Source organism: Phyllobacterium myrsinacearum (genome assembly GCF_014138285.1).
GTDB classification, from domain to species: Bacteria; Pseudomonadota; Alphaproteobacteria; order Rhizobiales; family Rhizobiaceae; genus Phyllobacterium; species Phyllobacterium myrsinacearum_A.
In genome coordinates this window covers 278,644-334,942 of sequence record NZ_JACGXN010000001.1, presented here as the reverse complement: position 1 = coordinate 334,942, position 56,299 = coordinate 278,644, and the positions used below count along the sequence as shown (strand labels likewise).

The window sequence follows — 56,299 nt, the reverse complement described above, 5'->3', positions numbered from 1 at the left end:
GGCTTTGAAACGCCTTTGCTGCATACGGTGCGCGGTGCCGGCTACATGCTCAAGGCTGGCGGAATCGATGCATGAGCCGCTTTGCTGCCATGATGAAAATGACGGCCGTCCGGCTGTCAGCGCTTTACCTCTTGCTTTTTACCGTCTGTGCCATTGTGCTGGTCGTTTACATGACCAGCCTTTCCGTCAATCTTCTCACGGCGCAAACGGAAGCGGCCGTTAACGAGGAAGTCGAGAGCGTCGGACAATCCTATCAGCGTGCCGGTATTGCCGGTCTCGTCCGCTCCATTGACCGGCGCAGCCGCCAGCCCGGTGCCTATCTCTATCTCGTCACCGATCCCGCCGGGCGTATTGTTGCCGGTAACGTGCAGAGTATTGAACCCGGCGTGTTGCAGACGGATGGTTGGATAAAGCGCCCCATCGCCTATGAACGCTACGGCGAAAACAATGATCCGCAGGTCCATACGGCTATTGCACGGGTCATCGTCATGCCCAACGGTATCCGCGTCATGGTTGGCCGCGATCTGGGCGAACCGGAAAAGATCCGGCTCGTGGTCCGGCGCGCGTTGGGTGCGGCCCTCGGCATTATGGGTATCGGCGCATTTCTGATCTGGTTCTTTGTCGGGCGGCGTGCCCTCCACCGCATCGACGAGGTTTCCGTGGCGTCGCAGCGCATCATGGGCGGTGATCTTGCCGGGCGCTTGCCCGTCAGCGGGTCAGGCGATGAATTTGATCGTCTTGCCGCCAACCTGAACGGCATGCTGGCGCGCATTCAGGAACTGAACGAGGGCGTGCGCCACGTCTCGGACAATATTGCCCACGATCTCAAGACGCCGTTGACCCGCATGCACAACCGCGCGGAGTCGGCCCTTGCCAATGCCAAGACCACAAAGGCCTATCGGGCGGCGCTCGATGGCATGATTGCGGATTCCGATCAGCTGATCCGCACCTTCAATGCCATTCTCATGATCTCCCGGCTGGAATCGGGCTATTCCTCCGAAACCATGGAGCTTCTGCCGCTGTCGACGGTGGTACAGGATGTCTACGAGCTCTATGAGCCCACTGCGGAAGACGCAGGCATTGCCTTCACACTCGGCGCTGTTGATGCGACGCCAGTGCGCATCAATCGCGAGCTGGTGGGCCAGACGATTTCCAATCTTGTCGACAATGCCATCAAATACGCCGGCGATGACGAAAAGCCGGTGGAAATTTCCCTCGCTGTGGAAAAGCAGGATCACACGGTCCGCGTCATTGTCACGGACAATGGCCCGGGCATCCCGCCCGATCAGGTGGATCGGGCCACGGAGCGTTTTGTGCGCCTGGAGGAAAGCCGTTCGCAACCGGGGTCAGGACTGGGTCTCAGTCTTGCCAAGGCGGTGATGAAATTGCACGGTGGCACTCTGGAATTGCAGGACAATGCTCCGGGGTTGCGCGCTGTGCTCGCTTTCCCGGTGGGGGAGGAGACCAAATGAATGGCAGGACCCGGGCATCCGGCTCTGATGATGTAGCGTTTTTCGCCTGCGATCTGCGCCCGCTGACGCCGCTGGACAAAAAAATGGCGACCGCCTTTCTGGGCGAACTCATAGAGAGTGCCGCCGAGAAAGAATGTCCTGCCACCGCAGCGCTGAAGGAGCATGCCGGGGTCGCGGGTTTTCTGTCTGCGGTGCTCGATCTTTCGCCCTATCTGCGCAATGTCCTTATTCGCCGCCCGTCCATTCTGGAACCCCTGTTCGCGTTATCACTGGCAAAGCGCCTCGAAGCGCTCATGCTGACTGTCGCAGAAAGCTCGGAAGCGGAGAATGTCACCGAAACCGGCATCATGGCGGTCTTGCGCCAGCTGAAGCTGGAAGGGCATGTTCTGATTGCCTTGGGCGATCTTTCGGGTGTGTTCGATACATCAGAGACGACCCGGTGGCTGTCGCAGCTGGCAGAGGAAAGTGTGCGCGCTGCCGTACGGTTTCTGCTGCGCGATGCGCATGAATCCGGCAAGCTGAAACTCCCCGATCCCCGGCATCCGGAAAAACAGTCCGGCTGGATCATCCTTGCCATGGGCAAGTTCGGTGCGTTCGAGCTGAACTATTCCTCGGATATCGACCTGATCGTTTTCATCGACGAGCACAGCCCGGCCATTCCCGACCCGTACGAGTGTGTCGAGACCTTCTCGCGGCTGACGCGGCGTCTGGTGCGCATTTTGCAGGATCGCACGGCAGACGGTTATGTGTTCCGCACCGATTTACGCCTGCGGCCGGACCCTGGATCAACACCTCTGGCGATTCCCGTCGGAGCCGCGCTCAATTATTACGAGGGGCGCGGGCAGAACTGGGAGCGCGCCGCGATGATCAAGGCGCGGCCCGTTGCCGGTGATATCGCCGCCGGAAAACAGGTGCTGGCCGAACTGGCGCCCTATGTCTGGCGCAAATATCTCGATTATGCGGCCATTGCCGACGTGCACTCGATCAAGCGGCAAATCCACGCCCATAAAGGTCATGGCGAAATCGCCGTGCGTGGACACAACGTCAAGCTGGGCCGGGGCGGCATTCGCGAAATCGAGTTCTTCGTCCAGACCCAGCAACTGATTGCCGGTGGCCGCTTTCCGCAACTGCGCGGTTCGCGCACGGTGGACATGCTGGCGGCGCTCAACGGCCTTGGCTGGATCAGCGAAGAAGCACGCGACACACTGGTGGAAAAATATGGCTTTCTGCGCGATGTGGAACACCGCATCCAGATGATTGCTGACGAGCAGACCCATATGCTGCCGGAAGACGACGAGAATTTCCTGCGCGTCGCCCACATGATGGGCTATCGCGACGGCGACACTTTTGCCAAGGATTTCCGCCAGTCGCTGAAAACCGTCGAAACCCACTATGCGGCGCTGTTCGAACAGGCGCAGGAACTGGCGGGCGAGGCGGGCAATCTGGTGTTCACCGGCGACGTGGACGATCCCGATACGCTGGAAACCCTCGCGAAATTCGGCTTTGAGCGACCGAGCGACATCTGCCGTGTGATCCGTACCTGGCATTTCGGCCGCTATCGGGCCACCCAATCGGCGGAATCCCGGGAACGCCTGACTGAACTCACGCCCGTGCTGCTCAAGGCCTTTGGCGCAACGAGCCGGGCTGACGAAGCGCTGATGCGCTTCGACGAAATGATCAAGGGCCTGCCCGCAGGTATCCAGCTCTTCAGCCTGTTGCAGTCGAATCCGCGACTGCTTGACCTGCTAGTCCTGATCATGGGCGCCGCGCCTCGCCTCGCCGATATCATCACACGCAAGCCGCATGTGTTCGATGGCATGCTCGACCCGGCGATCTTTGCCGATATACCCACCCGCGCCTATCTGGCGGAGCGGCTGGAAAACTTTCTCGGACCAGCCAAAGTCTATGAGGACATCCTTGACCGCCTGCGGATTTTTGCGGCGGAGCACCGCTTCCTCATCGGTATCCGTCTTCTGACCGGCGCCATCGATGGCATCAGGGCAGGCAAGGCCTTTTCCGATCTCGCCGATTTGGTCATCGACCGGGCTCTGCAAGCGGTGATTGACGAATTTGCCAGCAAGCACGGTGTGGTGTCGGGCGGCCGCATCGCCATTCTCGGCATGGGCAAGCTCGGCAGCCGTGAACTGACCGCAGGGTCCGATATCGATCTCATTCTGCTCTATGATCATGACGCGGATGCCGAGGAATCCGATGGAGAAAAGCAACTGGCGCCGTCGCAATATTACATGCGGCTTACCCAACGCCTGATCGCGGCACTCTCCGCACCGACCGCTGAGGGCGTACTTTACGAGGTGGATTTCCGTCTGCGCCCATCGGGCAACAAGGGGCCGGTGGCAACCCATATCGACTCGTTCCGTAAGTATCAGCGCACGGAAGCCTGGACGTGGGAGCACATGGCGTTGACGCGGGCGCGGCCCGTGGCGGGCGACACCGCGCTGTTCGGCGAGATCGAGACTGACATCAGCGAGATTCTCGCGCTGCCGCGTGATCCGGCCAAGATCGCCAAGGATGTAGCCGAAATGCGGACATTGCTGGAAACGGAGAAGCCGCCGCGTGATGCCTGGGATATGAAGCTGGTTCCCGGCGGCATCATCGATCTGGAATTCATCGCCCAGTTCGCGGTTCTGACCGGCAATGTCGAGGGGCCGATCATTGCCCATTCGACAGCCGAAGTGCTGACAAAGCTCAAGGCCGGTTTTGCCGAGCCTGTCGTGACAGATCAGCTCGTGGGCGCGGCCAATCTCTATACGGAGCTCACGCAAATCATCCGGCTTTGCCTCAACAGCGATACCCGGCGCGAGGATTTTCCACCTGGGCTTGGCGATCTCTTGTGCCGTGCCTGTGATCTTCCCGATCTTGGCCGGGTGGAAACCCATCTGGAAGATACGGCGAAAACCGTCCGTAAGACGTTCAATGCGGTGCTGCGTGAAGCGCGTGCGAACAAATCCAACGGAAAGTAGAACGCTCTAAACCCGCCATTCCTCCCGCACCGGACCGATGGTCCGGGTGGGAATACGCACGGAGACGATGGTGCCGACACCTTCGGTGGATCGGATTTTCAGCGCGCCGCCATGCAATTCCGTCAATGAGCGGGAGATGGCGAGGCCAAGGCCCGAACCCGTATGGGTCTTGGTGAACTGGTTTTCCACCTGTTCGAACGGCTGACCGATTTTCTTCAGCGCCGATTTCGGGATGCCGCAACCTGTGTCTTCGATGGTGAATACCAGCGCGCCCGATACCTTGCGTGCGCGCACCGAGATGCGCCCGCCCGTGTCAGTAAACTTTACCGCGTTTGACAGAAGATTGATCAATATCTGCTTGATTGCACGCCGGTCGGCATTGAGCGTGACACTGTCGGCGATCTTCGTCTCGACCTTCACATCCTTGTTCATCGCCTGCAGCGAGACCACGCGCACCGTCTCGTGGATCAGCGGGCAAAGATCGATCTCTTCGCGGTCGAGCGAGAAATGGCCGGCTTCGATTTTCGACATGTCGAGAATGTCATTGATCACGTTCAGCAGATAATTGCCGCTGGTGTGGATGTCCTGCACATATTCCTCGTAACGGTCGGAACCGAGCGGCCCGAATGTGCCGGAATGCATGATTTCCGAGAAACCGATAATGGCATTGAGCGGCGTACGCAACTCGTGCGACATGTTGGCGAGGAACTCGGATTTGGCCCGGTTGGCCGCTTCGGCGCGTTCCTTCTCAACCGCATATTTGCTGTTGAGTTCGGTGAGTTCGAGCGTGCGCTCCACTTCGGATTTGCGCGCAAGGCTGAGGTCGTGAATGGTCGCCATCAGGCGGCGCTCGCTGTCCACAAGCCGTTCTTCATGCACCTTCAGCTGCGTAATGTCCGTACCCACCGACACCAGCCCGCCATCCTGGGTGCGCCGCTCATTGACCTGCAGCCATCGGCCGTCGGCCAACTGCCGTTCAAAGGTCAGGGCACCGGCACGGCCATGTTCATTGGCCATGCGCTTTTCGAACGCGACCGCGCGGATGCGCGGCTCCAGTTCGTCCCTGCCGATGCCGGGAAGCAGGCATTCATTGGCAAGGCCGGAATATTCGTTGAACTTGCTGTTGGACATGACGAGGCGATTGTCCGCATCCCAGAGAACGAAGGTCTCGGAAATGCTTTCAATGGCTTCGCGAATGCGCTGGTCGGCCTGCGCGGTCTGCTGGGCAAAACGGTGCTGTTCGCTGACATCGACCGCGACACCGACGAGATGCGTGTCGCCGACGGTTGCATCGGCAACCTGCGCACGTACCCGCATCCACACCCAGTGGCCCTCGGCGTGGCGCATACGGAACACGCGGTCGATCTGGCTGATCTCGCCCGCCGCCACCTGGGCGGCCAGACCGTAAAGCTTGTCGTCGTCCTCGTGAATGATGGATGAGATATCGCCAAGCGACAGGATCGCGTCATAGGCTTCATAGCCGAGCATTTCATACATGGATCGCGACCAGTAGACCCGGCCGCGCGCCATGTCCCAATCCCACAGGCCGCAGCGTCCGCGGGCCAGCGCCGTGTCCACCCGTGCCTGGGTGTGCTGATAGAGGGCATCCGCATCCTGCGCCCGCGCCGACTGGCTGAAATAAGCGTAGAGGACCACCAGCATGATCGCGGCAGTTCCGGCAAACAGGGTGACATTGACGGATATCATCCGCCGCCATTCGGCAAAGATTGCATCGACCGGATGCATGACAAACACGGAATAGCCGCCGCTGCCGGTCCGGCTGAAAGCGGCAAGGCCGGTCGTGCCGTTCATGCGCACTTCCATCACCCCGGCGCGCTCGCCAAAGAGGAAAAGCGGTTGGCCGTTGGTGACAAAGCTTTCGAGATTCTTGTCGCGCCAGCGATCGCCGCCATCCGATGAGGCGACGATTTTCGATTCGCCCGATGCAATGGCAATCCACATGCCCTGCGGAATGAGGTCGTTGGCGCGCATCTCGGCAATGATGTTCTGCAGCTCGCCGCTGTCGAGTTTCTGACCGGCTTTCATGCGGTTGTCGATGATGCTGGCCATGTGGCTTGCAGCGAGCGACAGGGTGGCGCGGGCCGTCCGTTCCGTGTCGTCACGCCAGGACAGGAGCGACATGGCACGGGCGGTTGCCAGAATGATGAGGAAAATAATGATCAGCGGCGGAATGGCCCGACGCAGATAGGGTTCGGCAGCGAGTAGCTTGCCGTAGGCAGGGTCAGCGAGAAGTTTGATATGACCGGAAAGACGGGTGCTCCCCCGCGCAGTCTCCCGCTTTCCGGCATAAGTCTTCCCTGTCGGCGCGCGATACGCGTCCGCATTTGCCATCGAATGGCCCCCTCAATTGCCTGTATAATCAGTGATTTGCTTCGCCACGCCGCACATCCGAAGCACCTGTAGTGAATCAAAACTGATTCGGTGTGTCCAGTCCTTTTGTTAAATATTTAGTAATCATTGTGGCAGGCATGAATCAGTTCGGGAGGCGATTCGCGTAAGCCTTTGAAAAGACTCCAAGTCTGAAAAAATACTCCGAGGGGTAAAAATATGCCTCGGCCGGTGGATAACCGGTCGAGGCACATCATTATGGAAAACGACGCCGAATCTTCACACCAAAACCGGCGCGAAACAGGTTCAGGCGAGCGTTCTTTCGACGATGTCACGCACGTCTGCGGACAGGTCTTTGACCACCGCGATGGAGGCCAGTGCTTCCCGCGCGTGCTCCCGGCGGACCGCTTCGAACGAACGCCACGAGCGCATGGCGGTCAGAAGCCGCGCTGCAAGCTGCGGATTCTTCTTGTCGATCGTCAGGATGGTTTCAGCGAAAAAGCGGTAACCTGCGCCATCGGCACGGTTGAAGCCCGTCTGGTTGCCGCTGGAGAAAGCACCGATCAGGGCGCGTGTCCGGTTCGGATTGTCGAGCGAGAACAGCGCATGGGTCATCAGGTCACGCACTTTTGCCAAGGCGCCCGCGCCTGGCTGCATGGCCTGCACGATGAACCACTTGTCCATAACAAGCGGGTCAGAACCGAAGTGTTCCTCGAAGGTCTTCAATGCAGCCTTTGTTTCGGCGCTGTCGCCAAAACGCTGGACCAGAACGCCAAGCGCCGCCACGCGGTCCGTCATGTTATCAGCATGTTTGAACTGGGCAGCAGCCCGTTTCGAGTTGCCGTCCGCCACGCTGAGATAGTCAAGCAGCACGTTGCGCAACGCACGCCGCCCGGCACTCGCCGCATCCGGTTTGAACGGACCGCTGTGGTCGAGATCATCATAAAGCTGATCGAATTTGCCGGCATGCGTTTCGGCCACTGCAAGAACGAATGCCTCACGGCTGCCCAGAATGGCGTCGGGGTCGATATTGTTGCCGAGTTCGCGTGCAATGTCGCTTTCTGAAGGCAGGCTCAGGCAGAGAGCCCTGAAAGCCTCGTCCAGACCGCTGTTGAAGGCGATCTCGCCCAGCAGCTTTATGGATGAGCTTTCGATGGTGGCGGGCTTGCCGCCACGCACGCGCTTGGAATTGCTGGTGAGTTTCGCTGTAAGAAGCTGTGTCAGCGCCTGCCAGCGATTCACTGCATCGCCGTCGTGCCGTGCAAGAAAGGTAAGATCAGAACGGGTCAGCTCACTGGTCATGGTAACAGGGGCGGAGAACCCGCGCAGAAGGGAAGGCACCGGCCGTTCGGTGATGCCGGAAAAGCTCAGGCGCTCTTTGCGTTTGAACAGATGGATGACATCACCCTTGACTGTTCCGCCCTTGACCGATTTCGCCTTCAGCTCACGGCCCTTCGCACCCAGCAGGGCAAACTGCACGGGAATGTGCATGGGCTTCTTCGATGATTGTCCGGGCGTCGCCTTCAGCGACTGTTCGATTTCGATTTCGAAGGTCTGCGTGGCCTGATCGTAATCATAGGTAATGGCAAGATTGGGGGTGCCAGCCTGATCATACCAGAGCGCAAACTGGCTCAGATCTTCGCCGGACGCATCCTCGAACACTTTGATGAAGTCTTCGATTGTCGCCGCATCGCCGTCGTGGCGCTCGAAGTAGAGGTCCATGCCCTTGCGGAAGAGTTCGGCACCCAGAATGGTGCGGATCATGCGCACGACTTCCGAGCCCTTTTCATAGACCGTTGCCGTGTAGAAATTGTTGATCTCGCGGAACTGGCGCGGCCGCACGGGATGGGCGAGCGGTCCTGCGTCTTCCGGAAACTGATGTGCCTTGAGACCCTTGACCTCGGCGATACGCTTGACGGCGCGCGAGCGCATGTCGGCGGAAAACTCGTGATCGCGGAAAACCGTCAGGCCTTCCTTCAGGCAGAGCTGGAACCAGTCACGGCATGTGATGCGGTTGCCTGTCCAGTTGTGGAAATATTCGTGGGCGATCACCGCTTCGATGCCGGCATAGTCGATGTCGGTCGCGGTCTCGTGGTCGGCGAGCACATATTTGTCGTTGAAGACGTTAAGTCCCTTGTTCTCCATCGCGCCCATATTGAAATCGGAAACGGCGACGACATTGAACACATCGAGATCATATTCGCGGCCGAAGACATCCTCGTCCCACTTCATCGAACGCTTGAGTGCATCCATGGCATAAAGCGCGCGCGGTTCCTTGCCGTGCTCCACGTAGATGCCGAGGTCGACAGAACGGCCTGAAGCGGTGGTGAAACTGTCAGTGATGACACCGAGATCGCCTGCAACCAGCGCGAACAGATAGGCAGGCTTGGGATGCGGATCATGCCAGACGGCAAAATGCCTGCCATCGGCCAGCTTGCCCTTTTCGCCGGGATTGCCGTTGGCCAGAAGCAGCGGCGCTTCCTTGGCACCGGCTTCGACGCGCACCGTGTAGACCGACAGGAGGTCTGGCCGGTCGTAAAAATAGGTAATGCGGCGGAAACCTTCCGCTTCGCACTGGGTGCAATACACCCCGCTTGAGCGGTAAAGGCCGGTCAACTGGCGATTTGTTGTCGGATTGATTTCCGTGGTGATCTGCAACGTGAACGTGCCGCTCTCGGGGAGGGCGCTGATTTCAAGGCGATCGGGTGTTGCCACATAGGCATTGTCACCCAGTGCAACGCCGTCGATGCTGATATCGACAAGTTTGAGTTCGTCGCCATCAAGGACAAGGGGTGCGCCAGCTGCAACGCCCGGCCGGCGTTCGATGTGCAATGTCGACTTGACGATAGTGCGCTCGGGATCGAGCGAGAATTCGAGATGGGTTTCAGGAATAAGAAAGTCTGTTGGCTTGTAATCTTCAAGATGAAAGATCTGGCCGGTATCGGTACGCATCGGGGAACTGTCCTTTTTGTGGTGCCGGACCGTAACCGTCTTTGCCCCGGCACACAACAAAAGCGGCCGGTTTTTTCCGCGTATGCCGTTGCTTTTGTTCACTTCCGTATGTGCACGAAACATGCAACGTGATTGCCCTGACATCTGGTGCGAATCCGCAAAGCAGCCTATACAGATATATCAATTCTGTTTCTCTCTGTTCGCTCCCTCAAGGAATACCAGTCGTGGCTACTATCGTTCACCATAAAGACGGTGAACCACCCCTCACGGATAAGGTGCGCAGCACCAATGTCATGCTCGGAATTGGCCTCAAGGTCGCTTCGGTCTGTGTGTTCGTCTGCATGTCCAGCCTGCTCAAGGCATCGGATGGAATACCGGCGGGGCAGCTGGTGTTCTTCCGTTCCTTCTTTGCCATCTTTCCGGTTATCGTCTTCATCGCTTGGCAGGGCCAGTTGAACGTCGCCTTCAAGACGAGTGAGCCTTTCAGCCATTTCTGGCGCGGTTTTGTCGGCGTCAGCGCCATGAGCGCGAGCTTTTATGGTCTCACCAAGCTGCCGCTGCCGGAAGCAATCGCCATCAGCTATGCCACACCCTTGCTGACGGTGCTTTGCAGCGCGGTGTTCCTGCGCGAAACGGTGAGGCTTTACAGGTGGACCGCCGTGTTCATCGGTCTTGCCGGTGTGCTGATCATCCTTTGGCCGCGCATGTCGTTTTTTACCGGTGACAGCGAATTCGGTGGTGACCAGGCTATCGGCGCGCTGGCCACGCTGTGCGGGGCGGGACTGGCTGCCATCGCCATGCTCCTGGTGCGACGGCTGGTGCAGACAGAACGGACCCCGACCATCGTTGTCTATTTCTCCATCGCGTCAAGTGTGATCGCGCTGGTCAGCCTGCCGTTCGGCTGGGTTTGGCCGACGCCAGCGCAGGCTGCCTTTCTTGTCATGGCCGGTATTGCCGGCGGGGTAGCGCAAATCCTGCTCACGGAGAGCTACCGGCATGCCGATATGTCGACCATCGCGCCCTTTGAATACACATCCATGCTGCTTGGTCTTGCCATCGGTTACATGATGTTCGGCGATATCCCGTCCAACGAGATGATGACCGGCGCAGTCATCGTGATCAGCGCCGGTATTTTCATCATCTATCGCGAACATCAGCTTGGTCTTGCCCGGGCAAGGGCGCGCAAGGTTTCAACACCCCAAGGTTAGGGTCTTGACCCTAAAACAAAATCTGCTCTGGATCAGTCGTCCTTGGCCGTTCCGATGGCCGGATTGAGCTGAAGGGTTTCCGGCGTTTGCGGACGGTCGTGCTGGTAGACAAAATCCGGACGTTCCGAAGGCACCTGCCGGGCCCGGCGCAGGCTGCGCCAGAAGGCATGGGCGCCATAGGCGGCATAGCAGCCCGCCATGGTCATGAAGAATCCGGCGGGACCGCTCACATCCATCAGGCGTCCGGCAATCTGCGGGCCGATCATGCTGCCGATGCCATAGACGATGAGCAGCCCGCTCGACACTTTGACGAATTCGCTGGGCTCGGCAAAATCATTGGCATGGGCAACGTTAAGCGAATAGATCGGAAACAGCACGGTGCCGAAGGCGAACATCAGTGAATAGATGACCCATGGCGTAACCGGCTGCACGATAATCATGGTCACAGAGAGTATGACGCCGAAGATACCGGCGACCACCATCACATAGCGCCGGTCGACAAAGTCTGAAATGCGGCCGATGGGATATTGGAAGATGGCCCCGCCAATCATGGCACTCGCGATCATCGTGGCAATGTCGAAGGTGGAAAGGCCGATCTCCCGGCCATATATTGCCGACAGGAAATTCCAGGCGCCTGCTATGATACCCGCAATCAGCGAGCCGATCATCGCGGCCGGCGATTTGCGGTAGAGACCGCGCAGGTCGAGCGATACCTGCGTCAGCGGCCGCGGCGACTGGGCATTGGACAGCCCTGTTGGAATAAGGGCCGCTGCATAGATCAGCGCACCGATCATGAACAGGGCCTGTGTCGCCGGATTGCCGAATGGCAGGATGTATTGCCCGACCAGCAGGCCGATCATCGACACGATCATGTAGATCGAAAATACCATGCCGCGCGTGGCGTTGGTGACGCGCTCGTTCAGCCAACTTTCAATCACCATATAGCTACCGGCGAGCGAGAAACCGGCGAGCGCGCGGAACAATGTCCAGGCCCACGGATCGATGATGAGGCCATGCATCAGCATGGACATGCTGAGCAGGGTCAAAAGAACAGCAAAGACCCGGACGTGGCCGACGCGGCGCACAAGCCGGGGAACAACAATACAGCCGCCGGTGAAGGCAAGGGCATAACCCGTTCCAAGCCAGCCCACGGTGGTCGGCGACCAGCCCTCCATACCGGCGCGCAAGGGCAGGAGAATTCCTGCCAAGCCTCCGGCTGTCAGCATCAGGAATGTGCTGGTCAAAAGTGCCGTGATCGGCAAGAGCTGGCGAAACATATGAGTACCCTGCGTTTCCGTAGGTGAAGTTACTGTTTTTGCAGAGTTGTTGAGCCGGAAATTACGACATCGCTGTTCCAGTTTTGCGGCACGCGGGGCGTGGTCCGTGGCCCATTATCCGTGGTTCGACAAGCTCACCATGAGGGAGAGGGACGATTGCAGGGAGTCATATCCTGCAACATGCATGATTGCCGTGTACTTCAATGTTTCCGATTGGCCTTGCAGCACCACTCTCCCTCATGGTGAGCTTGTCGAACCACGAACCACGAACCACGAACCACGGACCGAGAGCCACGGAACCATTATTGCGTGAACGCGCGCAACTGCATTTTGATCGCAATGAAATCACGCCAGGCAAAGCGCTTCTGGGCTGAATTGCGCAGGAGATAGGCCGGATGCAGTGTGGGCATGACGGGGATGTCGACACCGGCCGCAGTTCGATGGGTTTTCCAGTTGCCGCGCAGCCGTAGGATACCTTCAGGTGCATGGGTCAGGGCCTTGGCGGCAGGACCGCCAAGCGCAACCAGCAATTTGGGGCTGGCAAGTTCAATTTGCCGCTCGAAGAACGGACGGCAGATTTCGGTTTCCAGCGGCGTCGGTGTCCTGTTGCCGGGCGGGCGCCACGGGATGGTATTGGCGATATAGACGCCGGTGCGATCAAGGCCGATGGCGGTGAGCATGCGGTCGAGCAATTGCCCGGAACGGCCGATGAACGGCACGCCCTCCAGATCCTCTTCCCGTCCCGGAGCCTCGCCGACAAACATCACGGGCGCACCGGGATTGCCATCGGCAAAAACAAGGTTCTTGGCGGTGAATTTGAGATTGCAGCCATCGAACGAAGCGAGCTGTTCGCGTAATTGCTCAAGCGTCGTTGCGCTGGAGGCAAGTTGCCGTGCCAGCGCAATCTTGGTGTCATCGGGCACTGACGTTTTGTTGAGAATCGGCGCCGCGGCGACCTGAGGCTCCGGCCGTGATCGCTCGGGCTGCGGCACTGACGCGCGCGGTGCGGCGGGAGACTGGGCAGGGGCACGGGTTGGCTCTACCGCGGTGAAACGATCAACCGGCACATCCTCGAGCGGTGTATCGACACCGGCTTCGGCATAAAAGTGCAAGAGTTCACGCAGGTCGGGCAATGGCTGATCCTTGAACCCGGATTGGAATGGGCTTCCCTTTCAAGTCGCAAATTGTCGGCGCGATTGCAAGGTCAGGTGGAGGGAATGCGCGGCTCCTGCACCAGATAAAACGTCCGCTTGGGTGTAAAGTCGCCAATGGGGAAATCGAAACTCACATTGGCTGCCGGATCAGCCTTCCCGTCGCGAAACACCATGCGATCATAGGGCTCGAAGTCATCATCATAGCTGGCAAAGAGATTGGAATGGATCATCCCCGTCTTGTCGCCCGGCTGATAGAAGGAGAGCCCGTCATTATAGTCACTCGGTTTCCCGAGGGTTTCCTGTAATTCAAAGCCGAATTCAACCCACGGATGACCGCTGCCGTTAACGGTCCTGATCTGCAGATGAAACAGGATACCGGCGTCTTCCGTCGTCGGATTGAGCTGCTCCAGTTTCTCGGACCGAATGACAAGGGTGACCGGTGCCACCGCATCCAGTTCTTCGGTAATGACAATGGGGTCGCTGACGGTGCCTGTTCCGCTGACAGAGCGGATGCTGAACCCGCCAAGCTCATCGGAAAAACTATATTTCCCGGCCGTCCATATCTTGTGCTCTTGAGCAGCCGAATGACTGAAAATCGTGCTGACGGTCAGAAACCCGGCCAATGTCCAGATCATCCGAAGCGATCTCATCCCGTCTCCGCTTGTTGGTTATCCCCGGTCCGCCAGCAGTTTATTATTCGAGATACGTCATTGGCGTGGAGTATGAACGAAATGTGAAAAGGCGCAACTGGGGGACAACCTGCCTGTGGATGGCATGACTGCAGTGGCGTGGTTCGTGGTTCGCCAAGCTCACCATGAGGGAGAGTGGGAGGATTGCAGGGAGCTACATTCTGCAAATTAGCGGGCTGGCTTTCCAGGCAAACCAATTCCCTCATGGTGAGCTTGTCGAACCACGCGCAATGGTCATGCAATCGCACCTGTAGAACACGGCAAGCACCTTCTTACTCGTTCTTTATATGTTTCCCCGCGCGTTGGTAATTCTGTCGCAGACGAGGGCAAAATATTGACGTTTACGTTAAGGTTAATTACAAATCTGGTGAATGGTCGTAGGATGAGGGCAATTGGCCGCATCTTGAATGGATGCTAGCCTCTGTCATACGGCTATTGTTGCGCTACAAATGGGAAAAACACAGGCGAAGTGTTTGCGGGGCAGAGCATTCAGGAGGACTTAATGAGCGAGACACACGAACTTCCAGAGCGGGAGAGCATGGAGTTTGATGTCGTGATTGTCGGCGGCGGCCCATCGGGTCTGTCTGCAGCGATCAGGCTCAAGCAGATCAATCCTGAGCTTTCAGTGGTTATCCTTGAAAAAGGCGGCGAGGTCGGCGCGCATATTCTGTCTGGCGCCGTGGTTGATCCGATTGGTGTTGACAAGCTGCTTCCCGGCTGGCGCGAGGAGGAGGGACATCCCTTCAAGACGCCGGTGACGGCAGACCATTTCCTTGTTCTTGGACCGGCAGGTTCTGTTCGCTTGCCGAATTTCGCCATGCCGCCGCTGATGAACAATCACGGCAACTTCATTGTTTCGCTGGGCAATGTCTGCCGCTGGCTCGGCACCAAGGCGGAAGAGCTGGGCGTCGAAATTTATCCCGGATTTGCCGGTTCCGAAGTTCTCTATGATGACAGTGGGGCTGTCATCGGTGTGGCTACCGGCGACATGGGTATCGAAAAGGACGGTTCACACGGTCCGGCCTATACGCGCGGTATGGCGCTCCTCGGCAAATACACGCTCATTGCCGAAGGCGCACGCGGCTCGCTTGCCAAGGAGCTCATCAGCAAGTTCAAGCTCGATGAAGGCAAGGAACCGGCCAAGTTCGGTATCGGCCTGAAGGAACTCTGGCAGATCGATCCGGCCAAGCACAAGCTCGGGCTGGTGCAGCATTCGTTCGGTTGGCCGCTCGACCTGAAGACGGGCGGCGGTTCGTTCCTCTATCACCTAGAGGACAACACGGTTGCCGTCGGTTTCGTCATGCACCTCAATTACAAGAATCCGTATCTGTCGCCTTTCGAAGAATTCCAGCGCTTCAAGACCCATCCAGCCATTCGCGCGACGTTCGAAGGCGGCAAGCGCCTCGGCTATGGCGCCCGCGCCATTACCGAAGGCGGCTGGCAGTCTGTGCCGAAACTGTCTTTCCCCGGCGGCGTGCTGATCGGCTGTTCGGCGGGCTTCGTCAACGTGCCGCGCATCAAGGGATCGCACAATGCCATGCTCTCGGGCATGCTGGCCGCGGAACACGCAGCGGAGGCACTGGCAGCGGGACGGGCCAATGACGAGCTCATCACGTACGAGAATGCCTGGCGTACCAGCGAGATCGGCAAGGATCTGAAGCGGGTTCGTAACGTCAAGCCGATGTGGTCGAAGCTTGGTACCATTGGCGGTGTGATGCTGGGTGGCCTCGATATGTGGCTGAACACGATTTTCGGCGGTTGGTCACCCTTCGGCACATGGAAGCACGGTAAATCCGATGCGGCCGCGCTGGAACCTGCGGCCAAGCACAAGCCGATCGCCTATCCCAAGCCCGATGGCGTGCTGACGTTCGACCGTTTGTCCTCCGTGTTTCTGTCCAACACGAACCATGAGGAAAACGAGCCGGTTCACCTGATCGTCAAGGACCCGGCGCTGCAGAAATCATCGGAACACGATATCTATGCGGGGCCATCGACACGGTATTGCCCGGCAGGCGTTTACGAATGGGTCGAGGAAAGCAGTGGTCCCAAGTTCGTGATCAATGCGCAGAACTGCGTTCACTGCAAGACCTGCGATATCAAGGACCCGAACCAGAACATCAACTGGATACCGCCTCAGGGCGGCGAGGGGCCGGTCTATACCAATATGTGATGTGAGTGGTTCAAGCTCCCTTGTGAAATGGGGAGCAACGTTCCGGCATGACATCAAGCCGTCCGCTGCAAGCCGCTGCGGGCGGTTTTTGATTTGGAAGTGGTCCTACGCAAGCGGCAGAGCGTACGTCTGCTTGACAGTCTGGCTCGGTACATCAGTTTTTACATTCTGGATGCCGTTTTTGCGCGTGAGATGCGTCGACTGAAAGCGCCGGTATTCATCCAGATCGGCCACGACGACACGCAACAGAGCATCACTCTCGCCGAGCATGATATAGCACTCCACCACCTGCGGGAGCTGCTTCATCGCCTCCATGAAGTGGTCGATCGTCTCCGCGTCCTGCGCGGTCAGCCACACGCGGGCGAACATCGACAGACCGAGATTGACTTTTACAGCATTCAGGACGGCAACGTAGCGATCAATCACTCCGGCCTCTTCCAGCAGCTTCACCCGGCGCAGGCAAGGCGAAGGCGACAGGCCCACCTCCCGGGCCAGCTCGGTGTTTTGTATCCGGCCGTCCCGCTGCAAGGCGCGAAGAATGCGTTTGTCTATGTCGTCAAGTTGCATTGGCATTTCATATCAATATGATGACCATTATTATTATCCAATGCTAATAGTATTAGAATAGATGGCATCTTCGCAACCAAATTGCTGATGGCCTGGCCTATGCTGCCCCTCATGGAAACCGCAACGCTCATTCTCTTCGCCGCCACAGTCCTCCCGCTGATCTGCACACCCGGCCCGGATATGCTTTTCGTAGCCTCGCAAGCCATATCAGGGGGAGCGAGTGCGGGCCTTCGGGCAACGGCAGGGATCTGCCTGGGTTATATCGTGCATTCAATTCTTGTCGCGCTGGGTGTCGCTGCTGTTATCGCTGCATCGCCGGTGCTGTTTGAAGCGCTGCGATGGTTTGGCGTGGCATACCTCGTCTATCTCGCCTCGCAGCTTGTCCGGTCTGCCAGCAGGAGAGGGAAAGCCACCTTGTTTACCGCACCGGATGTTGCCGTCTTGCAGCGAGGCTTTTTCACGGCGGTTCTCAATCCCAAGGGGGTGATGATCTATTTCGCGATCTTGCCCCAGTTCATGAACCATACGCTGAATATTTCCGTTCAGGCAGCCATCCTGTCTGCCATCTTCGTTGCCCTATGCGCTATGGTCTACGTTATCCTCAGTCTGATCATTGGCGCATCAAGTCATCGGGGCAATTTCGACGACCGTCGCCGCAGGATGGTTGAAGGAGGAGCGGGCTGTCTGCTGATTGTTGCGGCGGGGTTTATGGCTTTGAGATAACGGGGCCACATCGACGCGGACCGTTGAATTTGTCGCTTCTCAAGACCGACGGGAAGGAATAGGTGGACGGATCGGATCCTCACAGGAGTTGTTCCATGATCACCTGCTATCTGAAATATGTCATCGACCCGTACAAGCTCGCCGAGTTCGAGGATTATGGCCGCCGCTGGATTGGTCTGGTCAACCGTCTTGGCGGAAACCATCACGGTTATTTTCTCCCGAGTGAAGGAGCGAGCAATATTGCTTACGCGATGTTCAGCTTTCCCAGCCTTGCCGACTATGAAACCTATCGCAAGCGCATGGCTGATGATCCGGAATGCCAGGCGGTGTTTGAAATGGAAAAACGCAATCGCAGCATTGTGAGCTATGAGCGCAGTTTTCTCCGGCCGGTACTCGAATAATCAGTCCGTTAACATCACGGTTTGCAGGTCCGGGCCATCCTCGTCAGCTCCATTGATTGCAAATCGCAACAGCAGCGGCAGATGGTCGGAGCCGACGGGCGTGAGCGTTTCGACGCGTGCTCCCGTTACGCGATCCGAGATGAGAAGATGGTCAAGCGGCAGGCCAATCCAGCGGGCTGCCTTTGCCAGTGTACCGTTTACAAGCCAGCTTGGCCGCAATCCATCCACCGGGCGGGTTTTGCTGGCCTCGCCAATCTGGCGAACGGTCCGGCTCCATGGTGCTGCGTTGAAATCTCCGGCGAGGATCATCGGCCCTTGCAGCCGCTCGAAAAATGGCCGCAATTCGTCGACGTTTTCCGCCTGCCTGAACGGCCATGGCCATTCCAGATGCAGCGCGGCAATCAGTGCACTGCGACCACCAAAATCAATCCGCGCCAAGCCTGCAAGTGCATTGCCGATGCATTGCGGCGTGGTGCCAAGCGCAAACGGACGGCGGGAGAGGATCGCAACACCGCCGATGCGTTTGGTGCTGGGGCAGTACAGATTATAGGGATAGCGCGCTTCGATTGCCGCGAGCTTCGACCGCCAGCTCTCCGAGACTTCCTGCAGGGTGATGACATCGGGGCTCTGTTGCGCAATCAAGCGGATGACATCGGTCTGTTCGGCATTGTCAAAGCGGAGGTTCAACTGCAGCAGCTTGTATTCCGGTTGGCCCGATGGTGTTGACGATTGCGCTGTTCCAGCTGACGCGGGCGTGGATGAGGGCGCCAGCACTGTCGAAAGGGCCATGACCGCAAGAACGATTGTCATCAGGCCTTCACGCCACAGACCCATGAACAGCGCTGGCAGCGCCGTGATGATCATCAGGGCGGCAAGGTGCATGCGGAAGTGCGCAAACGCGTCGAATACCGGATGCACGGAACCGAAAAACCCGAGCACCAAAGGCACCGATAACAGCACCGGCACAAGCACGGCCGCAAGTTTCGCCCAGGATGATTTTGTCGTTGTGGTCATGGTCACGCATTAAACGGTCAATTGCGACGCAATCAAGATGCGGGATGTGAGAGTTCACCGTCAATTCATTCCGTATTGAGCGAGTTTCCTCCGTCAGCGCCCAGCCGCAACTCTCAAATGTAGAACGCCATCAAAATTCAACCCTGCATTCGTTGCCGTTTGTGCGGGATTTGCGAAGCTGTGGATTGGACAGTTCAAATTTGAGAGTGAAGCAGCACGCACTGAGCCAGCCGGTGCATCGGGATGATGGGCCTCCCGACCATAGCAATGGCCTTGCTCTCAAAACTGGAGGTGAAGCGATGTGGTATCTGCCGCTGAGCATCACTCTGGAAATGAAAAGAACCCGGACTAGCTGGTCGCTGGTCATCCGGGTTCGATTCATTATCTAGAAAAAGGGGGTGGGCGAAAGCCCGCCTCCACTCCAGAAGAATACGGTATTTCACCCTTGTTTCCAAGCACGATTTTCTGGTCTTGGGTGCCAATTTGCCGATATAAAGCCCCAGATTCTACTGGAAGGCCATTTCGAAAAAGCTGCGCAACTTGCGCGAGTGTAGTTTTTCCGGCGGCATTTCTGCCAGTTTCTCCAGTGCACGGATACCGATCTGCAAATGCTGGGCAACCTGACGTTTGTAGAATTCCGTTGCCATGCCGGGCAGCTTCAGTTCACCATGCAGCGGCTTGTCGGAAACGCACAGCAGCGTTCCATAGGGCACGCGGAAGCGGAAGCCGTTGGCGGCGATGGTTGCCGACTCCATGTCGAGCGCAATGGCGCGCGATTGCGACAGGCGCTTCACCGGCCCACGTTGGTCACGCAGTTCCCAGTTGCGGTTGTCGATGGTGGCGACGGTTCCTGTGCGCATGATGCGCTTCAGGTCATAACCTTCGAGGCCAGTGATTTCGGCAACGGCCTGTTCCAGCGCCACCTGAACTTCAGCCAGCGCCGGGATAGGCACCCATACTGGCAGGTCATCATCGAGAACGTGATCTTCACGCACATAGGCGTGGGCGAGCACATAGTCCCCGAGCGCCTGTGTATTGCGAAGACCAGCGCAGTGACCGAGCATCAGCCAGGCATGCGGACGCAAAACCGCGATATGATCGGTGATCGTCTTGGCATTGGAGGGGCCAACCCCGATATTGACCATGGTGATACCGGCATTGTCTTTCTTTGCCAGGTGATAGGCGGGCATTTGTGGCAACCGCCCGATCGGCACACCTGAGGTCGGTGCATCATTGCCCGCTTCCGTGATCAGATTGCCGGGCTCGATGAACCGTTCATAACCGCCGCCGCCATCGGCCATCAACTTCCGAGCGAGGGCGCAGAACTCGTCGATATAGAATTGATAGTTGGTGAAGAGGACATAGTTCTGGAAGTGCACTGGGCGCGTTGCAGTGTAGTGCGACAGGCGATGCAGGGAGTAATCCACGCGCTGCGCCGTGAACGGCGACAAGGGCATGATACCGTCAATATCGTCGTTCTCATACTCGCCATTGACAATCCTGTCATCGGTCGCGTTGAGATCAGGGACATCGAAGAGATCACGTAGCGGGCGTTGAAACGCGTCGGCAACGGAGGATTCCACATACGTGCCTTCGAGGAAGGCAAAGTGAATGGGGATCGGTGTCGTCGACTCCTGTACGGTGACCGGGCCGCCATGGTTGCGGATCAACAGCCTGATCTGCTCTTCAAGATAGTTTTCGAAAAGATCCGGCCGGGTGATGTTGGCCGAATACTGGCCGGGCGCCGAGACATGACCAAAGGCGAGGCGGGAGTCGATCTGTGCATAGCTGGAGGTCGACAGGCGTACCTCCGGATAGAAGGCACGGAAATGGGTGTTGTTTTCCACTTCGCCCTTGGCGACCTTGTCGAAGCCATCGCGCAGAAACTGCGTGTTTCGCTCGTAAAGGGCGATCAGCGCATGCACGGCAGCTTTCGCGTCGGTAAATTCTTCGGGTTCAACATGGGGCGGCATGCTGATGGCGACTGGTTTCTTTGTTCCGATTCGATTGTTCATAGTCTTAATATAGTGAAATCGGATGTCAGTTGGGAGATGGCAAAAAGCCTGAAATTTTAATTCGGTTTCAGCTCCTCGCCGCAGCCAGCCAGAAATCGGGTTGCGACTATTGCGATCGGGCATCGGTGACTTATGTTTGACAGGACAGAATCCGTTTTCAGGGAGACTCCAATGACGATCCAAACCAAGCCGATCGAACTTTACTATTGGCCGACGCCTAACGGCTGGAAAATTTCCATCATGCTGGAAGAGCTTGGTGTTCCCTATGACCTGAAGCTGGTCAATATCGGCAAAGGTGAGCAGTTCGAACCGTCATTCCTCAAGATCGCTCCCAACAATCGCATGCCTGCGATCGTCGATCCGGAAGGTCCGGGCGGCGCGCCGCTCTCCGTGTTCGAATCCGGCGCCATCCTGCAATATCTCGGCCGCAAGTTCGGCAAATTCTATCCGCAGGATGAACGCAAACGCGTTGCTGTCGAGGAATGGCTGTTCTGGCAGGTGGGTGGGCTGGGCCCGATGGCCGGGCAGGCACACCATTTCCGCCAGTATGCGCCCGAAAAGATCGAATATGGCATCAATCGCTATACCAATGAGGTCAACCGTCTTTATGGCGTAATGAACCGTCGCCTGGAGGGCCGGGATTTTCTTGCCGATGAATATTCCATCGCCGATATGGCGTCGTTCGGCTGGGTTGTTCCCCATGCCAACCAGGGGCAGGACCTTGATGATTTCCCCAATCTCAAGCGCTGGTTTGAAACCATAAGCGCGAGACCTGCGGTTCAACGGGGCAGAGATCTGGGCAAGGAAGCCCGTCGCAATCTTGCCGATGACAAGGAAGCGCAGAAAGTCCTGTTCGGCCAGCGGGCACTGTAAGCAGGCGTACCATCATCAGGGGCAGGATTCTCACTCCGTTGGAAATGCTCCTGACTCTTCTCCATGTGAATCGGATGGCAGAGCTTGTCGAAACACGACCCACAAACCACAAGCTCTGCAAATGTCGCCCTTCTCGATCTCTACAAATGCCGTGTCTCCGTGGGGACCTCTCCCCAGTTGTTGTGCAACCCGTCCTGATATTGCAGTGGGGCCGCGAGCAGTTCCTCCTGTGAAAGATCGTCGAGAACGGACAGGTTGACGGCATAGAAGACGCCGCCCATCACTTCCAGTTCTCCCCGTCCAAAAGGCTTGACGCCGCAGGTCTTGCAGAAGAAATGGCGGATGGTTTTGCTGCCGAACTGGTACTCCGTCAGATTATCACCGCCCGCAAGAAGTTGCAGGGCGTCACCGCCGATAAACGCTTTCCAGAACCGGAGCTTGGCACAGAACGAGCAGTTGCATTTGCTCGTACCGGCATCAAGATCAATGGTGCATTCGAAGCGCACCGTATGGCAATGGCAACTGCCATGATAGGTCTTTTTCATCGGATATCTCCCAATGGGGTGATGGCTATCAATGGCAGCATGTACCGTCAGCAGATTCGCCAGCGGCGGGATATTCGTCGTGACGCTTGACCCAGTTCTTGCCGAGGCCATCAAGATCGCGCGTGCCGTCCCAGCCCTCCTGCCGGCCGAGCGGTGTCAGGTCTAGATAGTTATAGGTGCCAAGCTGCAGATCACCGCCGCGGCCATAGCTCGAATAGGTGTGAAGGATGTCCTCGCCTTCGCGCAGGAAGACACTTGTTCCCGGCTGTTCGCCCTGCATGAACCAAGGCATGCCTTTGCGCTCATACTCTTGGGCTGTGGTATAGTTATAGACCGGCGGTGTGACTTTCTCGTCCAGCGTTACGTGGAAATCGTAGTTGAAATCGCTGCCATACGAAGACACCCAGGGAAATGTCCAGCCCATACGCTTCCTGTAGGCCTCGATTTCAGCAAGGGGTGCGCGGGATACCACCACCAGAGTGGTGTCACGGGCGTGCAGGTGCGCCAGATTGCCGATGCTGTCAGCGAGGAACGAACATCCGGGGCAACCTTCACCTTCGTCCGGTCCCAGCATGAAGTGATAGACTATCAACTGGCGGCGACCCTCGAATAGATCGGACAGGCCAAGTTTGCCCGCAGGTCCTTCGAAAAGGTAGTTCTTGTCGATCTTCACCATCGGAAGCGAGCGTCGCTCGCGGTTAAGCGCGTCGCGCTGTTTTGTAAATGCCTTTTCCTTCAGCAGAAAGGCCTTTCTGGCCTTGTCCCACTCGCCGCGGGAAACAACCTTGCGGTCATCAACAGTTGTATGGGTGTTCATCGTTTCCTCCTTGATATTGCTTCAAGCGATAATCAGTCCATAAGCGTTCCGGACTATACGCCCATCAGTGGGCATGTCCCAGCAGCTCGACATAAGCTTCCAGACGTTCCATGCATTCGGTCCAGCCGTTTCGGTGCGAATCCCGGTCTTCCACTGAATCGAACGGCGCCTGATGGAAAACCAGTTTTGTGCGATGGCCTTGCGCACTCAAGGCGATGCTCACCAGTGTTTGTGGTCCACGGGTGCCATCGGCGTCCTCCCACGCGAAGGTAAAGACGATGCGCTCCGGTTCAACGATCTCCCGGTAATGACCAACCATCCAGGCGTCTTCTCCGTCAGGTGACCGGATGGAGGAGCGGTATGCGCCGCCTTCCCGGAAATCCATCACGCAGCCGGGGCAGGTAAAATTCTTTGGCCCCCACCACCGCATAACATGTTCTGGTTGTGACCAAGCCTTGAAGACAAGTGCAACGGGCGCATCGACGATGCGCACAATTGTCAGCTCGTTATCACTGTCTCTGAGTGCCTGCGCTGCGACCATGTTTCCTTTTCCTCCGCAACCCGTTCTTATTGTACATAACAATAAGGTTAAATAACCTATTGGTTTAATACACGTTCATTTTGCGAACGTCAACATTCGCTGTGCGTCCATTTTTGCGTCACAAAGTTTCCTTGGAAAGCGCCATATCGGGCATCAGTTTCCCCGCAGCAGGGGCCGCCTTGCGATTCATGATGCCGGAGATGGAGATGAGATATGTCAGGTCATATTACGCGCCGCGCTGCGCTTGTTGGGTCCATGCTGGTTGTTCCGGCGCTGTCGCTGTCGATGAGGTCGGCGAGCGCAGCCGCGGCGACGGATCTCGAGGCCGCGTTCAAAGACCTGGAAAAGACAACCGGTGCGCGGCTTGGGGTTTCGGCGCACGATACCGGCTCCGGTAAGCGCATCAACTACCGCGAGACGGAGCTGTTTGCCATGTGCAGTACCTTCAAGTTTTTTGCGGCGGCTGCCATACTTGCCCGGGTTGACCAGAAGAAAGAGCAGTTGGGCCGGATCGTGACCTACAAGAAGTCCGATCTTGTGCCCTATTCGCCGGTAACTGAAAAGCATGTGGGTGAGGGAATGTCGCTTTCGGCCATTTGCGAGGCTGCGATCATCTGGAGTGACAATACCGCCGGAAACCTCATGCTCGATGCACTGGGTGGATCGAAGGGAGTGACGGAGTATGCGCGCAGCCTTGGCGACAAGATCACCAGACTGGACCGACGTGAAACCGAGCTCAATGAAGCCACGCCCGGCGATCCACGCGATACGACCACACCTGATGCCATGCGCGTGAATCTCGAAAAGACTGTCCTTGGCACCGCTTTGTCGGAACAGTCACGCAAGCAGCTCGCCGATTGGCTGATCGGCAACAAGGTTGGCGACAAGCGTTTGCGGGCAGGGCTGCCAAAGGATTGGAAAGTAGGCGACAAAACAGGAACCAGCGATAGCGGAATGGCCAATGACGTCGCGGTGATCTGGCCGCCGGACCGCAAGCCCATCGCGCTGACCGTCTACCTCTATGACCCCAAGGGTACAGCGGACAGCCGCAACGCCATTCATCAGAAAGTGGCAAGCCTCGTTGCCGAACACATCTGAAACGGGCAAACAAAAACCCCGCGAATGCTGTGCGCGCTCGCGGGGTAATCCATGCAATGTGAAAATTACTGGCGCGTCAGGCTTTCGCTCTTGCAGATAAGGCCGCCCAGCACGCAGCCTGACAGGGACAAGGTATTGCCGCTCACGCTGGCCTTGCCATTATAGGTCTTGCCCTCGTCGAGCTTGTTGACCTGGCCCTTGTAGGATCCGCCCTTGCCGGACATCTCGCCTATGGACTTGCCCTTGTATTCGCCGGTCAAGACCGTGCCGCAATACTTGTCCGCGCCGCAGGACGCGTACTGGATGAGCGTGCCGGTAGGCCGTTTCCACGTGCCGACGATAGGCTCCTCGGCCAGTGCCGGGCCTGCCATGAGTACGAAGCCGGCACATGCCAATAAAAATTTGCGATTCATATTTTCCTCCCGGTAAGGGTTGTGCGGCAAATGGGATCTCTCCTCGTCCATTTGCATGTCCCTTACGTAAACGTAATTCAAAAAAACCCTGAAAGAAAGCCTTATGCGTGGTCAAGGGCGGGGTTTTTTAGGGTTCCTGGGTCGCATCCGGAGCCTTGCCGGCGCGTGGATCTGAACGAGCGTTGCAGGAAGAAGCTGTTCTTTGGTTAGCAAAGGCTTGAAATCCAAAGAATGCATTTTAGGCAAATTTGTCCCAAATGCCTGCAATTGCTGGGGCGATATATTTAATGAATTCCGAAGTTTACGAGTTGTTTTAGTTTTGTTTGGCTCCAGTTAAGCATGCCCCTTAACAGCAATTTCAAGGCTGTGTGGCATTCTCGAAAGTATCGAAAGAGCACGCCAAAACAAACAAATCAGGCGGTTCTCAGAAGTCTAACAGGGCTTATCGGTTAAAACAGGGACACGGTAAAATGGCACGCTTTGATCTTCAGAATATCGATGCCGGACATGTCGGCGGGACAGCAGAAACGGACATTCTCTTTGAAATGGGCATCATGTATGCCACAGGCCGTGACTGTGATGTTGATCATGTGGCAGCACACAAATGGTTCAACATCGCCGCGATCAAAGGCAGCGACCGCGCCGCGGAGTTACGGGCCCAGTTGGTGAAGACTATGTCCAAAGCCGATCTGGCGACGGCAATGCGCGAAGCACGCGAATGGATGACTTCGCACTAAACCGCAAACGCATAAATCTGTGCTTGGAAAATGCAGATGGCATTCACTGCAGTTCGTGGTTCAACAAGCTCACCATGAGGGAGATTGTTGACTGCAAAGCCAATTGGCGACGTCGCAGAATATAGCTTCCTGCAACCCATCACTCCCTCATGGTGGGCTTGTCGAACCACTGGCGGGAGTTTACCGCCGGCTCCGTCAGAGATGGTCACTCACAGCGCCGCTGTCCCCATGGGCTGGAAAGCATCGCGGATAACCTTCGCCATGCCGTCAATCGCCGGGCTCCTCATACGCGGATTGCGCCGCAGCACCACATTCGACGAATCAATGACTGGAAAGCCCTCTGCCTCGCTCAGTTCGCGGCAGCCCGGTGGGATGTTGCTGCGGGCAAGCGGCGCGACGGCGAGACCGGAAATCGCCGCGATTTTCAAGCCGCCACCTGTATCGCAGCTATAGGCCACGCGGTAATCGATCTTGTTTCTCTCCAGCGATCCTATGGCGAATTTCTTGCACCAGTCGGAGCGTTCATAGATTGCAATGGGAACGGGTGTGATCTCATGCACGCAATGCATCTCCGAAGTCACCCAGACGGTGGGGTCGACAAACAGAACTTCACCCGTTGTCGGCGGCTCCCAGTTGAAAATGACGGCAAGGTCAAGCTCATCAGCGTCCAGCGCAGCCAGCTGTTGTGCCGAATATCCGCATCTGACGGTTACTTCCACTTGCGGATGCTGGCTGGCAAAGGCCGCCAGGGCGCGGGGCAATACAGTATAGCCATATTCCTCGGGAAGGCCGATCCGCACCGGGCCGCCAAGCGGTTTGGCCCGGATAGCCGCCATGGTCTCATCCAACAGGCCAACGATGCGATGGGCGTTTACCAGCAGTGCCTGACCCTGCGCGGTCAGTGTCACGCCGCGAGAACCGCGGTCGAAAACACACTCTCCCAGAACGTCTTCCAATCGCTTGATCTGGATGCTCACTGCCGATTGTGTCCGGCCAATTTTCTCCGCCGCCCGGGTGACGTTGCCTGTTGTCGCCACGGCCAGAAACGTACGGAGCAGATCGCTGTCGAGGGGAAGGGGCATGGTGCAACTCGCAATGAAAATTTCGAATGACAGGCATAATTCCTATTCGTTTGATATATGTCAAGAATTGGATCAAGCATTGTAGTTGTCCATGATGCTGGAAGTTCGTAATGTCCATTTTCCCTTTGTTTTCAAATCTTTGGAGAATATGGGTCGCAGTGAACTGCGAGGCGCGTCAATTGCAGGCATTGCAGGACAAGCCCGGTGAGCATCTGCTGCGGGATGCGGGGATCACGCGACACGAGATTGCCGGCATCATGCGCTGCTATCGGTTGAGGCGGCTGCTCGCAGCATTGGTTCGCTGACATATAACCTTGCCAACTATGGGCAGGGCGCACCATTTTCTTTGATATCTCCACATTATTGACGCAATCAGGACGAGATTGTCATACTAATTACAACCTAACCGTTAGGTCGATGGGAGGGTGGAGCTGTACTCATCCGGCATGCACGACGAATAGCGGCAAGGTCAGAGGAGACCTGAGAAAATCATAGCAGGAGTGAGTTATACGTAATCTTTATACAGTAAGTCCTCATGCAAAATGATGCATACAGAATATCGATACAAGTCTAAATGCGGATGGCGTTTTTCGTATGAAGAATTCGTATAATGTATATTCCAGATATTCTGATTATATGTGCTCGATATAGGAAGTATAATAATTTTTCTTGATGAAATTTATCATGAAAATTACGATAGGTAATGTGAAACAATGCGATTTTATCCGCGACATTTCACAACTCTGTGGGGTTGCGAAGACTGGGATATCAGTTAAGTAAACGATTTATGGAATTTTCTGATTCTTGAAAATTGCGGGGAAGTTATGCAGAACGAGCTTGGAGAGTTATTATCAAAATTGAGCGATGCTCAAAAAGAGTTGATAATCTCGACTGCAAAAAGCAATGCATTTCCTGACAATAATACATTGAGAAAAATAGCGACTTTGGCACTGAACATTTCCGCCGTTGAAGGTCTCATTGCTGACACGCAAACCCGCGCCAAGCGCGCAAAAATGACCAAGGCGAACGACTAGAGCGGCACAATCGTCAGCTCTACGCGAGCCCCGAGATCATGCCGCGCTATCCTGTTTACTCGTCAGACACCCGCTGGTCCGGTCCGGGTTGCCTCAAACAGGAACCAGTGGCGGCGTTCTGCTTCATCAATGTAGTTCTCGATGATGCTCGTGGTGGCGCTGTCACGATACTCACTGCATAGCTCATGTACCTGGCGGAGATAGCCGATGAAGCTTTTGGTGTCGTCGCGCAGTTCGGCCAGCATATCCTCAGGTGTGACGAAATTGGCGTCGTTGTCGAGCAGACGCTGCTGGGCTGAAATCTGCCCGATGGAGTGCAATGTGGTTCCGCCGATCTTGCGTACCCGTTCCGCCAGAACATCTGTCATATCAAAGATCTGGGCGCCCTGTTCGTCAAGCATCAGATGATAATCGCGGAAGTGCGGCCCGCTCATGTGCCAGTGGAAGTTTTTCGTTTTCATATACAACGCGAATGTGTCGGCAAGCAGCGCGTTGACAGCCGCTGCGATATCGCGTGTTGCCTCCGCTCCAAGATCGCTGGGGGTCGCGGTGGGAGCACGTTTGATTGTCTGCAATGATTTGGTAGCCATTGGCCGATCTCCTCTGCTTTGAACGGTGTACTCTTCGTCTCAGGCACGCGACTGACGCTGGTCCTATGACTAGCATGCCAGTTTGTCATTTCTGCTTCACTTTTTGGTCAGTTCGGCAGATTCGAGTTCTTCGAAACGCACCAGAGCAGTCTTCTCCTTGACCTGTGCACCTTCTTTGACGATTTCGGCAATTTTTCCGTCATGGGGAGCGGTGATGGAATGCTCCATTTTCATGGCCTCCAGGACCAGGAGCACTTGCCCCTTCTTGACCATATCACCAGCAGATACCCGGACGGATTTCACCAGACCCGGCATGGGGGCTGTCAACCGGTCTCCGGCGCCTCCGGCTTCTTCGGCCCGCTGTAATGGATCGATCAGTGCGAATGTTGCCACCACGCCCGTGGCGATAATTGCAACACCTTGCGGTATGGCCGCTGTTTTCGCCTTCAGGTTGATACCTTTGCCCGTGATATGCCAGCCACCGCCATCGTGCCGGACACGCAAATCGACTGCAGTGTCGGGCGCGGCAATCTCAAAACGATCATCCCCAAGAACCGCAACCCCATATCGGGTTGTTTGACCGGGTTCGCCCAGTGTGACCGGATAGTGCGATGGCGCATGATGGCTGTAACCGCGCAGGGCGGTCCAGGGATCGTCGGATACTGCTTTTATCAAAAGACCGCTGGCGTAAAGCACGGCCAGTTCCTTCGCGCCAGCAGGCATTGCTACGGGAACGACAAGGCTATGAAGATGCCGGTCAATCAGGCCGGTATCCACGTCTCCGGCGGCAAAACCCTGATGCCGAACGAGCGCTGCCAGAAACGCCGCATTGGTGACCGTACCCGCAATCTCCGTGTGCAGGAGTGCGTCCTCCATGGCATGGAGCGCGCTGGCGCGGTCCGTTGCATGCACAACGATCTTGGCAATCATCGGATCGTAATAGGGCGAGATCGTATCGCCCGGACGCACACCGGTTTCGATGCGTACCGTCCCCCCATTGACAGTGGCCGGAAAGGTGAGGTGATGCAGCGTGCCGATGGCAGGCAGAAAACCTTTGGCCGGGTCTTCCGCGTAAAGCCGGGCTTCCACCGCATGGCCGTTCAACGGAATTTGCGCTTGCGTCAGAGGCAAGGGTTCACCTGCAGCCACGCGCAATTGCCATTCGACCAGATCAAGGCCGGTGATCATTTCCGTGACAGGATGCTCGACCTGCAGGCGCGTATTCATTTCCATGAACCAGAAGCCGTCCGGCCGCAGACCCTGACTGGCATCGACAATGAACTCGATCGTGCCCGCGCCGGAATAGTTGATGGCCTTGGCCGCCTTGACCGCAGCATCGGTCATCGCAGCGCGCATTTCCGGCGTGATATCGGGAGCAGGGGCTTCCTCGATGACCTTCTGATGTCGGCGCTGCAACGAGCAGTCGCGCTCATAGAGATGGACGGCATTGCCGTGATTGTCGCCGAATACCTGCACTTCGATATGGCGCGGCTTGGAGACGTATTTTTCCACCAGCACCCGGTCATCGCCGAAGGCACTTTTGGCTTCGCGCCGCGCACTGCCCAGGGCTTCGGCAAAATCATCGGGACTGTCGACCTTGCGCATGCCCTTGCCGCCACCGCCCGCCCGCGCCTTGATCAGCACGGGATAACCGATCTCACGCGCCTTGGAAGCGAGCACAACCAGTTCCTGCGCTTCGCCATGATATCCGGGAACGACAGGCACACCTGCCTTTTCCATCAGCCGCTTGGCGGCATCCTTCAACCCCATGGCACGGATGGAATCGGCCGAAGGACCAATGAAGACCAATCCTGCCTTGACCACCGCGTCGACAAACCCGGGATTTTCCGACAGGAACCCGTAGCCGGGATGAATGGCCTCGGCACCGGTATCAATGGCTGCCTGAATGATGCGGTCGGCGCGCAGATAGCTTTCCGACACCGACGAGCCGCCGATATGCACAGCCTCATCGGCCATTGCCACATGCAGGGCATTGGCATCCGCATCGGAATAGACCGCGACCGTGCCAATACCCATCTTCTGCGCCGTGCGGATGACACGGCAGGCAATTTCACCACGATTGGCGATAAGGATTCTGGAGAACATATTTGTCATGGTTTTTCTCCTTACATCCTGAAGACACCGAACTTGGTGTCCTCCACGGGTGCATTCAGGGCTGCGGAAAGTGAAAGGGCGAGAACCTCGCGGGTTTTGGCCGGATCGATGATCCCGTCATCCCAGAGGCGTGCCGACGAATAGAGCGGATGGCCCTCGCGTTCGTATTTTTCAAGAATTGGCGCACGGAAGGCTGCCTCGTCGCTGGCTGGCCAGTCGCCGCCCTTGCGTTCGATGCCCTCGCGCTTGACCAGTGCCAGCACCGTTGCCGCCTGTTCACCGCCCATGACGGAGATGCGGGCGTTTGGCCACATCCACAGGAAGCGCGGTGAGAAGGCGCGGCCGCACATGCCGTAATTGCCGGCACCGAAGGAGCCGCCGAGGATCATCGTCACCTTGGGCACGCGCGCCGTGGCAACCGCCGTAACGAGCTTGGCGCCATCCTTGGCAATGCCACCCGCCTCGTAGGAGCGGCCGACCATGAAGCCGGTGATGTTCTGCAGGAAGACGAGCGGGATGCCACGCTGCGTGCACAACTCGATGAAGTGCGTGCCTTTGAGCGCGCTTTCCGAAAACAGCACGCCGTTGTTGGCGATGATGCCGACCGGCATGCCGTAGAGATGGGCAAAACCGGTGATGAGGCTGGTGCCGTAATTCTGCTTGAACTCATCGAATTCCGAACCGTCGACCACACGGGCGATAACCTCGCGCACGTCATAGGGCTGGCGCAGGTCGGTCGGCACGATGCCGTAGAGTTCATGTGGATCGTAAAGAGGCGGACTCACTTTGCGAAGGTCGAGTCCTATCTCTTTCTTTCGATTCAGGTTTCCGACGATGCGCCGGGCAATGGCAAGGGCGTGGGCGTCGTCCATGGCATAGTGATCGGCTACGCCGGACTCGCGCGTATGCACTTCGGCCCCGCCGAGATCTTCCGCCGTCACGTCCTCACCGGTTGCGGCTTTCACCAGTGGCGGGCCAGCCAGAAAGATCGTCGCCTGGCCTTTGACCATGATGGTTTCTTCCGACATGGCTGGCACATAGGCACCGCCCGCAGTGCAGGACCCCATGACCACGGCGATCTGCGGTATACCCGCCGCGGACATGTTGGCCTGATTGTAGAAGATGCGGCCAAAGTGCTCGCGATCCGGAAAAACCTCGTCCTGATTGGGCAGGTTCGCACCGCCGGAATCAACGAGATAGATGCAGGGGAGGTTGTTCTGCAGCGCGATTTCCTGCGCACGCAAATGCTTCTTCACGGTCAGAGGATAATAGGTGCCGCCTTTGACCGTGGCGTCATTGACGACAATCATCACCTCCTTGCCGGAAACACGTCCGATACCGGCGATCAGCCCTGCCGATGCGATGTTGTCGCCATACATGTCCCATGCCGCAAACTGGCCGATTTCCAGAAAGGGCGAACCGGGATCAAGCAGCTGCGCCAACCGGTCGCGTGGCAGAAGCTTGTTGCGTGACGTGTGGCGCTTGCGCGCTTCGTCGGTCCCGCCTTTGGTCACCAGCGCAGCCTTGGCCTTGATGTCATCGACAAGGGCGCGCATGCGCTCCGCATTGGCGGCAAAGGTTTCGGATGTGGTGGTGATCTGGGATTGAAGTATGGTCATGTATTCTCCTATCGGATCACTTCGATGTGGCAGCCGACATCAAGGTCAGCCCAGGCGCGGTCGGTGGTGATGGCGGTGGCATTTTCACGTATGGCAAGGGCAAGGCAGGCGCGGTCGCCGAGAGAAAGGCCCCTGTGGCGGGTTGCCGGACGGAGCAATGCGGCGGTCAGTGCGAGATCCTTGTCGAAATCAACATACCGGACACTGTATCCGGTCATCAGTGCATCGGGAAAGGCAAGGGAAAGACCCTTGTCGGCGCAGGTGGCCATGATCTCGGCCAGGTTGACGGTCGTGCAGAGTGCGCCGGAAAGGCAGGACTGCGCACGCTCTGCACCGGGTTCCTGCAAAAGAACGGCCAAAACAGCTGACGCATCAAGAACAATCCCTGTCATTTCTTCTGCGCCTTGGCAATTTCAGCGGCTTCTCGAGCGAGGCGGTCAAACCGAGCATCAGAAGCGCGCTGTTCGGCCAAGCGGTCGGCAATGAATTCATCCACCAGATTGACACCAGGCTTTTTGAGCTTTTCGGCGCTCTCCCAGATTTTTTTCAACGTCGCACTCTGGGAGGCAACCTGAAGATAACCATCAACCATGCGCAAGGCGACGGTGTCGCCCGGCTTCACGTTCATAAGCTTGCGCATCTCGGCTGGGATGACCAATCGGCCACCATCGCCTATTGTTGCAGTTACAGCCCAGGAAAATGATGCCGGAGAGGTGTCGGCTTCATAGTCAAAGGTTTGCGGTTCCTCACTGAAACCTTCACTCTTTTTGCGCGCCATTGTTAAAGACCTCTTTGAGAACAATGGAAGGAATTTGCCATCATATACAAAACATGGCAATTCTACCAAAGAATGGCATGAAACTGAATTCATGCCATTCAGGCGCTCTCACCGAACATTTCACGCCCGATCAGCATACGGCGGATTTCGCTGGTGCCTGCGCCGATCTCGTAGAGCTTGGCATCGCGCAGCAGGCGTCCTGTCGGGTAATCATTGATGTAGCCATTGCCGCCAAGCGCCTGAATGGCTTCAAGGGCGCACCATGTGGCTTTTTCCGCCGCGTAGAGAATGCAGCCGGCCGCATCCTTGCGTGTGGTCTCTCCGCGATCGCAGGCGGCGGCAACCGCATAGACGTAAGCGCGTGAAGCGTTCATCGTCGTATACATATCGGCAAGCTTGCCCTGCATCAGCTGGAATTCGCCGATCGGCTGACCGAACTGCTTGCGTTCATGCACATAGGGCACCACCACGTCGAGGCAGGCGGACATGATGCCGAGCGGGCCACCGGCGAGCACGACACGTTCATAATCAAGGCCGGACATGAGAATGCGCACGCCCTGACCCTCTTCACCGAGCACGTTCTCGAACGGAATTTCGCAATCCTCGAACACCAGTTCGCAGGTATTGGAGCCACGCATGCCGAGCTTGTCGAGCTTTTGCGCCGTGCTGAAGCCCTTGAACCCTTTTTCGACGAGAAACGCCGTCATGCCGCGCGAACCGGCGGCGGGATCAGTCTTGGCATAAACCACCAGCGTATCGGCATCGGGACCATTGGTGATCCACATCTTGTTGCCGTTCAGCACGTAGCGATCGTTCTTCTTGTCGGCCCGCAGCTTCATCGACACCACGTCGGAGCCGGCACCGGGTTCGGACATGGCAAGCGAACCCACATGTTCACCCGAACACAGCTTCGGCAGATATTTCGCCTTCTGCTCGTCCGTGCCCCAGCGGTTGATCTGATTGACGCAAAGGTTGGAATGCGCGCCGTAGGACAGGCCGACGGAAGCCGATGCGCGGGAAATCTCCTCCACGGCAATGGCATGGGCGAGATAGCCGAGGCCCGAGCCGCCGAAATCCGGATTTGCCGTCATGCCGAGAAGGCCGAGCGCGCCCATTTCCTGCCAGAGATGCATGGGGAACTGGTTGGACCGGTCGGTCTCGGCGGCCAGCGGCGCGATGCGTTCCTGCGCAAACCGGTGCACCGTCTCGCGCAGCGCTTCGAGATCGTCCGAAAGTCCAAATCGCAGACCTGACTGATACATTCTAATCTCCCATGTCCTTTGTCGTGAAATTCTTGGCACCAACAAGGCGCAGTCCCATAGTGACGTATTTTTCCGCAATCTGCGTGACAGTAAGCCTGTCATCCGGCCGGAACCAGACATTCACCCCCGTGGTCATCGCAATGATCGCCCGGGTCGTCAGCGGAATGTCGTCGATATCAAATTGACCGGATGTGCTGCCCGCCTCGAGGATCAGCCGCAGTTCGTTCTCGTAGACTGCACGCAATTCCACCAGAATAGCCAGCCTTTCACCCTGCAGGCTGCGCAATTCCATATTGGCAATATGCACATCATCCCGCCGTTCAACGTGATAGCGAATGTGAAAGCGGATGAAGGCGGCAAGGCGCTCCAGCGGCGCTGCAAGGTGCTGGCTCTCGGTCTGCCATGCTGCCAGCAGCCGGTCCATGTGATCGCGCATCACCGCAAAGAGCAGTTCCTGCTTGGTCGGGTGATAGCGATAGAGAGCGGCAGCCTGCACACCAACCTTTTCGGCCAGCTGGCGCATGGACATGGCCTCATAGCCTACCTTGGCAATCAGACGCCGTGCCGCGACATGAATCGCTGCCTGGGTCTTTTCGCCGTCTGAACCAATTGTCCTTGCCATATGGAGTTAATAAAACGAACGTTCAATTCATTCAAGGGGAAAAATCAACTCGCGGTACTTGTTTATTCAACTGGAAGGGGAGGACTCTACGACGAAGTGATGAGGGAGTGCCCGATGGCTTTGTGGATCAAAAACGGGTAGATTCAATACATTGCCAGTCTTCGATATGCCTTTGATTACGTGGAATTTTTGAAAACATTCAGAGTAAAAAACATGATCGATCAAAAATTTAAGAAATTGCTTCCTGTGCCGGTTGCCGCGATTGTTTTGCTGGCATGGGGCATGCCGGCGCAGGCGATTTCCCTGAAAGAATGTAGCGTCAAGTATAAAGCCGCGCAGGCGGCAGGCAGCGTAAAAACCTGGAATGAATACCGCAAGGAGGAATGCGCGAAAGCTATATCTGCCACCGCAGCGCCGGACGGTGCAGCATCGGGGAAAAAGGTTGAAGTCGCACCCCAAGGCACCCAAACAGCTCTCGCGAAATCACTCGTGTTTCCGAGTGTTGTCTCCAGTAAATTCGCGGCAGAGAAACCAGCCAAGGCACGCATGCATACGTGTCTGGAACAGTACCACATCAATAAGGATAACAATGCGCTCGGTGGCATGAGATGGATCGAGAAGGGTGGTGGTTACTATAAGCTTTGCAATGACAAGTTGAAGGGGACGACCTGATCTGATCGATCAGGCCGTAGACCTGTGTGTTCTGTTTCCAGGTGCTTATTTCTTAAAATCGAGTGCCCGGAAGGCTGTTGCGGCGATGAGCAGCCAGCCAAGAATGAGAAGTGTGCCGCCAACAGGTGCCGCACCGGGGAACAGGCGGTCACCGGTTATGTCACGCGAGGCGAGATCGCCGATGAAAAGCATGAGGCCGAGCAGCAGGACGAGGCCGCCGAGATAGGCTGCGCGGCTGGTTTTCGCCAGCACCGCGAGTGCGAGGAAAGCCGGAGCGTGGATGAACAGGATAGGTGCGATCGTGGCCATATGTGCGCTGGCGCTGTGCGCCGCCGCCGCATAGGCCGCTATTCCGGCTGCACCAATCAGACCGCCAAGGCCCGCAAACGTGCGGTTGATGTTGTGCACACGGATATTGTCAGGGTTGGGGGCGCCACTGTTCGTCTTGCCATTCGATGCCATGTTTTGTTCCAGTCCATTTCCGTGCAGCCGGTCTGCTTCAGCGCAGTCCCGGTCTACTTTAATGCAGTCAGTGTCTCGGCGAGTTTTTCCGCGAACAGATCAAGCTCTTCATCCAGGCCGACACTGACACGAATGCAGCGATCAAGCACGGGGGCCATGGGCTTGCGGACGAAAATGTCGCGCTCGATGAGACCGTTGAGGACACTGGCGGCATAGGCTCCGTCGCGCCCGCAGTCGATGGTGACGAAATTGGTGGCGGAGGGAATGGCGGCAAGCCCATTCTTTGCGGCAATGGCTGCGATGCGGTCGCGACCGGCAATGATGCGGGACACCACCTCACCCAGATAGGACTGATCTGCGAGCGCCGCCAACGCTGCAATCTGCGCCATCCGGTTCATGCCAAAGTGGTTGCGTATCTTGTCAAAGGCCGTGATCTGGCTTTCCCCGCCGATGGCATAACCGCAGCGCATGCCTGCGAGGCCATAGGCCTTGGAGAAGGTGCGCATACGCAGTAAATTGGGCCGGGAGACGTCGATAGCAGGCAAGGCGGAAGCCGGCGCGGTTTCCCCGTAAGCTTCATCGAGGATCAGCATGGTGGTTTCGGGCAACGCCGCGATGAAGGTCTCGATCTCCGATGCCTCGTGCCAGGTTCCCATGGGATTGTCGGGATTGGAGAAATAGACGAGCGGTGCCTTTTCGCGAATGACCGCGTCGAGGAGGGCATCAAGGTCTTCGCGGTCATTCCGATAGGGGACCGTGACAAGCCTTCCGCCAAAACCTGCCACGTGAAAATTGAACGTGGGATAGGCTCCGAGCGAGGTGACAACTGGCGTTCCCTCGCGCACATATTGGCGAACGGTGAGCCCCAGCAAGGTGTCGACACCTTCGCCAACCACGACATTGCGCGGCGTGACGGCGAGGTGCGCTGCAAGCGCTGCTTTCAGTTCGAAATTTTCGGGATCGCAATATTTCCACACCTCGGGGGCAGCGTCGCGCATCGCTGCTATAACGGAAGGCGCTGGTCCGAAACCGTTCTCATTGGCGCCAAGACGGGCGCGAAAGGGCCGGTTGCGTGTGCGCTCCAATGTTTCGGGCCCGACAAAAGGCACGGTGGAGGGGAGCGATTCAATCAGGGGAGTAAGCTGCGGTTCCATGGCCACAGCGATATCATTTTTTCCAGCGGTGAAAAGCAAAACCTGTCTCTTTTGGCGTCGTGCGATAGATGGAACACATCGTGTTCATCGCCCGATGTTTTGTTTGGCTGGTGCAGGGTTGAGTTTACGGGCCTGCCGGTTTGTTGCAGATTTTATGCCAAGCCACAGCGCGGGAATGAGCGCCGCCGTCAGAACCCACCACATCGGGCGGATCGAATAGGAGAACGAGAGGTTGGCAAGGAGCACCCGCATCGGCGGAATCCTGGTGGCAAGCGCAAACCACAAATATTCGGCAAGCGCCGTTCCCAGCGCGGCCAATACGGCAATGGCGAGGAGCGTCCAGGCCGAAGACAGGGAAAAACCGCGCGCATGGGCAAGCCGGTACATGAGAAGCGCAAACAGGAAACCGGCCATCAGCGTCGCCTGCGTGACATCTGCCTTGGATTGCATGAAAAAGTGCAGCACACCCAGCGCCGCCAGCGGATAGGCGAGGCGGTGCAGGCGGTTCCAGTTTTTCCCTAAGCGCCGGATCATTGCATCGGTGGAGGTCACGCCAAGGGCAGTCAATCCGAGCAATACCGTAAAGCCGATCAACAGATAGATGCGCAGCCAGATCTCGCTGGCCACCCGTAATAGGTTGCCGTTCTGGTCAACTATGTAGAGTGAGAAATGCAGGGCGGCATAGGCAAGCGCCGTCAGGCCGAGAATACGCCGGATCAGAATGAGCCTGTTCCAGCGGGTAATCTGGCGCAAGGGCGTTATGGCGAGCGAGATCAGGAAGAAGCGAATTGCCCAATCACCCGTCTGGTGAATGGCTTCGGTGATGGGCCGTGGCCCGAGAACATTGGCCTTGTATCCGGTGGTGATGAGCACCAGAGGGATAAAAGCCGCAATGAGAGCTGCAATTTTTATTGGGGACAGTTTACCGGCCCGGTCGTTCCATGGAAACTTTATCACGCCACGCATTTTCCCTGCTCGTTCAGTTCCTTACATCAGCAGAAATGCCCGAATTACAAAACAACAAGCTGTGAAATAGGGTCGATTCATTGCGCATTCCTGCGGTTGGTAAAACGCTGTTTGGGCTTTTTCGCGGAACAAATACCGGTTTTACCGGGTTTTCTCTGTGCTGGGGCATGAAGAAGCAACAGAGAGAGGCAGAACAATGAACAAGGTTCTTATACTCACCGCATCGGCATTGATTGCCACAGGCGGTTTTGCATTGGCGCAAGATAAGGTCATCGTAGAAGTTCCGCAGCCGGCTCGCGATTATGTCATCGCCCACCCCTCTGATCCCGTCGTGATTGATGGCGACCTTGCCGAGGGCTATGTGGTGCCGCAGAGCGTGGCGGTGCGGCCGATCCCCGAGAGTCCCGGTTACGGCTATATCTATGTCGATGGCCGTCCAGTAATCGTCTCCCTTGAGAATCGTCAGGTTGTCTATCTTTCGGACAGTCAGGATGGTCCTGTTCCTGAAGATGTCATCACCTATGTCGAACAGAACCCCGTTGATACCGTTGCCATAGACGAGGTGACAACAGGCGCGGTCGTCCCCGACGATATCGATCTGGCTCCAGTGCCCTCGCAACCGCGCTACGCCTACATCTACGTGGATGGCGCCCCGGCGCTGGTCGATGCGCGGACGCGCAGGGTTGTCTGGGTGCGCTAGAACCTCAACGGCGGGAAAGGTATTCTTTCCCGCCCATGCTTTAAGGCTTAATCTGCCGGACCGGAAAACAGGATGAGATTGCCGTCCGGATCGAGCACGATGAAGTCTCTCGAACCCCACGGCTGCTTTTTGAATGTTTGGTGAAAGGACACCTCGGCCATCTGGAAATCGAGGAACAGCCGCTTGACCTCGTCGGCGGTATCGACGGTAATGGCGGCGGAAAGCAAATGCTCTCGGGCCCGGATATCGCCGACAAAGACAGATTCGCACACCAGCCGCAGGGCAAATCGCGCCCTGTCACGGCTGACCTGCCCATAGAACGGTGGTTCGCCATAAACAAAATCAACGTGGAAACCGAGTTTGCCGGTGTAGAAATCGCAAGACCGTTTGATATCGGCAACGAAAAGCTGTGCTGCAATAGAACTGAGAAGCACAGCAGGGCCGGGCTGTTTTATGTGGCTGCTCATGGTTTGGGCTCCTGATTTGAGCGTCTGCCATCCCTCGAATCCCATCTGCCGCGCCACAAGTTCTTGCGCATCGCTGAGCTTGAACCGCGCATCCAGTATCTCGTTGTCAGCGAGATGCCGGAACTGCGGCAAGGAAGCCCGAATTTCGGCTGCGACGGGATAGTACCGTTCACGATGCCAGCGCAAATATTGCTTGGCTTGTTTTCTGAGGTTCTCGAGGTTCGGCATTGGCGCATCTGTTGTCATTTGACGCAGGCGGGCATTGCCCTTTCGACCAACACGTCGATGCGCCCTACGCAGCCTCTCAATATTCCCGTGAACGAGCTGTCTTTGTCAAGGCTGGTGTCAAAATCAAGCATCCACCGGTTTTGCGCCGGCGGATGCACGTTTTGCGATAAAAGAAGTCCTTACTGGCGCTGGATGGCCAGCCAGCGATCGGCACTGGCACGGCCAAACACCCGTGCGCGGCGATTGTATTCGGCTGTCAATTGCCGTCTGCTATCCTCGCGGGCATAGGTGCGTCTGGCCGGGCGGTTTTTTCTGACCCTTGCCGACATGGCGTCCTGCTCCGGCGCACGGCGTACGGTCTGTGAATTGACGGACGGCGCGGTCGTGTCGACAACAGGCATTTCCTGCGCGTGGCTGTCAGCAGCCACAAATCCAACAGCCAGCGCTGCGGCGAAAAACAGGCTTCGCATCAATATCGTCCCTCATGATTGTCAGTGTTTTTGACGGATGCCAAATTTTTTCACGAACTTCTCGCGAAGTTTCAAAACCCGTCAAGGGACAGCACTGTCCCCTATAGTCTCATTTACCAGCGATGATGCCGTCCGCCATAGAAAATCAGGGGTGGTGTGCTGAACCGCATGTCGTCAAATTGTGCCCGGCTCGTGGCGCGCCGGTCCAGTTCAAGGTCAAGCAGGCAGCGTGCAAAGGCATCGGTGCCGCGTTTGAAGCCATAGGAAGAACAGGTCCGGCCGTCGATGGCGCGGCGTTCTTCCGGGGTAATCGTCTGGCAACCGGCAACGAAAAGAGTGAGGAGCAAAAGCGCTCCTGTTGCAAATTTCATTCTATCCTCCGTGTCACCGGTCGGTTGTCTGCGGCCAGTGACCAAATCAATTCAATTGATACCAGATTATCACGAAGCCTTGGCCCGTGTTATCCCAATTGATTGATGAGAGAACGATTTGAGATGTGTACGAAAAACGCCCAGGTGCCCGGGAAATCAAGGCTTGATCAGGCGATCAAGGCACCGGCAATCATGAACATGATGATAAGTCCTGCCAGTAAAGGCAGGAGGGAAATATTGGTTTCCGCTGGTTTGGGTCTCAATACCAATTTGGCAAAGTCAGCAGCACTGTTGCTGCGATTTCGGTCACCACGAGGAACACGACGAGCGGAAAAAATCCGTCGCTGATCTTTCGGTTGTCATTGGCTGGTGCAACGCTTGTCAAAGTCTGCTCCTGATTTAAACGACCTCGCAAAATGCGAAACCCGGTCATGCTCGTCAGTGCCGAAACTCGGCTAGTCACGTAACTGTAACAGTTTGAAACCTTTTGTCACTCAAAAAAGCAATTTTACCCCCAGGACAGCATTTTCAGAGAGATTTTTACTGTTGAAAGCCGGGGAAAACGATGTGCTTTCAGTGGCTTGATTCGGGCAGTGCGCAAGTGAAAAAACCTGCGCACTGCTGTCATTTTTCATTCTGCCGGCGTTGCTGCTGGGAGAATCGTGCCCGAATTATGGCCAGGTTCGCTGTCGAAATGACTTCCCTGACTCACATGTTTGAGCGGCCGGTTGCCCGTCATTGCACGGACCAGCACGTAGAAGACCGGTGTCATGAACAGGCCGAACAACGTGACGCCGATCATGCCCGAGAACACCGCAATGCCCATGGCGCTACGCATTTCCGAACCGGCACCCGTCGACGTGACAAGCGGGACGACACCCATGATGAAGGCAAGGGATGTCATCAGGATCGGACGCAACCGCAGGCGGCTTGCCTCGATCACGGCTTTGAACGGTGTTGTTCCGGTGAACTCCAGTTCTCGCGCAAACTCGACAATCAGAATCGCATTCTTTGCGGAGAGACCCACCAGCACGATCAGCCCGATCTGCGTGAAGACGTTGTTATCACCCGCGGTCAGCCAGACACCAAAGAGGGCGGCCAGCAGACCAAGCGGAACAATCATGATGATCGACAGCGGCAGGGACAGACTTTCATACTGGGCCGACAAAACAAGGAACACCAGCAGGATCGACAGCGGGAAAATCAGATAGGCGGAATTGCCGGCAATGATCTCCTGATAGGTCAGTTCTGTCCATTCAAAGCCTATTCCGGCTGGCAGGGTTTCGGCGGCGATCTTCTCCACGGCAGCACGTGCCTGACCGGAAGAAAAGCCGGGGGCGGCATTGCCGTTCACATCGGCAGCGAGGAAGCCGTTGTAACGCTGGGCGCGATCCGGCCCGGCTGTCGTGGTCACCTTGACGAGAGCCGACAGGGGAATCATTTCACCCGAGCCCGAACGAACCTTCAGATCGCCGATATCCTCGGCCTTGGCCCTGAAATTCGACTCCGCCTGCATCCGGACGGAATAGGTGCGCCCGAACTTGTTGAAGTCGTTGACGTAGACGGACCCCAGATAGATCTGCAGCGTATTGAAGATCTCCGGCAGCGAAACGTTGAGCTGGCGTGCCTTGGCACGGTCCACATCGGCGTAAAGCTGCGGCACGTTGATCTGATAGCTGGTGAAAAGACCCGTCAGCTCCGGTGCAGTCGCCGCCTTGGCAAGGAAACCCTTGGTTGCCTCGTCCAGGGCCTGATAGCCAAGACCATTACGATCTTCGATCTGCAGTTTGAAACCACCGATCGAGCCAAGGCCCTGTACCGGGGGCGGCGGGAACACGGCGCTGAACGATTCCTGGATACCGGCCAATTTCTGATTGAGTTGCATGGCGATGGCGCCAGCGCTCAATTCAGGCGTTTTCCGTTCTTCGAAAGGCTTCAGCGAAACGAAAACCACACCGGCGTTCGAGCTGTTGGTAAACCCGCTGATCGACAGGCCGGGGAAGGCAATCGTGCTTTCCACACCTGGTATCGACAGCGCCATGTCACCGATACGGCGAACCACGGTTTCCGTCCGGTCAAGCGTCGCGCCATCCGGCAGCTGGGTGAAGCCCACAAGATACTGCTTGTCCTGCGGCGGCACGAACCCGCCGGGGACACTCTTGAACATGAAGGCAGTTGCACCGATGAGCACGATATAGATGCCCATCATAACCGTCTTGCGCGAGATGACCCCGCGAACACCCTTGCTGTAGCCGTTGGCGCCGCGGGTGAACACCGCGTTGAAGCCCCGGAACAGCCAGCCAAGTGTCTTGTCCATGAACCGTGTCAATGCATCCTTCGGCTCGTCATGTCCCTTGAGCAGCAGGGCGGCCAGGGCAGGCGACAGGGTCAGCGAGTTAAAGGCGGAAATGACGGTGGAAATCGCAATCGTCAGCGCAAACTGGCGATAGAACTGCCCAGTCAGACCGCTGATAAAGGCCAAAGGCACGAACACGGCGACGAGCACCAGTGCGATCGCGATAATCGGGCCCGACACCTCGCGCATGGCCTGTATGGTCGCCTGTCGTGGCGCCAGCCCGTTTTCGATGTTGCGCTCGACGTTTTCCACCACCACGATCGCGTCGTCGACGACGATGCCGATGGCCAGAACAAGGCCGAACAGGCTCAGCGCATTGATGGAGAAGCCGAAGAGGTGCATCACGGCAAATGTGCCGACAATGGAGATGGGAACCGCGATCAATGGAATGATCGAAGCGCGCCATGTCTGCAGGAACAGAATGACCACGAGAACCACCAGCAGAACGGCTTCAAGCAGCGTGTGCACCACCGCCTCGATGGAAGCGCGCACGAACTGAGTCGTATCGTAGACGATGCGGTAGTCGACACCTTCCGGCATGGTCAGCTTGGCTTCTTCCATGGCGGCACGCACCTGATCGGCGATCTGGATAGCGTTGGAGCCCGGAGCCTGGAAGACGGGAACGGCCACAGCCGACTTGTTGTCGAGCAGCGAGCGCAGTGAATATTGCGCAGAGCCCAGTTCAATACGCGCAATGTCGCGCAGATGCGTGATGGCGCCGTTCGGGGCCGTCTTGACAATGATCTGGCCGAACTCTTCTTCAGTTGCGAGCCGGCCTTGTGCATTCACCGACAATTGCAGATTGACGTCGTTCTCATTGGGGGAGGCACCGATGGTGCCAGCCGCTGCCTGAACGTTCTGCGCACGTATTTCACTGAGTACGTCGGTTGCGGAAAGGCCAAGTTCCGCTGTCTTTTGCGGATCGAGCCAGATGCGCATGGAATAGTCGCCCGAACCAAACAGCTGGACATCGCCGACACCATCGATGCGGGCGAGCCGGTCCTTGATGTTGATCAGCGCATAATTGCGCAGATAGGTGATGTCGTAGCGGTCATTGGGCGAAATCAGGTTGACCACCAGCATCAGGTCCGGTGAGCTTTTCACCGTCGTGATGCCGAGACTGCGCACTTCTTCCGGCAGTCGCGGCTCCGCCTGCGAAACGCGGTTCTGCACGAGCTGTTGAGCCTTGTCCGGATCGGTGCCGAGGGCGAAGGTCACAGTCAGTGTCAGCTGGCCATCCGAGGTTGCCTGGCTGCCCATGTAGAGCATGCCTTCGACGCCATTGATGGATTCTTCCATCGGTGTTGCTACCGTTTCGGCAATAACCTTCGGGTTGGCACCCGGATATTGCGCGCGCACCACAATGGATGGCGGCACAACATCCGGATATTCCGAAACCGGCATTGCCGTCAGGGCGATCAAGCCTCCGAGGAAAATCACGAAAGAAAGAACGCCCGCGAAGACCGGGCGGTCGATGAAGAAATTGGAGATATTCATATCACTATCCGCCTGCCCGTTGCGGGGCTTCTATGCGATTACTGTTGTGTCTTGGCCGGGTCGGTTGCCAGAGCCTGCAAATTGTGTGCTGCAGCGCCCATGGCGACCATTTCGGGGGCGACGAGCGAACCGGGTCGAATGCGCTGCAGGCCATTGACGACGATCTTTTCGTCGGGCTGCAGACCGCTGGTGACAATGCGCAGTCCCTCTGCGGGTGCACCGAGCGAGATCTCGCGGTATTCAACGATGTTCTTGTCGTTGACCACCATGACGAACTTCTTGCTCTGGTCGGTGCCAACCGCCTTTTCATCGACAAGCAACTCCTGCTTTTCATTGGCTGTACCCATGCGCAGCTTGGCAAACTGGCCCGGCATCAACTTGCCGTCCGTGTTGTCAAACACCGCGCGCACCTTGACCGTGCCGCTGGCAGCATCGACGCTGTTGTTGATCAGCTGCAGCTTGCCCTTCACGCCGGTCTGGCCGTAAACGTCCATCACCACGGGAATTTGATCCGAGAAATCGCGGCTGTTCAGGCCCTCCGGGAGATCTGCGAGCGCCTGCGCCACAGTGTTCTCATTGGCTTCGAAGCTGCCATAGATCGGACTGATCGAGACAATCGTCGTCAGGAGCGGTGAACTTGGACCAGAAGCGATCAGGTTCCCGGCTGTGATTTCAATACGGCCGACACGGCCGCTGATGGGCGCGCGGATTTCCGTGTAGTCGAGGTTGAGCATGGCAGTCTTGAGGCTTGCCTGTGCCGCTTCAAGGTCGGCAATTGCGCCGCTCTGGACATTGATGCGCTGATCGTAGTCGCTCTGGGAAACAGTGCGCGAATCGATGAGGCGCTTGCCGCGTTCCAGCTCGTTCTTGGCAAAGGACAGCTTCGACTCGGCGGCGCTGACGGCAGCCTTGGCGCGTGCAACTTCGGCTTCATACGTTGCCGGGTCGATCTTGACGAGGAGATCGCCCTGTTTGACCAGAGCGCCTTCCTTGAATGCAACCGACTGGATAGCGCCGGAGACGCGCGAGCGCAGTTCCACATGATCAATGGCTTCGAGACGCCCGGAGAATTCACTCCACTGGGTGATGAGCTTTGGCTGCACGACGGCAACGGATACCGGCGTGGCGGCCGGGGCGGCCTGCTGCTTGCTCGTTTCCGCATGGCTTTTGCCGAGATCGAACAGTTGGGTGGAACCTGCAGCTGCCAGCGCCACAATAAAGCCGCCGACATAGAGTGATCTTCTATAAGTGCTGATTGACATCGTGGTCATCCTGCTTTGAAAGTTGTATCGCCATTGGGAGTGGCTAAACGAGATTCGATCATTGACGATCGATACCGATCGGTATAAAACACATATAAGGCTGCGGTACAGCGGCTGTCAATTGGATTTTATACCGAGCGGTATATTTCTTCTAGGGAGTCTTGTCCATGGGACGGCCGAGGGAATTTGATGCCGATGAGGCACTGCAGACTGCGCTCGAGCTTTTTTGGCGCAAGGGCTACGAGGGCACATCCATCACTGATCTGACGGACGGCATGGGCATTACCAAGCCAAGTCTCTACGGCGCTTTCGGCAACAAGGAAGAACTGTTTCGCATGGCGCTTGAGCGCTATGAGCAGAATTACATGGCCTTCTTCTGGAGAGCATTGGAGCAGCCCGACGCGCGCACTGTTGCAATGGATATTCTGCACGGCTTTGCCGATGCCCAGACCTGCGATTGCAATCCCTCAGGGTGCATGGGAATTAATGCGGCCATGGGTTGCAGTGATGCCGCTGCCGCGATCCAGAAAACCATTATCGAAAAACGCAATGTGGGCCAAAAAGCCCTTGCGCGCCGTTTTGCCCGGGCCAAGCGTGATGGGGATCTGAAAACCGAGTGTGATCCGGAAGATCTCGCCCGCTTCATCATGACAATTTCCCAGGGTACTGCGGTGCAGGCATCGAGCGGAACCGAGCGTGGTGACCTTTACAGGCTCATCGATATCGCCATGCGTTCCTGGCCGAACTGATCTGATCACGGAAGATTTGCACTCTCTTTGGTTCGTGGTTCGACAAGCTCACCATGAGGGAGAGTGTTTGCTCTCCATCACGCGATTGAAGATTGCAGAAAGCTAGATTGCGTCAACTTGCTTGTACAGCAATATCGCCGATTAGCCCTACAGCACCACTCTCCGTCATGGTGAGCTTGTCGAACCACGAACCACGCACTCAAATTCTTGCAGCATTTTTCACACCAGCCTATGGCGGAACAGCCACGATGACACCGGCAGCGTCACCGCCGAGATGGCGATAAGCGCCAGCATTTCGGGCAAGAGCTGCCTTATACCTGCACCTTCCAGATAGACCTGATGCGTAATGCTGATGGCATAGCGCAAAGGATTGATCAGCGTCAGATATTGCAGGATATCCGGCATGTTGCCGATTGGCGCTGTCAGGCCCGAGAGAAGCATGAACGGCATCAAGAGCACGAAGGAAAAGATCATCGCCTGCTGCATGTTTGCGGCCAGAGACGACAGGAAAAGCCCGATACCCACAGCCGCGGCCAGAAACAGGATCAGCCCCATATAGAGAATAAGGTAGGAACCGGCGAAGGGGATCTGGAACCACAGCTGCGCAACCAGCAGGATCAGGGTGGCCTGTGTCGTTCCCACCATCATTGACGGCAGCGCCTTGCCCACCATGATTTCCGATGGGCGGAAGGGCGTGACCAGTAACTGGTCCAGCGTTCCCGCTTCTCTCTCCCGCGCCACGGACATGGCTGTCAGCATCATTGTCATCATCATAGTGATGGTCCCGATCAGCGACGGGATCATGTTCCAGCGCGTCTCGAGGCTTGGATTGTACCAGGCGCGAGTGGTTACCTTTATCCCGGCGTTGGCTGTCTGGCCATGTTCCTCACGCCAGCGGGTGGTAAAATCCGTAACAATCGCGCTCACATACCCTTGCGCGGTGCCGGCGGTGTTGGAGTTGCGACCGTCGGCAATCACCTGCAATTTGGCCGGCATGCCCGCCATCAGGTTCTTCTCGAAATCCTGGTCGATGACCAGCACCAGCAGCACGCGCTTGTTGTTGATGTAGGCGGCAATATCGCTCGTCCGTTGCAGGGTGGCGATACGGCTGAATGTTCCCGAACCATCGAGCTTGGCGGCAAGCGCAATGGAAGCAGCGCTGTGGTCATGATCGAGAAGGGCATAGGGTACATTGTTGAGGTCGTAACTCGCGGCATAGCCGAAGATCAGGCATTGCAGGATCGGCGGCAGAACCAGCACGATGCGGCTTTTGGGGTCTTTCAGCATTGCCAGCAATTCCTTGCGGATGAGGGCAATGATGCGGAAGAGGGACTGAATCATGCTTGCCTCATCCGAGTTTCTTGCGGGTTGCCCGCACGGACGCTGCCATCAGCACTGCGGCCATGACCGCAAGCACGGCTGCATTGGGCAGGATTACGCCCCAGATATCGCCTGCGAGAAACAGGGTCTGGAGGACGCTGACGAAATAGCGGCCGGGAAAAATATAGGTGATGAACTGGATGATGAGCGGCATGCTGCGAATGTCGAACATGAAGCCGGACAACATCATTGCCGGAAGGAACGTGACAACGAGGGTGATCTGGCTGGCAACAAACTGGCTCTTTGTGACCGATGAAATCAGCAGGCCGATGCCGAGGGCGACGATCAGATACAGCATCGAGACGATGACGAGTATCCACAGCGAGCCGCGCAGGGGGACGTGAAACAGGATCTGGCTGCCGATAACTGACAATGCCAGCCCGAGCATCCCCAGGACGAAATAGGGAATGACCTTGCCCAGCAGGATTTCAACCGGCCGTACGGGGGTCACAAAAAGCGCTTCGAATGTGCCGCGTTCCCATTCCCGCGCCATGACGAGGGCCGTAAGCAGGGCCCCGATCAGTGTCATGACAAGCACGATCAGGCCGGGCACAAGAAAATAGCTGCTTTCATTGGCTTCGTTGAACCAGAGCCGCGTCTGCATGTCCACCGAAGCGCCGCTGCCGACAATCTTGCCCTCGGCAGCTTTCCGCGCCAGCCATGTTGCAACGGCGCCTTGCGCATAGGCCAGTGAGATGCGCGCCGTGTTGGCATCGGTGCCGTTGACGACAATCTGGATGTCGCCATTGCCCAGCGCAACGTCTCGGGCAAATTGCGGCGGAATACGCACGATGCCGCTGACGGTCTTGTCTTTGAGAAGCCGTTCGGCCTCCGCCATGGTTTTCACCGGATAGGTCTGGAAATACTCGGAAAGCTCGAAGCCCGACACGGCACCGAGTGCTTCCGCCGAATTCTCTTCCATCACAAGGGCGAGCGGCAGGTTCTTCAGATCGAATGACAGGCCATAGCCAAACAGGATCAGCAGCATCATCGGCATGATGATGCCGACGGCGATGCTGCTGGGATCGCGGATCACTTGCCATGATTCCTTGCGGACCAGCGCGAGGATGCGCCGCAGGCTGCCATAATGCTGCGCTGGAGCGGGGGCGCTCATGCCGCCTTGCCTTCGGCTGCAGCAGCGCTGCGGGATTCTTCGACAATGGCGATGAACGCATCTTCCATGTTTGGCTCGCGCCCGTCCTTCGGTTTGGCGTGGCCGCGTATGTCGGCGGGCGTTCCCTCGGCGAGATTGCGCCCGGCATCCATGATCATGATCCGGTCGCAATATTCCGCTTCTTCCATGAAGTGGGTGGTAACGATGACAGTCACGCCCTGTTCCGACAGCGCGGTGATGCGTCCCCAGAATTCGCGCCGGGCGAGGGGATCTGCGCCGCTGGTTGCCTCATCGAGGAACAGGATGTCGGGTTCGTGCAGCAGGGCGGCCGCCATGGCGAGGCGCTGTTTGAACCCGCCGGGCAGCTGTCCGCTCGGCAGCGTTGCGAGTTCACCCAGTTCGAACTGGTCCTTCGACCACGCGATGCGCTCGCGCTTCTTCGCACCGCGCAGGCCATAGGCGCTGGCGAAGAAATCCAGATTCTCGTCCACGGAGAGATCGCCGTAGAGCGAAAACTTCTGCGCGACATAACCGAGATTCTGCCGCGCTTCCGCCCGTGCCGTGCGTAAATCCGCTCCTGCGACCCGCAATGTTCCGCTGGTTGCAGGTATCAGCCCGCACAGCATGCGGAATGTCGTGCTCTTGCCCGCGCCGTTCGGGCCGAGCAGCCCGTAGATTTCGCCGCGTTTCACCTGAAAGCTGACATGGTTGACCGCAGCAAAATCACCGAACATGCGCACGAGATCATGCACCTCGACGGAAATCTCATCCTTCCGTGCGACGTCGGCACGCTTCAACTCAAGGCTGCTGGAATGGCCTTCGCCAGCCACGGCGCTGAACAGCACCATGAAGCCGTCCTCGAAGCGTGGCGGCGTTGCGGTCAGCGCCACGGATTTGCCGTCAATGCTGAGTTTGCCCTTGGAACCAGGCTGTCGCACGACACGCACCTTACCCGCTTCCGGTACCGCATCCACCATGCCTTCATGGCGGAAAAGCCGCGCCTGCAGAGAGCGGGCGCTCATGCCGTCCTGCGGCGTGGCAATGAACACATTGTCCTTGGCATGGGCGGTAATGTCTTCAGGCTTGCCCTGCGCCAATATCTTGCCCAGATGCATGACGACCGCATGGTCGCAAAACTCGGCCTCGTCGAGATAGGAGGTGCTGACAATGACTGTCAGGCCGTCTTCACGCACCAGTTTCAGCACGATTTCCCACAATTCCCGCCGCGACAGCGGGTCGACGCCGACGGTCGGCTCGTCGAGCAGCAACAGCTCCGGCGAACGCACCAGCGTGCAGGCAAGACCAAGCTTCTGCTTCATGCCGCCGGACAGCTTTCCCGCCAGCCGTTCGGTGAAACGGCCAAGATTGGTCATTTCCATCAGCCGAGGATAAATCTCCTTGCGCTGTTCCGGGGGAATCCCATGCAGGTCCGCATAGAGATCGAGATTCTGTTGGACGCTTAAATCCTCGTAGAGACCGAATTTTTGCGGCATGTAGCCGATGCGGTTCTGCACCGCCTGCGGATCAGCTGCAACATCGATGCCAAGCACATCGAGATCGCCGCTCTCCGCTGCCATCAGCCCGGCAATCAGCCGCAGAATCGTGGTCTTGCCCGCGCCGTCAGGTCCGACAAGGGCGGTGACTGTCCCATGGCGCGCTTCGAACGCGACATCATCCAGTGCCTTGACCGTCTCGCCCGTATCACGGTGGAACGTCTTGTGAATGGACCGCGCCGTAACGGGGGAGGCTGGCGCGGTGCCGGTCATGGTTTGGGGTCCGGTTCGGGTGCCGTTGCGTGTGGTTCGGCATTCGGCAGCAACTGGACCGTGGCGGGCATGCCAAGGCGCAGCACATCCTTCTGGTCATCGACGAAGACGCGCACTTCGTAGACGAGGCTGGTGCGCAGGTCCGTGGTCTCCACGGTTTTCGGCGTGAATTCCGCCACCGGTGAGATGAAGCCGACCCAGCCGTCAAGCGGCGCATCGGGGAAACTGTCCGTGGTGATCTTTGCCCGCATGCCGGGACGCAGATGACCGAGACTGGTTTCGGAGACATAGGCACGCACCCATTTGGTGCCGCGTGTCGCGAGCGAAAATACCGGTTTGCTGGGGGATGCAATCTCCCCCGGTTCCATCAACCGCGAGCGCACAACACCGTTAAAGGGCGCGACCAGCTCAGCATCGGCAAGCTGCTGGCGCACAAGTGCAAGCTGTGCCTCGTTACCGCGCAATTGCGCTTCGCTCTGGCTGATCTCCTCAACACGCGGACCGGCGATGGCAAGCGCCAGAGCGGCCTGCGCCACGTCCACCTTGGCATCAGCCACCGCCGCCGCTGCCTTGGCCGTATCAAGATCCTGTTTGCTGGCCGTGGCGCTGGCGGTCAGCGCCCGCTGACGTTCGAACTGTGCCTTGGCATTCAGCGCATCTGCCTGCGCCGAAACCAGATTGGCGCGCGACTGCGTGATTTCCTCGGGTCGGCTGCCGTTTTTCAGCTGGAGCAGGGCAGCCTGCTGCGCGGCCACAGTTGCCTCCGCCTGTTGCACCTGCGGGGCAAGGCGGCTTGTATCGAGCCTTGCCAGAACCTGGCTCTTGCGCACCATGTCGCCTTCTTCGACGGATACTTCGGCGATACGCTCCGAGCCGTTGAAGGCAAGTGACGCCTGCCGCAGGTCGACATTGCCGTAAAGCATCAGCGCGTCATCCGTTGATTGCCGGTTGAAATACCACCATGCCCCGCCGCCAAGAGCGGCGATGACGATCAACGGAACAAGAATGCGAAGAATTTTGCTCATGCCTCATCATACGGGAGCTCAGCACATTATGTCAAATTTGAATTTCAATTTTAACTTTTAATAATTTCAAATATGGACTAGACTGCTGTAATGATACGCAAAACACCTCGAAAACTTCCAGGACGCCGCGAAGATGGTGCCTCTACCAAGGCCCAGATTCTGGAGGCTGCGGGCGAAATCTTTGCCGAAAAGGGCTTTGACCGCGCCACGGGCAAGGAGATCGCCGAGCGGGCGGGAAGTAATTCCGCTGCGGTGAATTATTATTATGGCGGCATTGAAGGGCTTTATGCCGAGGTGCTGGTGGAGGCGCACAGGCGGCTCCTGACCTATGACCGGCTGGTCGCATTGGCCGAAGGGCCGGGGGCTTCGATCGACAAGCTGAAAATCCTCATCGGATTGATCGCGGGGACGATCACGGCATCTGCTTCGTCCGCGTGGGTGCTACGGGTGCTTAGCCGAGAGATTCTGGCGCCCTCATCGGCCTTTCCAGTGCTGTTGAAGCAGGAGATTCTGCCGAAGAAAGAGGTGGTGGCCGGGCTTGTTGCCGATATTCTGGGCGTACCCGTCGCACATCCGGCGGTGGGGCGGTGCCTGCTCAATATCGTTTCGCCCTTCGCCATATTGCTGGTCGGCAACCGGCAGTTGCTGTCACAAGTCCTGCCGGAGCTTCTGTCTCCCGAACCCGCCGCACAGGGCGCCATCATCGCCCATTTCCAACGCTTTGCTCTGGCCGGACTGGAGGCCGCGGCAGCCGAGTTGCGGAGGGAGAAGGGGGACTAGCGTCTGTTTCTTCTACAGAGAATAGTCATTTGGATGATTTTTCCGCACGCAAACGGACACCCGGACCACCACTGGTCGTCTCTCCATCTTGCTGGAACACGACGCCCTGCGCCTTGAGCGCATCGGTCACGGCATCCAGAGTATCGGTGCGGACTTTCACCCTTTCGCTTCCGAATGCCTCCATATTGCGGATCGTATTGGCACTCACGCCCGCCTTCTCGGCGAGTGTGATCTGCTCCATGCCAATCAATGACCGCGCCGCCCTTATCTGATGTCCGATGATAGCCATTTTGTTTCCAGAGTAAATATATTTGGTATTATACCTAAGTCTAATTGACTGCAATTGAGACTGTTGTGTATAGGATTAGCAGTAATATTTTTGGTGATAATCACTAAATAGACATTAAGCGATGCCGATTCTCACATAGGCGTCAGCCGCATATACTATGCCTGAATGCAAAGATTCATCAATCCCGCTGAGCCCAAGTCATGAGCGACTCATCAAGCAAAATCGTTGAAGCCTGCAATCTGTTGACCGATGTCAAAAATCTGGTTGAAGTGCTCTTTATGGCGGCCGCCGATATCAGCAATGAACGGCAGCAATCGGCCATCCAGTATGTCTGTGACATTGCCGACGAGCGGATAGCTACAATCAATGCGCTGTTGAATACAGCCTGCAAGCAGCTGTAAACAACCACGCTGAACAGTCCTAGGCACGGGTGGGCGTGAACGTCAGGGGTGTGTTGATAGATAGCGTAACGCTGCCAATGCAGCGTCGAGGTCTGTCATCGCTCCGTCCGCGACGATCAACTCGAATGTTTGGAGATCTACCAGGACAGTTTGCGCAAGATCGTGGGCTTCGTGTTTGGGTTCAGCCGCTTTGACTGCATTACGCATGAGATAAATATGTTTGCGTGCATTTGAATAGGCAGAAATATAGGTTGACGCGAGATGGATCAACTCGCCCGTGTATCCAACTTCTTCTAGAATCTCCCTTTTGGCTGCTTCGGCGGGACCCTCGCCCGAATCAATACAGCCACCAGGTATTTCCATCAGAAAACGTGCGGGCCCGGGCCTGTATTCCTCAAGCAAAACAAATTTATTATCGCTATCGATAGGGAGGCACACGGCAACATCAGGCTCGTCGCGGATAAAAAACTCGGCAGAATTGCCTGCGGGCATAAGCTGAGTGACGTGTTTCACGGTTAGAAAAGGGTTCTGATAAACGGTATACTCGCTGATCAACGCAGGCATTGAGCCGTTACTGAGGGTTGTTGTCGGACTAATTGCCTCGTCCACTCTATTGAAAAGAGTTTTACCGATATTCGAACTCAAGCTTGTCTCCCATGATCATGTCTGGCTTTGCTTATTGTAACAGATGCGGATTGCGCGGGCCCGGTGATTTTCCTTAGGCCACGTCGTGGGTAACAGCCATCGCGTCAATCTCAAGCAGGTAATCAGGATGGGACAGCGCCGCCACGCCCACCAGCGTGTCGGTGGGTTTGTGATCTCCGAACAGGGCCACTCGACCTTGCTCGATCATATCAAGGTGTTCGCGGCGGTAGTTGGCGACAAAGATCGTCAGCTTCGTCACCTGTTCCGGACGGGCGCCGGCTGCCGCCAGGGCACGCCCGATATTGGCAAACACCTGATGTGACTGGGCGGTCATGTCACCGGGACCGACAAGTCGACCCTCACTGTCCTCCGCCACTTGCCCTGCGATGAAAACCAGCCGGGTTCCCGTTGCGATGATGACATGGCTGTAGGTCTCGGGAGTGGTTATGCCGTCAGGATTGATGCATTGAAGTGCCATTGATTCCGCCTCTTCCTTCACGAGTTACCGAGGCGAAGGACGCCGCCGTCTACTTGCCTTCGATCGAAACGCCGCCTTCACCGATCTTGAGCTCGACGCCGGGTTTGTTTTCTTCCCTGTAGGTGTAGACGCCAAGGCCGATGACGACAACGAGCAAGGCGCCGATGACAAGGTAAAGACTGTTCCGGTTCAAAATGATCTCCTGAGTTTCGGGGAGAAAGGACCGGGAGGAAACGGTGCAGGCAGCCGAAAGTTCCCTGCCGTACCGTTCATACTCTGTTTATAACTGAAGGCGCACCTATGACAGGTATGAATCGATAGGAGTGACTTATGAAAAATCTTGTTTCGTTGTTTACCGCAGGATTGCTTGCGGTTCTCGTTGGACTGACTTCGGTCGTTTCGTCGAACGCCGCGCCTGTATCAGTGCAGAAGGCACCGGTTGTGTCCAATGTGGAACAGGTACAGTACCGCGAGCAGCGCCGTTGGGATCGTCGCCATGACCGCCGTGGCGATCGCCGCTGGGATCGTGATGATCGCCGTCGTCCGCACTTCGAAAACCGCCGCTATCGCCCGGGCTACTGGAAGAACCAGCGCGGCTACCGGGAGTATCGCCGTGGTTATCGTCGCCACAGCGATGGTTACTGGTATCCATTGGCAATCTTCCGTCTCTAGGACGAAGGATAGTCTTTGACCTGAAAAAGGCGGCTCGTGAGAGCCGCCTTTTTCATGCAAAAAAGCCCGTTGCCAATGTCTGCACTTGACGTGAGCTCTCGCACCTTGCGCGCGATGTGTCGTGCCAGTGGTATTTTCATGTCGGAATCCTCGGACACCGCGCCGTCGCCGAAGCGATCGCACCGTACCAGCCAGCGGCTATTCGCCTGACATGGCGAAGCACGCGTTTTTCGGCAGCGATGCGGCCCTTCCATTTTCAATCGTTGAAATGACATGTCGCGAACAGAACGGCCAATGCAAGAATTCGGCCTATGGTTGAGATGCTGTTCGCCGGATCTTTGGCGCCCCGCGCCAAGAGAGTTGAAGACCGTTGAGGAGTTCAGTCTTCCCCATGGGAGACTGTTGGTACGCAGAGAAATCCAAGGGAGGAGTTCCGAATGAGCAAAAACAGAGGCGTCGTTTACGTTGGACCAGGCAAGGTCGAAGTGCAGGATATCTTTGATCCGAAACTGGAGGCACCCGATGGACGCCGTATTGAACACGGTGTTGTTCTCAAGGTTATCTCCACGAATATCTGCGGTTCGGACCAGCATATGGTGCGCGGCCGAACCACTGCGGAGCCCGGCCTCGTTCTCGGGCATGAAATCACCGGCGAGATCATCGAAAAGGGCCGCGACGTCGAAATGCTCTGCGTGGGCGACATTGTGTCGGTGCCTTTCAATGTGGCCTGCGGCCGCTGCCGCACATGCAAATCTCAGGACACGGGCGTCTGCCTGACGGTTAATCCGGCGCGTGCCGGCGGTGCCTACGGCTATGTGGACATGGGCGGCTGGATCGGTGGTCAGGCACGCTATGTCACTGTTCCCTATGCGGATTTCAATCTTCTGAAAATTCCTGATCGTGACCGGGCAATGGCCAAGATGCGCGATCTCACCATGCTTTCAGACATATTGCCGACCGGTTTTCACGGGGCGGTGAAGGCAGGTGTCGGCGTTGGTTCCGTCGTTTATGTTGCCGGTGCAGGACCAGTCGGACTGGCCGCCGCGGCTTCAGCCCGCATTCTTGGTGCGGCTGTCGTCATTATCGGTGACTTCAATAAGGAGCGGCTTGCACATGCTGCAAAGGTGGGTTTTGAGCCTGTTGATCTGTCTGCCAGCGACCGCCTTGGCGATATGATCGCCCAGATTACCGGAAGCAACGAGGTTGACAGCGCCATTGACGCCGTGGGCTTCGAAGCACGCGGGCACACTGGCGGCGAACAGCCGGCCGTCGTCCTGAACCAGATGATGGAGATTAC

The 56,299-nt window shown here is 57.2% G+C and carries 56 protein-coding genes (2 of these 56 running past the window's edge); 19 read left to right on the top strand and 37 right to left on the bottom strand.

Translation table 11 applies throughout. From position 1 onward, the window contains the following. The 3 genes in view from FHW16_RS01740 to FHW16_RS01730 are tightly spaced (each overlapping or abutting the next) and all read left to right on the top strand, a layout consistent with a single transcriptional unit that may run on beyond the window. On the top strand, nt 1–75 hold the final stretch of the coding sequence (locus FHW16_RS01740; protein ID WP_182547446.1) for a response regulator transcription factor. It extends 612 nt beyond the left edge of the window; 75 of the gene's 687 nt are visible here — the last part of the coding sequence; its start codon lies off the left edge, out of view; the stop codon is at nt 73–75. Further along, nucleotides 72–1,472, top strand: coding sequence for a sensor histidine kinase (locus FHW16_RS01735; protein ID WP_182547445.1), 1,401 nt, complete (start codon nt 72–74; stop codon nt 1,470–1,472). The genes FHW16_RS01740 and FHW16_RS01735 overlap by 4 nt, the downstream gene beginning before the upstream one ends. Then, nucleotides 1,469–4,453 (top strand): bifunctional [glutamine synthetase] adenylyltransferase/[glutamine synthetase]-adenylyl-L-tyrosine phosphorylase, encoded by a 2,985-nt coding sequence (locus FHW16_RS01730; protein WP_182547444.1) that lies wholly within the window; start codon nt 1,469–1,471, stop codon nt 4,451–4,453. The genes FHW16_RS01735 and FHW16_RS01730 overlap by 4 nt, the downstream gene beginning before the upstream one ends. Nucleotides 4,454–4,459: 6 nt before the next feature. Here the strand turns inward: FHW16_RS01730 and FHW16_RS01725 are convergent, their stop codons facing one another. Both FHW16_RS01725 and pepN read right to left on the bottom strand, forming a co-directional pair. After that, entirely contained in the window at nt 4,460–6,805 is a 2,346-nt protein-coding gene (locus FHW16_RS01725; protein WP_182547443.1) for a PAS domain-containing sensor histidine kinase, read from the bottom strand. Nucleotides 6,806–7,108: 303 nt separating this feature from the next. Beyond that, nucleotides 7,109–9,754: an aminopeptidase N gene (gene pepN, locus FHW16_RS01720; RefSeq protein WP_182547442.1), complete on the bottom strand. Its 2,646-nt coding sequence runs from the start codon at nt 9,752–9,754 to the stop codon at nt 7,109–7,111. Nucleotides 9,755–10,047: 293 nt separating this feature from the next. On the opposite strand from pepN, the gene FHW16_RS01715 reads away from it, so the two are divergent. After that, entirely contained in the window at nt 10,048–10,962 is a 915-nt protein-coding gene (locus FHW16_RS01715; RefSeq protein WP_182548870.1) for a DMT family transporter, read from the top strand. Between the two features lie 32 nt (nt 10,963–10,994). Here the strand turns inward: FHW16_RS01715 and FHW16_RS01710 are convergent, their stop codons facing one another. The 3 genes from FHW16_RS01710 to FHW16_RS01700 all read right to left on the bottom strand — a co-directional run bounded on the left by FHW16_RS01710 (nt 10,995) and on the right by FHW16_RS01700 (nt 14,043). Next, entirely contained in the window at nt 10,995–12,239 is a 1,245-nt protein-coding gene (locus FHW16_RS01710) for an MFS transporter (protein WP_182547441.1), read from the bottom strand. A gap of 302 nt (nt 12,240–12,541) precedes the next feature. Continuing rightward, a complete protein-coding gene (locus FHW16_RS01705; protein ID WP_182547440.1) occupies nt 12,542–13,372 on the bottom strand; it encodes a uracil-DNA glycosylase in 831 nt (276 codons plus the stop codon). A 71-nt stretch (nt 13,373–13,443) separates the two neighbouring features. Next, nucleotides 13,444–14,043, bottom strand: a complete 600-nt coding sequence (locus FHW16_RS01700; protein WP_246711602.1) for a hypothetical protein — start codon at nt 14,041–14,043, stop codon at nt 13,444–13,446. Between the two features lie 541 nt (nt 14,044–14,584). On the opposite strand from FHW16_RS01700, the gene FHW16_RS01695 reads away from it, so the two are divergent. Then, nucleotides 14,585–16,252 carry an electron transfer flavoprotein-ubiquinone oxidoreductase gene (locus FHW16_RS01695; protein WP_182547439.1) on the top strand — a complete coding sequence of 556 codons (1,668 nt, stop codon included), beginning with the start codon at nt 14,585–14,587 and terminating at the stop codon, nt 16,250–16,252. A 105-nt stretch (nt 16,253–16,357) separates the two neighbouring features. On the opposite strand, the gene FHW16_RS01690 is transcribed toward FHW16_RS01695, so the two are convergent. Continuing rightward, the gene (locus FHW16_RS01690; RefSeq protein ID WP_210278002.1) at nt 16,358–16,825 is read right to left on the bottom strand and encodes an Lrp/AsnC family transcriptional regulator; all 468 of its coding nucleotides are present in this window, start codon (nt 16,823–16,825) and stop codon (nt 16,358–16,360) included. A gap of 81 nt (nt 16,826–16,906) precedes the next feature. On the opposite strand from FHW16_RS01690, the gene FHW16_RS01685 reads away from it, so the two are divergent. Both FHW16_RS01685 and FHW16_RS01680 read left to right on the top strand, forming a co-directional pair. After that, on the top strand, nt 16,907–17,542 hold the full coding sequence (locus FHW16_RS01685) for a LysE family translocator (protein ID WP_246711601.1): 636 nt from the start codon (nt 16,907–16,909) through the stop codon (nt 17,540–17,542). Nucleotides 17,543–17,637: 95 nt separating this feature from the next. Next, nucleotides 17,638–17,943, top strand: a complete 306-nt coding sequence (locus FHW16_RS01680; RefSeq protein WP_182547437.1) for an NIPSNAP family protein — start codon at nt 17,638–17,640, stop codon at nt 17,941–17,943. Here FHW16_RS01680 and FHW16_RS01675 read toward each other — a convergent pair whose 3' ends face one another. Together FHW16_RS01675 and FHW16_RS01670 are read right to left on the bottom strand one after the other, a co-directional pair. Further along, entirely contained in the window at nt 17,944–18,957 is a 1,014-nt protein-coding gene (locus tag FHW16_RS01675) for an endonuclease/exonuclease/phosphatase family protein (protein WP_182547436.1), read from the bottom strand. 506 nt (nt 18,958–19,463) lie between these two features. Then, nucleotides 19,464–20,972 carry an AMP nucleosidase gene (locus FHW16_RS01670; RefSeq protein ID WP_182547435.1) on the bottom strand — a complete coding sequence of 503 codons (1,509 nt, stop codon included), beginning with the start codon at nt 20,970–20,972 and terminating at the stop codon, nt 19,464–19,466. Between the two features lie 171 nt (nt 20,973–21,143). On the opposite strand from FHW16_RS01670, the gene FHW16_RS01665 reads away from it, so the two are divergent. Continuing rightward, a complete protein-coding gene (locus FHW16_RS01665; protein WP_182547434.1) occupies nt 21,144–21,845 on the top strand; it encodes a glutathione S-transferase N-terminal domain-containing protein in 702 nt (233 codons plus the stop codon). Between the two features lie 140 nt (nt 21,846–21,985). On the opposite strand, the gene FHW16_RS01660 is transcribed toward FHW16_RS01665, so the two are convergent. From FHW16_RS01660 to FHW16_RS01650, 3 genes are all read right to left on the bottom strand, one after another. Then, nucleotides 21,986–22,390, bottom strand: coding sequence for a GFA family protein (locus FHW16_RS01660; RefSeq protein ID WP_182547433.1), 405 nt, complete (start codon nt 22,388–22,390; stop codon nt 21,986–21,988). 28 nt (nt 22,391–22,418) lie between these two features. Next, nucleotides 22,419–23,207, bottom strand: a complete 789-nt coding sequence (locus tag FHW16_RS01655; RefSeq protein WP_182547432.1) for a DUF899 domain-containing protein — start codon at nt 23,205–23,207, stop codon at nt 22,419–22,421. A 64-nt stretch (nt 23,208–23,271) separates the two neighbouring features. Continuing rightward, nucleotides 23,272–23,748, bottom strand: a complete 477-nt coding sequence (locus FHW16_RS01650) for an SRPBCC domain-containing protein (protein ID WP_182547431.1) — start codon at nt 23,746–23,748, stop codon at nt 23,272–23,274. A gap of 213 nt (nt 23,749–23,961) precedes the next feature. On the opposite strand from FHW16_RS01650, the gene bla reads away from it, so the two are divergent. Then, nucleotides 23,962–24,846 carry a class A beta-lactamase gene (gene bla / locus FHW16_RS01645; RefSeq protein WP_182547430.1) on the top strand — a complete coding sequence of 295 codons (885 nt, stop codon included), beginning with the start codon at nt 23,962–23,964 and terminating at the stop codon, nt 24,844–24,846. Nucleotides 24,847–24,911: 65 nt separating this feature from the next. On the opposite strand, the gene FHW16_RS01640 is transcribed toward bla, so the two are convergent. After that, complete coding sequence (locus tag FHW16_RS01640) at nt 24,912–25,259, bottom strand: DUF2147 domain-containing protein (protein ID WP_182547429.1); 348 nt, start codon at nt 25,257–25,259, stop codon at nt 24,912–24,914. A gap of 470 nt (nt 25,260–25,729) precedes the next feature. Here FHW16_RS01640 and FHW16_RS01635 point away from each other — a divergent pair, with 470 nt between their 5' ends. After that, nucleotides 25,730–25,996 carry an SEL1-like repeat protein gene (locus tag FHW16_RS01635; RefSeq protein ID WP_182547428.1) on the top strand — a complete coding sequence of 89 codons (267 nt, stop codon included), beginning with the start codon at nt 25,730–25,732 and terminating at the stop codon, nt 25,994–25,996. Between the two features lie 209 nt (nt 25,997–26,205). Here the strand turns inward: FHW16_RS01635 and FHW16_RS01630 are convergent, their stop codons facing one another. Continuing rightward, the gene (locus FHW16_RS01630) at nt 26,206–27,078 is read right to left on the bottom strand and encodes a LysR family transcriptional regulator (RefSeq protein WP_182547427.1); all 873 of its coding nucleotides are present in this window, start codon (nt 27,076–27,078) and stop codon (nt 26,206–26,208) included. A gap of 110 nt (nt 27,079–27,188) precedes the next feature. Here FHW16_RS01630 and FHW16_RS01625 point away from each other — a divergent pair, with 110 nt between their 5' ends. Together FHW16_RS01625 and FHW16_RS01620 are read left to right on the top strand one after the other, a co-directional pair. After that, nucleotides 27,189–27,383, top strand: a complete 195-nt coding sequence (locus tag FHW16_RS01625; RefSeq protein WP_182547426.1) for a hypothetical protein — start codon at nt 27,189–27,191, stop codon at nt 27,381–27,383. Between the two features lie 519 nt (nt 27,384–27,902). After that, on the top strand, nt 27,903–28,112 hold the full coding sequence (locus tag FHW16_RS01620; protein WP_182547425.1) for a hypothetical protein: 210 nt from the start codon (nt 27,903–27,905) through the stop codon (nt 28,110–28,112). 62 nt (nt 28,113–28,174) lie between these two features. Here FHW16_RS01620 and FHW16_RS01615 read toward each other — a convergent pair whose 3' ends face one another. From FHW16_RS01615 to FHW16_RS01585, 7 genes are all read right to left on the bottom strand, one after another. Beyond that, on the bottom strand, nt 28,175–28,702 hold the full coding sequence (locus FHW16_RS01615) for a Dps family protein (protein WP_182547424.1): 528 nt from the start codon (nt 28,700–28,702) through the stop codon (nt 28,175–28,177). 96 nt (nt 28,703–28,798) lie between these two features. After that, a complete protein-coding gene (locus FHW16_RS01610; RefSeq protein ID WP_182548867.1) occupies nt 28,799–30,808 on the bottom strand; it encodes an acetyl/propionyl/methylcrotonyl-CoA carboxylase subunit alpha in 2,010 nt (669 codons plus the stop codon). 20 nt (nt 30,809–30,828) lie between these two features. Next, complete coding sequence (locus FHW16_RS01605; protein WP_182547423.1) at nt 30,829–32,436, bottom strand: carboxyl transferase domain-containing protein; 1,608 nt, start codon at nt 32,434–32,436, stop codon at nt 30,829–30,831. Between the two features lie 8 nt (nt 32,437–32,444). Then, the gene (locus FHW16_RS01600; RefSeq protein WP_182547422.1) at nt 32,445–32,828 is read right to left on the bottom strand and encodes a type II toxin-antitoxin system VapC family toxin; all 384 of its coding nucleotides are present in this window, start codon (nt 32,826–32,828) and stop codon (nt 32,445–32,447) included. Beyond that, nucleotides 32,825–33,307 carry an AbrB/MazE/SpoVT family DNA-binding domain-containing protein gene (locus FHW16_RS01595; RefSeq protein ID WP_182547421.1) on the bottom strand — a complete coding sequence of 161 codons (483 nt, stop codon included), beginning with the start codon at nt 33,305–33,307 and terminating at the stop codon, nt 32,825–32,827. The genes FHW16_RS01600 and FHW16_RS01595 overlap by 4 nt, the downstream gene beginning before the upstream one ends. A 5-nt stretch (nt 33,308–33,312) precedes the next feature. Next, nucleotides 33,313–34,476, bottom strand: a complete 1,164-nt coding sequence (locus FHW16_RS01590; RefSeq protein WP_182547420.1) for an isovaleryl-CoA dehydrogenase — start codon at nt 34,474–34,476, stop codon at nt 33,313–33,315. Between the two features lies 1 nt (nt 34,477). Further along, nucleotides 34,478–35,098, bottom strand: a complete 621-nt coding sequence (locus FHW16_RS01585; protein ID WP_182547419.1) for a TetR/AcrR family transcriptional regulator — start codon at nt 35,096–35,098, stop codon at nt 34,478–34,480. Nucleotides 35,099–35,311: 213 nt separating this feature from the next. On the opposite strand from FHW16_RS01585, the gene FHW16_RS01580 reads away from it, so the two are divergent. Next, nucleotides 35,312–35,770 carry a hypothetical protein gene (locus FHW16_RS01580; RefSeq protein WP_182547418.1) on the top strand — a complete coding sequence of 153 codons (459 nt, stop codon included), beginning with the start codon at nt 35,312–35,314 and terminating at the stop codon, nt 35,768–35,770. Nucleotides 35,771–35,815: 45 nt separating this feature from the next. Here the strand turns inward: FHW16_RS01580 and FHW16_RS01575 are convergent, their stop codons facing one another. From FHW16_RS01575 to FHW16_RS01565, 3 genes are all read right to left on the bottom strand, one after another. Continuing rightward, on the bottom strand, nt 35,816–36,232 hold the full coding sequence (locus FHW16_RS01575; RefSeq protein ID WP_182547417.1) for a DUF423 domain-containing protein: 417 nt from the start codon (nt 36,230–36,232) through the stop codon (nt 35,816–35,818). Nucleotides 36,233–36,285: 53 nt separating this feature from the next. Beyond that, on the bottom strand, nt 36,286–37,386 hold the full coding sequence (locus FHW16_RS01570; protein WP_182548866.1) for a pyridoxal phosphate-dependent aminotransferase: 1,101 nt from the start codon (nt 37,384–37,386) through the stop codon (nt 36,286–36,288). Between the two features lie 84 nt (nt 37,387–37,470). After that, entirely contained in the window at nt 37,471–38,352 is an 882-nt protein-coding gene (locus FHW16_RS01565) for a sulfite oxidase heme-binding subunit YedZ (protein WP_182547416.1), read from the bottom strand. Between the two features lie 196 nt (nt 38,353–38,548). On the opposite strand from FHW16_RS01565, the gene FHW16_RS01560 reads away from it, so the two are divergent. Then, complete coding sequence (locus tag FHW16_RS01560; RefSeq protein WP_182547415.1) at nt 38,549–39,052, top strand: DUF1236 domain-containing protein; 504 nt, start codon at nt 38,549–38,551, stop codon at nt 39,050–39,052. A 47-nt stretch (nt 39,053–39,099) separates the two neighbouring features. Here FHW16_RS01560 and FHW16_RS01555 read toward each other — a convergent pair whose 3' ends face one another. The 6 genes from FHW16_RS01555 to FHW16_RS01535 all read right to left on the bottom strand — a co-directional run bounded on the left by FHW16_RS01555 (nt 39,100) and on the right by FHW16_RS01535 (nt 45,703). Continuing rightward, nucleotides 39,100–39,747, bottom strand: coding sequence for a VOC family protein (locus FHW16_RS01555; RefSeq protein WP_182547414.1), 648 nt, complete (start codon nt 39,745–39,747; stop codon nt 39,100–39,102). A gap of 179 nt (nt 39,748–39,926) precedes the next feature. Next, the gene (locus FHW16_RS01550; RefSeq protein ID WP_182547413.1) at nt 39,927–40,217 is read right to left on the bottom strand and encodes a hypothetical protein; all 291 of its coding nucleotides are present in this window, start codon (nt 40,215–40,217) and stop codon (nt 39,927–39,929) included. A gap of 113 nt (nt 40,218–40,330) precedes the next feature. Beyond that, complete coding sequence (locus FHW16_RS01545) at nt 40,331–40,588, bottom strand: hypothetical protein (RefSeq protein ID WP_182547412.1); 258 nt, start codon at nt 40,586–40,588, stop codon at nt 40,331–40,333. A gap of 259 nt (nt 40,589–40,847) precedes the next feature. Beyond that, nucleotides 40,848–40,973, bottom strand: a complete 126-nt coding sequence (locus FHW16_RS29055) for a hypothetical protein (RefSeq protein WP_281410087.1) — start codon at nt 40,971–40,973, stop codon at nt 40,848–40,850. Nucleotides 40,974–41,219: 246 nt separating this feature from the next. Continuing rightward, entirely contained in the window at nt 41,220–44,441 is a 3,222-nt protein-coding gene (locus tag FHW16_RS01540) for an efflux RND transporter permease subunit (protein WP_182547411.1), read from the bottom strand. A gap of 38 nt (nt 44,442–44,479) precedes the next feature. Further along, nucleotides 44,480–45,703 (bottom strand): efflux RND transporter periplasmic adaptor subunit, encoded by a 1,224-nt coding sequence (locus FHW16_RS01535; RefSeq protein WP_182547410.1) that lies wholly within the window; start codon nt 45,701–45,703, stop codon nt 44,480–44,482. A gap of 167 nt (nt 45,704–45,870) precedes the next feature. On the opposite strand from FHW16_RS01535, the gene FHW16_RS01530 reads away from it, so the two are divergent. Beyond that, complete coding sequence (locus FHW16_RS01530) at nt 45,871–46,452, top strand: TetR/AcrR family transcriptional regulator (protein ID WP_182547409.1); 582 nt, start codon at nt 45,871–45,873, stop codon at nt 46,450–46,452. Between the two features lie 219 nt (nt 46,453–46,671). On the opposite strand, the gene FHW16_RS01525 is transcribed toward FHW16_RS01530, so the two are convergent. Genes FHW16_RS01525 through FHW16_RS01510 form a run of 4 tightly spaced genes read right to left on the bottom strand, consistent with a single transcriptional unit; the run spans nt 46,672 to nt 51,737 of the window. Beyond that, nucleotides 46,672–47,793 carry an ABC transporter permease gene (locus FHW16_RS01525; protein WP_182547408.1) on the bottom strand — a complete coding sequence of 374 codons (1,122 nt, stop codon included), beginning with the start codon at nt 47,791–47,793 and terminating at the stop codon, nt 46,672–46,674. A 7-nt stretch (nt 47,794–47,800) separates the two neighbouring features. Further along, nucleotides 47,801–48,946, bottom strand: coding sequence for an ABC transporter permease (locus FHW16_RS01520; protein ID WP_182547407.1), 1,146 nt, complete (start codon nt 48,944–48,946; stop codon nt 47,801–47,803). After that, nucleotides 48,943–50,712: an ATP-binding cassette domain-containing protein gene (locus tag FHW16_RS01515; protein WP_182547406.1), complete on the bottom strand. Its 1,770-nt coding sequence runs from the start codon at nt 50,710–50,712 to the stop codon at nt 48,943–48,945. The genes FHW16_RS01520 and FHW16_RS01515 overlap by 4 nt, the downstream gene beginning before the upstream one ends. Next, nucleotides 50,709–51,737: an HlyD family efflux transporter periplasmic adaptor subunit gene (locus tag FHW16_RS01510; protein WP_182547405.1), complete on the bottom strand. Its 1,029-nt coding sequence runs from the start codon at nt 51,735–51,737 to the stop codon at nt 50,709–50,711. The genes FHW16_RS01515 and FHW16_RS01510 overlap by 4 nt, the downstream gene beginning before the upstream one ends. Before the next feature lie 90 nt (nt 51,738–51,827). Between FHW16_RS01510 and FHW16_RS01505 the strand changes: the two genes are divergently transcribed. Continuing rightward, nucleotides 51,828–52,517 carry a CerR family C-terminal domain-containing protein gene (locus tag FHW16_RS01505; protein WP_182547404.1) on the top strand — a complete coding sequence of 230 codons (690 nt, stop codon included), beginning with the start codon at nt 51,828–51,830 and terminating at the stop codon, nt 52,515–52,517. 25 nt (nt 52,518–52,542) lie between these two features. Here the strand turns inward: FHW16_RS01505 and FHW16_RS01500 are convergent, their stop codons facing one another. Beyond that, nucleotides 52,543–52,806 (bottom strand): helix-turn-helix domain-containing protein, encoded by a 264-nt coding sequence (locus tag FHW16_RS01500; RefSeq protein ID WP_182547403.1) that lies wholly within the window; start codon nt 52,804–52,806, stop codon nt 52,543–52,545. Nucleotides 52,807–53,006: 200 nt separating this feature from the next. Here FHW16_RS01500 and FHW16_RS01495 point away from each other — a divergent pair, with 200 nt between their 5' ends. Beyond that, a complete protein-coding gene (locus FHW16_RS01495) occupies nt 53,007–53,207 on the top strand; it encodes a hypothetical protein (protein WP_182547402.1) in 201 nt (66 codons plus the stop codon). A gap of 42 nt (nt 53,208–53,249) precedes the next feature. Here FHW16_RS01495 and FHW16_RS01490 read toward each other — a convergent pair whose 3' ends face one another. The 3 genes from FHW16_RS01490 to FHW16_RS01480 all read right to left on the bottom strand — a co-directional run bounded on the left by FHW16_RS01490 (nt 53,250) and on the right by FHW16_RS01480 (nt 54,523). Beyond that, entirely contained in the window at nt 53,250–53,852 is a 603-nt protein-coding gene (locus tag FHW16_RS01490) for an NUDIX hydrolase (protein WP_182547401.1), read from the bottom strand. Between the two features lie 73 nt (nt 53,853–53,925). Then, nucleotides 53,926–54,330, bottom strand: a complete 405-nt coding sequence (locus FHW16_RS01485) for a RidA family protein (protein WP_182547400.1) — start codon at nt 54,328–54,330, stop codon at nt 53,926–53,928. A 49-nt stretch (nt 54,331–54,379) separates the two neighbouring features. Further along, entirely contained in the window at nt 54,380–54,523 is a 144-nt protein-coding gene (locus tag FHW16_RS01480) for a hypothetical protein (RefSeq protein WP_182547399.1), read from the bottom strand. 137 nt (nt 54,524–54,660) lie between these two features. On the opposite strand from FHW16_RS01480, the gene FHW16_RS01475 reads away from it, so the two are divergent. After that, complete coding sequence (locus tag FHW16_RS01475; protein ID WP_182547398.1) at nt 54,661–55,002, top strand: hypothetical protein; 342 nt, start codon at nt 54,661–54,663, stop codon at nt 55,000–55,002. A gap of 437 nt (nt 55,003–55,439) precedes the next feature. Then, nucleotides 55,440–56,299, top strand: the 5' portion of a protein-coding gene (gene fdhA, locus FHW16_RS01470) for a formaldehyde dehydrogenase, glutathione-independent (protein WP_182547397.1). Its footprint extends 331 nt past the window's final position; 860 of the gene's 1,191 nt are visible here — the first part of the coding sequence; the start codon lies at nt 55,440–55,442; the stop codon falls past the right edge of the window.

Coding starts and splice junctions, on each gene's coding strand:
- bla (WP_182547430.1), top strand. CDS start 23,962: ATGTCAGGTCATATTACGCGCCGCGCTGCGCTTGTTGGGTCCATGCTG.
- FHW16_RS01560 (WP_182547415.1), top strand. CDS start 38,549: ATGAACAAGGTTCTTATACTCACCGCATCGGCATTGATTGCCACAGGC.
- FHW16_RS01665 (WP_182547434.1), top strand. CDS start 21,144: ATGACGATCCAAACCAAGCCGATCGAACTTTACTATTGGCCGACGCCT.
- FHW16_RS01700 (WP_246711602.1), bottom strand. CDS start 14,043: ATGAGATCGCTTCGGATGATCTGGACATTGGCCGGGTTTCTGACCGTC.
- FHW16_RS01575 (WP_182547417.1), bottom strand. CDS start 36,232: ATGGCATCGAATGGCAAGACGAACAGTGGCGCCCCCAACCCTGACAAT.
- FHW16_RS01565 (WP_182547416.1), bottom strand. CDS start 38,352: ATGCGTGGCGTGATAAAGTTTCCATGGAACGACCGGGCCGGTAAACTG.
- FHW16_RS01635 (WP_182547428.1), top strand. CDS start 25,730: ATGGCACGCTTTGATCTTCAGAATATCGATGCCGGACATGTCGGCGGG.
- FHW16_RS01695 (WP_182547439.1), top strand. CDS start 14,585: ATGAGCGAGACACACGAACTTCCAGAGCGGGAGAGCATGGAGTTTGAT.
- FHW16_RS01715 (WP_182548870.1), top strand. CDS start 10,048: ATGCTCGGAATTGGCCTCAAGGTCGCTTCGGTCTGTGTGTTCGTCTGC.
- FHW16_RS01485 (WP_182547400.1), bottom strand. CDS start 54,330: ATGGCACTTCAATGCATCAATCCTGACGGCATAACCACTCCCGAGACC.
- FHW16_RS01555 (WP_182547414.1), bottom strand. CDS start 39,747: ATGCCGAACCTCGAGAACCTCAGAAAACAAGCCAAGCAATATTTGCGC.
- FHW16_RS01640 (WP_182547429.1), bottom strand. CDS start 25,259: ATGAATCGCAAATTTTTATTGGCATGTGCCGGCTTCGTACTCATGGCA.
- FHW16_RS01545 (WP_182547412.1), bottom strand. CDS start 40,588: ATGAAATTTGCAACAGGAGCGCTTTTGCTCCTCACTCTTTTCGTTGCC.
- FHW16_RS01525 (WP_182547408.1), bottom strand. CDS start 47,793: ATGATTCAGTCCCTCTTCCGCATCATTGCCCTCATCCGCAAGGAATTG.
- FHW16_RS01595 (WP_182547421.1), bottom strand. CDS start 33,307: ATGAATTCAGTTTCATGCCATTCTTTGGTAGAATTGCCATGTTTTGTA.
- FHW16_RS01510 (WP_182547405.1), bottom strand. CDS start 51,737: ATGAGCAAAATTCTTCGCATTCTTGTTCCGTTGATCGTCATCGCCGCT.
- FHW16_RS01670 (WP_182547435.1), bottom strand. CDS start 20,972: ATGAACAATCGAATCGGAACAAAGAAACCAGTCGCCATCAGCATGCCG.
- FHW16_RS01625 (WP_182547426.1), top strand. CDS start 27,189: ATGTCCATTTTCCCTTTGTTTTCAAATCTTTGGAGAATATGGGTCGCA.
- FHW16_RS01590 (WP_182547420.1), bottom strand. CDS start 34,476: ATGTATCAGTCAGGTCTGCGATTTGGACTTTCGGACGATCTCGAAGCG.
- FHW16_RS01535 (WP_182547410.1), bottom strand. CDS start 45,703: ATGTCAATCAGCACTTATAGAAGATCACTCTATGTCGGCGGCTTTATT.
- FHW16_RS01550 (WP_182547413.1), bottom strand. CDS start 40,217: ATGCGAAGCCTGTTTTTCGCCGCAGCGCTGGCTGTTGGATTTGTGGCT.
- FHW16_RS01610 (WP_182548867.1), bottom strand. CDS start 30,808: ATGTTCTCCAGAATCCTTATCGCCAATCGTGGTGAAATTGCCTGCCGT.
- FHW16_RS01600 (WP_182547422.1), bottom strand. CDS start 32,828: ATGACAGGGATTGTTCTTGATGCGTCAGCTGTTTTGGCCGTTCTTTTG.
- FHW16_RS01655 (WP_182547432.1), bottom strand. CDS start 23,207: ATGAACACCCATACAACTGTTGATGACCGCAAGGTTGTTTCCCGCGGC.
- FHW16_RS01570 (WP_182548866.1), bottom strand. CDS start 37,386: ATGGAACCGCAGCTTACTCCCCTGATTGAATCGCTCCCCTCCACCGTG.
- FHW16_RS01650 (WP_182547431.1), bottom strand. CDS start 23,748: ATGGTCGCAGCGCAGGCACTCAGAGACAGTGATAACGAGCTGACAATT.
- FHW16_RS01505 (WP_182547404.1), top strand. CDS start 51,828: ATGATACGCAAAACACCTCGAAAACTTCCAGGACGCCGCGAAGATGGT.
- FHW16_RS01580 (WP_182547418.1), top strand. CDS start 35,312: ATGATCGATCAAAAATTTAAGAAATTGCTTCCTGTGCCGGTTGCCGCG.
- FHW16_RS01475 (WP_182547398.1), top strand. CDS start 54,661: ATGAAAAATCTTGTTTCGTTGTTTACCGCAGGATTGCTTGCGGTTCTC.
- FHW16_RS01515 (WP_182547406.1), bottom strand. CDS start 50,712: ATGACCGGCACCGCGCCAGCCTCCCCCGTTACGGCGCGGTCCATTCAC.
- FHW16_RS01630 (WP_182547427.1), bottom strand. CDS start 27,078: ATGCCCCTTCCCCTCGACAGCGATCTGCTCCGTACGTTTCTGGCCGTG.
- FHW16_RS01680 (WP_182547437.1), top strand. CDS start 17,638: ATGATCACCTGCTATCTGAAATATGTCATCGACCCGTACAAGCTCGCC.
- FHW16_RS01585 (WP_182547419.1), bottom strand. CDS start 35,098: ATGGCAAGGACAATTGGTTCAGACGGCGAAAAGACCCAGGCAGCGATT.
- FHW16_RS01690 (WP_210278002.1), bottom strand. CDS start 16,825: ATGCCAATGCAACTTGACGACATAGACAAACGCATTCTTCGCGCCTTG.
- FHW16_RS01530 (WP_182547409.1), top strand. CDS start 45,871: ATGGGACGGCCGAGGGAATTTGATGCCGATGAGGCACTGCAGACTGCG.
- FHW16_RS01685 (WP_246711601.1), top strand. CDS start 16,907: ATGGCCTGGCCTATGCTGCCCCTCATGGAAACCGCAACGCTCATTCTC.
- FHW16_RS01605 (WP_182547423.1), bottom strand. CDS start 32,436: ATGACCATACTTCAATCCCAGATCACCACCACATCCGAAACCTTTGCC.
- FHW16_RS01675 (WP_182547436.1), bottom strand. CDS start 18,957: ATGACCACAACGACAAAATCATCCTGGGCGAAACTTGCGGCCGTGCTT.
- FHW16_RS01495 (WP_182547402.1), top strand. CDS start 53,007: ATGAGCGACTCATCAAGCAAAATCGTTGAAGCCTGCAATCTGTTGACC.
- FHW16_RS01725 (WP_182547443.1), bottom strand. CDS start 6,805: ATGGCAAATGCGGACGCGTATCGCGCGCCGACAGGGAAGACTTATGCC.
- FHW16_RS01710 (WP_182547441.1), bottom strand. CDS start 12,239: ATGTTTCGCCAGCTCTTGCCGATCACGGCACTTTTGACCAGCACATTC.
- FHW16_RS01620 (WP_182547425.1), top strand. CDS start 27,903: ATGCAGAACGAGCTTGGAGAGTTATTATCAAAATTGAGCGATGCTCAA.
- FHW16_RS01730 (WP_182547444.1), top strand. CDS start 1,469: ATGAATGGCAGGACCCGGGCATCCGGCTCTGATGATGTAGCGTTTTTC.
- FHW16_RS01615 (WP_182547424.1), bottom strand. CDS start 28,702: ATGGCTACCAAATCATTGCAGACAATCAAACGTGCTCCCACCGCGACC.
- FHW16_RS01735 (WP_182547445.1), top strand. CDS start 72: ATGAGCCGCTTTGCTGCCATGATGAAAATGACGGCCGTCCGGCTGTCA.
- FHW16_RS01660 (WP_182547433.1), bottom strand. CDS start 22,390: ATGAAAAAGACCTATCATGGCAGTTGCCATTGCCATACGGTGCGCTTC.
- pepN (WP_182547442.1), bottom strand. CDS start 9,754: ATGCGTACCGATACCGGCCAGATCTTTCATCTTGAAGATTACAAGCCA.
- FHW16_RS01520 (WP_182547407.1), bottom strand. CDS start 48,946: ATGAGCGCCCCCGCTCCAGCGCAGCATTATGGCAGCCTGCGGCGCATC.
- FHW16_RS01540 (WP_182547411.1), bottom strand. CDS start 44,441: ATGAATATCTCCAATTTCTTCATCGACCGCCCGGTCTTCGCGGGCGTT.
- FHW16_RS01500 (WP_182547403.1), bottom strand. CDS start 52,806: ATGGCTATCATCGGACATCAGATAAGGGCGGCGCGGTCATTGATTGGC.